55 protein-coding genes (1 of these 55 running past the window's edge) are annotated in these 56,469 nt (G+C 53.3%); 38 read left to right on the top strand and 17 right to left on the bottom strand.

Annotated features, from left to right (window positions below):
- Both mtnC and mtnB read right to left on the bottom strand, forming a co-directional pair.
- Positions 1–582, bottom strand: partial view of an acireductone synthase gene (gene mtnC / locus K1Y77_RS15825; protein WP_264019161.1) — the 5' portion only. It extends 105 nt beyond the left edge of the window; the window shows 582 of its 687 coding nt (coding positions 1–582); its start codon is at positions 580–582; the stop codon falls past the left edge of the window.
- Complete coding sequence (gene mtnB, locus K1Y77_RS15820) at positions 579–1,169, bottom strand: methylthioribulose 1-phosphate dehydratase (RefSeq protein ID WP_264019162.1); 591 nt, start codon at positions 1,167–1,169, stop codon at positions 579–581. The genes mtnC and mtnB overlap by 4 nt, the downstream gene beginning before the upstream one ends.
- Positions 1,170–1,280: 111 nt before the next feature.
- Between mtnB and mtnA the strand changes: the two genes are divergently transcribed.
- Complete coding sequence (gene mtnA / locus K1Y77_RS15815; RefSeq protein WP_030071262.1) at positions 1,281–2,300, top strand: S-methyl-5-thioribose-1-phosphate isomerase; 1,020 nt, start codon at positions 1,281–1,283, stop codon at positions 2,298–2,300.
- A 27-nt stretch (positions 2,301–2,327) separates the two neighbouring features.
- On the opposite strand, the gene K1Y77_RS15810 is transcribed toward mtnA, so the two are convergent.
- The 7 genes from K1Y77_RS15810 to K1Y77_RS15780 all read right to left on the bottom strand — a co-directional run bounded on the left by K1Y77_RS15810 (position 2,328) and on the right by K1Y77_RS15780 (position 9,230).
- The gene (locus K1Y77_RS15810) at positions 2,328–3,008 is read right to left on the bottom strand and encodes an RES family NAD+ phosphorylase (protein ID WP_030071261.1); all 681 of its coding nucleotides are present in this window, start codon (positions 3,006–3,008) and stop codon (positions 2,328–2,330) included.
- A complete protein-coding gene (locus K1Y77_RS15805) occupies positions 3,005–3,406 on the bottom strand; it encodes an MbcA/ParS/Xre antitoxin family protein (RefSeq protein ID WP_030071259.1) in 402 nt (133 codons plus the stop codon). Before K1Y77_RS15805 ends, K1Y77_RS15810 begins: the two co-directional genes overlap by 4 nt.
- 71 nt (positions 3,407–3,477) lie before the next feature.
- Complete coding sequence (locus tag K1Y77_RS15800) at positions 3,478–4,332, bottom strand: carbohydrate ABC transporter permease (protein ID WP_264429464.1); 855 nt, start codon at positions 4,330–4,332, stop codon at positions 3,478–3,480.
- On the bottom strand, positions 4,329–5,213 hold the full coding sequence (locus K1Y77_RS15795; RefSeq protein ID WP_264019165.1) for a carbohydrate ABC transporter permease: 885 nt from the start codon (positions 5,211–5,213) through the stop codon (positions 4,329–4,331). The genes K1Y77_RS15800 and K1Y77_RS15795 overlap by 4 nt, the downstream gene beginning before the upstream one ends.
- Before the next feature lie 62 nt (positions 5,214–5,275).
- Positions 5,276–6,556, bottom strand: a complete 1,281-nt coding sequence (locus K1Y77_RS15790) for an ABC transporter substrate-binding protein (protein WP_264019166.1) — start codon at positions 6,554–6,556, stop codon at positions 5,276–5,278.
- 29 nt (positions 6,557–6,585) lie between these two features.
- Entirely contained in the window at positions 6,586–7,713 is a 1,128-nt protein-coding gene (locus tag K1Y77_RS15785; RefSeq protein ID WP_264019167.1) for an ABC transporter ATP-binding protein, read from the bottom strand.
- Between the two features lie 98 nt (positions 7,714–7,811).
- The gene (locus tag K1Y77_RS15780; RefSeq protein ID WP_264019168.1) at positions 7,812–9,230 is read right to left on the bottom strand and encodes a sigma-54 interaction domain-containing protein; all 1,419 of its coding nucleotides are present in this window, start codon (positions 9,228–9,230) and stop codon (positions 7,812–7,814) included.
- A 209-nt stretch (positions 9,231–9,439) separates the two neighbouring features.
- Between K1Y77_RS15780 and speB the strand changes: the two genes are divergently transcribed.
- The 4 genes from speB to K1Y77_RS15760 all read left to right on the top strand — a co-directional run bounded on the left by speB (position 9,440) and on the right by K1Y77_RS15760 (position 15,031).
- Positions 9,440–10,390: an agmatinase gene (speB, locus tag K1Y77_RS15775; protein WP_030071249.1), complete on the top strand. Its 951-nt coding sequence runs from the start codon at positions 9,440–9,442 to the stop codon at positions 10,388–10,390.
- 133 nt (positions 10,391–10,523) lie between these two features.
- The gene (locus K1Y77_RS15770; RefSeq protein ID WP_264429460.1) at positions 10,524–11,906 is read left to right on the top strand and encodes a YjiH family protein; all 1,383 of its coding nucleotides are present in this window, start codon (positions 10,524–10,526) and stop codon (positions 11,904–11,906) included.
- An 11-nt stretch (positions 11,907–11,917) separates the two neighbouring features.
- Positions 11,918–13,570: a 5-guanidino-2-oxopentanoate decarboxylase gene (locus K1Y77_RS15765; RefSeq protein WP_264429458.1), complete on the top strand. Its 1,653-nt coding sequence runs from the start codon at positions 11,918–11,920 to the stop codon at positions 13,568–13,570.
- Positions 13,571–15,031, top strand: a complete 1,461-nt coding sequence (locus K1Y77_RS15760) for an aldehyde dehydrogenase family protein (protein WP_264429456.1) — start codon at positions 13,571–13,573, stop codon at positions 15,029–15,031.
- Positions 15,032–15,033: 2 nt separating this feature from the next.
- On the opposite strand, the gene K1Y77_RS15755 is transcribed toward K1Y77_RS15760, so the two are convergent.
- Entirely contained in the window at positions 15,034–15,996 is a 963-nt protein-coding gene (locus tag K1Y77_RS15755; RefSeq protein ID WP_264429455.1) for a hydroxymethylglutaryl-CoA lyase, read from the bottom strand.
- A gap of 10 nt (positions 15,997–16,006) precedes the next feature.
- Positions 16,007–17,212, bottom strand: coding sequence for a CaiB/BaiF CoA transferase family protein (locus K1Y77_RS15750; protein ID WP_264429454.1), 1,206 nt, complete (start codon positions 17,210–17,212; stop codon positions 16,007–16,009).
- Between the two features lie 151 nt (positions 17,213–17,363).
- On the opposite strand from K1Y77_RS15750, the gene K1Y77_RS15745 reads away from it, so the two are divergent.
- Complete coding sequence (locus K1Y77_RS15745) at positions 17,364–18,266, top strand: LysR family transcriptional regulator (RefSeq protein WP_264019173.1); 903 nt, start codon at positions 17,364–17,366, stop codon at positions 18,264–18,266.
- Between the two features lie 18 nt (positions 18,267–18,284).
- Here K1Y77_RS15745 and K1Y77_RS15740 read toward each other — a convergent pair whose 3' ends face one another.
- On the bottom strand, positions 18,285–19,052 hold the full coding sequence (locus K1Y77_RS15740) for an SDR family NAD(P)-dependent oxidoreductase (protein WP_030071235.1): 768 nt from the start codon (positions 19,050–19,052) through the stop codon (positions 18,285–18,287).
- Between the two features lie 309 nt (positions 19,053–19,361).
- Between K1Y77_RS15740 and K1Y77_RS15735 the strand changes: the two genes are divergently transcribed.
- The 13 genes from K1Y77_RS15735 to K1Y77_RS15675 all read left to right on the top strand — a co-directional run bounded on the left by K1Y77_RS15735 (position 19,362) and on the right by K1Y77_RS15675 (position 30,495).
- On the top strand, positions 19,362–20,342 hold the full coding sequence (locus K1Y77_RS15735; protein WP_030071233.1) for a TRAP transporter substrate-binding protein: 981 nt from the start codon (positions 19,362–19,364) through the stop codon (positions 20,340–20,342).
- Between the two features lie 108 nt (positions 20,343–20,450).
- A complete protein-coding gene (locus K1Y77_RS15730; RefSeq protein ID WP_404813857.1) occupies positions 20,451–20,981 on the top strand; it encodes a TRAP transporter small permease in 531 nt (176 codons plus the stop codon).
- The gene (locus K1Y77_RS15725) at positions 20,978–22,273 is read left to right on the top strand and encodes a TRAP transporter large permease (RefSeq protein ID WP_030071229.1); all 1,296 of its coding nucleotides are present in this window, start codon (positions 20,978–20,980) and stop codon (positions 22,271–22,273) included. Before K1Y77_RS15730 ends, K1Y77_RS15725 begins: the two co-directional genes overlap by 4 nt.
- A gap of 301 nt (positions 22,274–22,574) precedes the next feature.
- Complete coding sequence (locus K1Y77_RS15720; RefSeq protein WP_264429452.1) at positions 22,575–22,892, top strand: hypothetical protein; 318 nt, start codon at positions 22,575–22,577, stop codon at positions 22,890–22,892.
- 169 nt (positions 22,893–23,061) lie between these two features.
- Positions 23,062–24,168 carry a heparan-alpha-glucosaminide N-acetyltransferase domain-containing protein gene (locus K1Y77_RS15715; RefSeq protein WP_030071227.1) on the top strand — a complete coding sequence of 369 codons (1,107 nt, stop codon included), beginning with the start codon at positions 23,062–23,064 and terminating at the stop codon, positions 24,166–24,168.
- A gap of 61 nt (positions 24,169–24,229) precedes the next feature.
- Positions 24,230–25,294 (top strand): serine hydrolase, encoded by a 1,065-nt coding sequence (locus tag K1Y77_RS15710; RefSeq protein ID WP_406567288.1) that lies wholly within the window; start codon positions 24,230–24,232, stop codon positions 25,292–25,294.
- Positions 25,295–25,376: 82 nt separating this feature from the next.
- A complete protein-coding gene (locus K1Y77_RS15705) occupies positions 25,377–25,655 on the top strand; it encodes a peptidylprolyl isomerase (RefSeq protein WP_030071222.1) in 279 nt (92 codons plus the stop codon).
- Between the two features lie 58 nt (positions 25,656–25,713).
- Complete coding sequence (locus K1Y77_RS15700) at positions 25,714–26,649, top strand: ABC transporter ATP-binding protein (RefSeq protein WP_030071220.1); 936 nt, start codon at positions 25,714–25,716, stop codon at positions 26,647–26,649.
- Complete coding sequence (locus K1Y77_RS15695; RefSeq protein WP_030071218.1) at positions 26,646–27,407, top strand: ABC transporter permease; 762 nt, start codon at positions 26,646–26,648, stop codon at positions 27,405–27,407. The genes K1Y77_RS15700 and K1Y77_RS15695 overlap by 4 nt, the downstream gene beginning before the upstream one ends.
- Positions 27,408–27,601: 194 nt before the next feature.
- On the top strand, positions 27,602–28,615 hold the full coding sequence (yejK, locus tag K1Y77_RS15690; RefSeq protein WP_030071216.1) for a nucleoid-associated protein YejK: 1,014 nt from the start codon (positions 27,602–27,604) through the stop codon (positions 28,613–28,615).
- Between the two features lie 91 nt (positions 28,616–28,706).
- A complete protein-coding gene (locus tag K1Y77_RS15685; protein ID WP_264429446.1) occupies positions 28,707–29,159 on the top strand; it encodes a tellurite resistance TerB family protein in 453 nt (150 codons plus the stop codon).
- 53 nt (positions 29,160–29,212) lie between these two features.
- Positions 29,213–29,806, top strand: coding sequence for an exopolysaccharide biosynthesis protein (locus K1Y77_RS15680; RefSeq protein WP_030071211.1), 594 nt, complete (start codon positions 29,213–29,215; stop codon positions 29,804–29,806).
- A gap of 65 nt (positions 29,807–29,871) precedes the next feature.
- On the top strand, positions 29,872–30,495 hold the full coding sequence (locus tag K1Y77_RS15675) for a YqhA family protein (RefSeq protein WP_264429444.1): 624 nt from the start codon (positions 29,872–29,874) through the stop codon (positions 30,493–30,495).
- A gap of 15 nt (positions 30,496–30,510) precedes the next feature.
- Here K1Y77_RS15675 and K1Y77_RS15670 read toward each other — a convergent pair whose 3' ends face one another.
- Both K1Y77_RS15670 and K1Y77_RS15665 read right to left on the bottom strand, forming a co-directional pair.
- Complete coding sequence (locus K1Y77_RS15670) at positions 30,511–31,512, bottom strand: serine hydrolase domain-containing protein (protein ID WP_264429442.1); 1,002 nt, start codon at positions 31,510–31,512, stop codon at positions 30,511–30,513.
- 564 nt (positions 31,513–32,076) lie between these two features.
- Entirely contained in the window at positions 32,077–32,406 is a 330-nt protein-coding gene (locus K1Y77_RS15665) for a hypothetical protein (RefSeq protein ID WP_264429440.1), read from the bottom strand.
- A gap of 384 nt (positions 32,407–32,790) precedes the next feature.
- On the opposite strand from K1Y77_RS15665, the gene fliD (K1Y77_RS15660) reads away from it, so the two are divergent.
- The 4 genes from fliD (K1Y77_RS15660) (at position 32,791) to K1Y77_RS15645 (ending at position 38,264) form a co-directional block, all read left to right on the top strand.
- Complete coding sequence (fliD, locus tag K1Y77_RS15660; protein WP_264429435.1) at positions 32,791–34,128, top strand: flagellar filament capping protein FliD; 1,338 nt, start codon at positions 32,791–32,793, stop codon at positions 34,126–34,128.
- Between the two features lie 110 nt (positions 34,129–34,238).
- Positions 34,239–35,618: a flagellar filament capping protein FliD gene (gene fliD, locus K1Y77_RS15655; protein ID WP_264429433.1), complete on the top strand. Its 1,380-nt coding sequence runs from the start codon at positions 34,239–34,241 to the stop codon at positions 35,616–35,618.
- 139 nt (positions 35,619–35,757) lie between these two features.
- Positions 35,758–36,651, top strand: a complete 894-nt coding sequence (locus tag K1Y77_RS15650; protein WP_264429431.1) for a flagellin N-terminal helical domain-containing protein — start codon at positions 35,758–35,760, stop codon at positions 36,649–36,651.
- Between the two features lie 173 nt (positions 36,652–36,824).
- The gene (locus tag K1Y77_RS15645) at positions 36,825–38,264 is read left to right on the top strand and encodes a flagellin N-terminal helical domain-containing protein (protein ID WP_264429430.1); all 1,440 of its coding nucleotides are present in this window, start codon (positions 36,825–36,827) and stop codon (positions 38,262–38,264) included.
- 963 nt (positions 38,265–39,227) lie between these two features.
- Here the strand turns inward: K1Y77_RS15645 and K1Y77_RS15640 are convergent.
- Together K1Y77_RS15640 and K1Y77_RS15635 are read right to left on the bottom strand one after the other, a co-directional pair.
- The gene (locus K1Y77_RS15640) at positions 39,228–39,812 is read right to left on the bottom strand and encodes a hypothetical protein (protein ID WP_264429429.1); all 585 of its coding nucleotides are present in this window, start codon (positions 39,810–39,812) and stop codon (positions 39,228–39,230) included.
- Positions 39,812–39,982, bottom strand: a complete 171-nt coding sequence (locus tag K1Y77_RS15635) for a hypothetical protein (RefSeq protein WP_228219388.1) — start codon at positions 39,980–39,982, stop codon at positions 39,812–39,814. The genes K1Y77_RS15640 and K1Y77_RS15635 overlap by 1 nt, the downstream gene beginning before the upstream one ends.
- Positions 39,983–40,434: 452 nt before the next feature.
- Here K1Y77_RS15635 and K1Y77_RS15630 point away from each other — a divergent pair, with 452 nt between their 5' ends.
- The 14 genes from K1Y77_RS15630 to K1Y77_RS15565 all read left to right on the top strand — a co-directional run bounded on the left by K1Y77_RS15630 (position 40,435) and on the right by K1Y77_RS15565 (position 54,317).
- Entirely contained in the window at positions 40,435–42,135 is a 1,701-nt protein-coding gene (locus K1Y77_RS15630; RefSeq protein ID WP_264429425.1) for a methyl-accepting chemotaxis protein, read from the top strand.
- An 83-nt stretch (positions 42,136–42,218) separates the two neighbouring features.
- Positions 42,219–42,911 carry a P-loop NTPase family protein gene (locus tag K1Y77_RS15625; protein WP_264429423.1) on the top strand — a complete coding sequence of 231 codons (693 nt, stop codon included), beginning with the start codon at positions 42,219–42,221 and terminating at the stop codon, positions 42,909–42,911.
- Between the two features lie 356 nt (positions 42,912–43,267).
- Entirely contained in the window at positions 43,268–43,534 is a 267-nt protein-coding gene (rpsT, locus tag K1Y77_RS15620) for a 30S ribosomal protein S20 (RefSeq protein WP_009722795.1), read from the top strand.
- A 94-nt stretch (positions 43,535–43,628) separates the two neighbouring features.
- Positions 43,629–45,206 (top strand): murein biosynthesis integral membrane protein MurJ, encoded by a 1,578-nt coding sequence (gene murJ, locus K1Y77_RS15615; protein ID WP_264429419.1) that lies wholly within the window; start codon positions 43,629–43,631, stop codon positions 45,204–45,206.
- 151 nt (positions 45,207–45,357) lie between these two features.
- Positions 45,358–46,395 carry a bifunctional riboflavin kinase/FAD synthetase gene (gene ribF, locus K1Y77_RS15610; protein WP_264019186.1) on the top strand — a complete coding sequence of 346 codons (1,038 nt, stop codon included), beginning with the start codon at positions 45,358–45,360 and terminating at the stop codon, positions 46,393–46,395.
- Positions 46,396–46,402: 7 nt separating this feature from the next.
- Complete coding sequence (ileS, locus tag K1Y77_RS15605; protein WP_264429416.1) at positions 46,403–49,234, top strand: isoleucine--tRNA ligase; 2,832 nt, start codon at positions 46,403–46,405, stop codon at positions 49,232–49,234.
- Positions 49,227–49,760 carry a signal peptidase II gene (gene lspA / locus K1Y77_RS15600; RefSeq protein WP_030071174.1) on the top strand — a complete coding sequence of 178 codons (534 nt, stop codon included), beginning with the start codon at positions 49,227–49,229 and terminating at the stop codon, positions 49,758–49,760. Before ileS ends, lspA begins: the two co-directional genes overlap by 8 nt.
- 69 nt (positions 49,761–49,829) lie before the next feature.
- On the top strand, positions 49,830–50,273 hold the full coding sequence (fkpB, locus tag K1Y77_RS15595; protein WP_009097963.1) for an FKBP-type peptidyl-prolyl cis-trans isomerase: 444 nt from the start codon (positions 49,830–49,832) through the stop codon (positions 50,271–50,273).
- Between the two features lie 54 nt (positions 50,274–50,327).
- On the top strand, positions 50,328–51,317 hold the full coding sequence (gene ispH, locus K1Y77_RS15590; protein WP_030071170.1) for a 4-hydroxy-3-methylbut-2-enyl diphosphate reductase: 990 nt from the start codon (positions 50,328–50,330) through the stop codon (positions 51,315–51,317).
- 63 nt (positions 51,318–51,380) lie between these two features.
- Positions 51,381–51,797 carry a type IV pilin protein gene (locus K1Y77_RS15585; protein ID WP_301583950.1) on the top strand — a complete coding sequence of 139 codons (417 nt, stop codon included), beginning with the start codon at positions 51,381–51,383 and terminating at the stop codon, positions 51,795–51,797.
- Complete coding sequence (locus tag K1Y77_RS15580) at positions 51,798–52,205, top strand: type IV pilus modification PilV family protein (protein ID WP_030071167.1); 408 nt, start codon at positions 51,798–51,800, stop codon at positions 52,203–52,205.
- 13 nt (positions 52,206–52,218) lie between these two features.
- Entirely contained in the window at positions 52,219–52,695 is a 477-nt protein-coding gene (locus K1Y77_RS15575; protein ID WP_030071166.1) for a PilW family protein, read from the top strand.
- A gap of 31 nt (positions 52,696–52,726) precedes the next feature.
- Positions 52,727–53,245 carry a pilus assembly PilX family protein gene (locus K1Y77_RS15570; protein ID WP_264429410.1) on the top strand — a complete coding sequence of 173 codons (519 nt, stop codon included), beginning with the start codon at positions 52,727–52,729 and terminating at the stop codon, positions 53,243–53,245.
- Between the two features lie 49 nt (positions 53,246–53,294).
- Positions 53,295–54,317 carry a tryptophan--tRNA ligase gene (locus K1Y77_RS15565; protein ID WP_030071162.1) on the top strand — a complete coding sequence of 341 codons (1,023 nt, stop codon included), beginning with the start codon at positions 53,295–53,297 and terminating at the stop codon, positions 54,315–54,317.
- A gap of 59 nt (positions 54,318–54,376) precedes the next feature.
- On the opposite strand, the gene K1Y77_RS15560 is transcribed toward K1Y77_RS15565, so the two are convergent.
- A complete protein-coding gene (locus K1Y77_RS15560; RefSeq protein ID WP_264429407.1) occupies positions 54,377–56,035 on the bottom strand; it encodes an FAD-binding domain-containing protein in 1,659 nt (552 codons plus the stop codon).
- A gap of 112 nt (positions 56,036–56,147) precedes the next feature.
- On the opposite strand from K1Y77_RS15560, the gene K1Y77_RS15555 reads away from it, so the two are divergent.
- The gene (locus K1Y77_RS15555; protein ID WP_264429405.1) at positions 56,148–56,450 is read left to right on the top strand and encodes an antibiotic biosynthesis monooxygenase family protein; all 303 of its coding nucleotides are present in this window, start codon (positions 56,148–56,150) and stop codon (positions 56,448–56,450) included.
- The last annotated feature ends 19 nt before the right edge of the window (positions 56,451–56,469 follow it).

Genomic DNA, 56,469 nt, shown 5'->3' with positions numbered 1-56,469 from the left:
GTCCAGCTCTTCTACCACGTCAGACAGAAACAGCACTGCCTCGGGCGGTAGATCAAGCTCAGCGATAATACGCTGATAGGCCGTGGCTTCGCGTTTATGGCCAATATGGGTGTCAAAGTAGCCGCTAAACAGGGGGGTTAAGTCGCCTTCATCGCTGTAGCCAAACAGCAGCTTCTGCGCCTGCACAGAGCCTGACGAATACACGTAGAGCGCTTTGCCTGCCTGCTGCCACTGGCGCAGCGCCGGGGCGACGTCACTATACAGGTGGCCTTTAAAATCGCCACGCTGATAGCCGTCCGCCCACACCATGCCTTGCAGTGCTTTCAGCGGCGTGACCTTTTGGTCGGTCTCGATCCAGTGCAGTAACTGAGCAATGACGGCATCCAGCGTGGCATCAGCGTCACCCATGTCACGGCGTACCGCGTTAATCTGCTCGGCAACCGCAGGTGTGCCTGCATTCGCGCGTAGAAAGTCGGGTAGCTTGGCCTGGGCGTAGGGAAACAGCACCTTATGCACGAAGTTAATATCCGTGGTGGTGCCTTCAATATCGGTTACAACGGCGCGAACAGCTGGGTTACTCATTTAGACCACCGGCTCTCTTCAAGTACACAGGACAGTAAAAATTCAATGGCTTCCAAGTGCCGGCGGCAACTAGCGATGCTATCGCCCACGGCGTAGATACCGTGCCCTGCTACCAAAAAGCCCCAGGGCATCGGCCAGCCGCTGCGTACATGCTCCGCTAGCTCGTCCATATTTTGGGAATTTGGCACTACAGGTAAGCGAATAGTCGCATCATGGGTCACGTTGCCCTGCAGGGCTTTTTGCATCTCGAAGCCGCTTAGCTCAATGCCGTTTGGAAAGCGCCGCGACAGCACGGTGCTGGCTAGGGTATGGGTATGCAGCACGCAGTTAATCGATGCGTCTAAGCGATAGAGCGCAGCATGGAGATCACTTTCCGCGCTTGGCTTACCATCGCCTGATAGCACTTTGCCATCCAGATCGCACAGCAGTAGGTCATCGGCCTGAATACGGGTCTTATCGCGCCCGGAAGCGGTGACCAAATACCCCGCTTCGGTACGGGCGGAAAAGTTACCGCCGGTGGCAGGTGTCCAGCCTTGCTGCGCCGCCCATGAAATGGCGGCCAGCAGTTCAGTTTGTAGCGTCATCATAGGATCTGCGTCGCCTCTTCTAGTGGCAGCCATTCTATATGATAAGCTTCGCGCCTGATAAGCCGCACCGTTGTTCTGCTAGTCAAGCTCAAGTGCTCAAGGAGTCCACCAATGCCACACTTACAGTCACGCAGTTTACGAGTCTATGTCGACTACCTTGAGTATTTGGATCAAACCCAGCTGCCCCAGGCGGAGCAGTGGGTGCGCTGTGACTCGCCAGAAGAGTGGCAGCATGCGGTGAAAAATCTAGCGATTCGCGGTGCGCCACTGATTGGCTTGAGCGCTGCCTTTGTGCTGGCGCAGACTGCTGCGCGCCATCCGCAAGGTAGCTGGCAATCCGTCAGTGACCGCTTACGTGCCACGCGACCCACCGCAGTGAACCTGATGTATTGCCTGGATGCCATGGAAGCCTGCTTCGAGCAAGGGGCTGCCGCCCTGGCTGAGCGCGCCGCTGAATTGTTTGCAGAAGACCGTGCGCTTTGCCAACGCATGGCCGAGCGGGGGGCAGACCTTTTGCAATCGGGTGATCGTGTTTTGACCCACTGCAATACCGGGGCGCTTGCCACCGCAGGCGTTGGCACCGCCATTGGCGCGCTGGCAGTTGCCCAGCAGCGTGGTGTGGAGCTGCATGTGTATGTGGATGAAACACGTCCATTGCTCCAGGGTGGCCGCTTAACCGCTTGGGAAATGGCCGACTTAGGTATTCCCTATCAATTGATTGCTGACAGCATGGCCGCGAGCTTAATGGCGGCAGGGAAAGTCGATAAAGTCATGGTCGGTGCCGACAGGATTTGCGCCAATGGTGACTTCGCCAACAAAGTGGGCACCTACATGCTCGCCGTTGCCGCTCACTACCATAACGTGCCGTTTTACGTGGTCGCACCCTACACCACCGTCGATCCCGCCTGCGCGTCAGGCGGCGATATTCCAATTGAACAGCGCGATGCGGCAGAAATCCGTGGCGCTTCCGGCGCTTTTGGTGATGTCGTCTGGGCGCCCGAAAATGCTCCCGTGTGGAACCCTGCCTTTGACGTGACACCCGCCGCGCTTGTCACCGCCTGGGTGTTAGACACGGGCACCTTCGATGCTGCCGCGATAGCGCGAGGGGAACACTGCCAGGGGCGCGGTTAGCAGTAGTGGTAGCCGTTACGTTCGTTGCTAACCCAGCAGCGTTAGCTCATAAACATGGCGGATTTGCTGCCCATCCCAGTCGTAGCCAAGGTGTTTCCCTTGGCGTGTTGCGGCAAGTACGGGTGGCCGCAAAACCGCCGCACACTCGCCTTCAGGATCACGCACGCTGGGGTAAACAATGCCATCGACTTGGTTTCCCCATGCTTCTCGGCCAAAGCGTTGCCCGGCTTCCCAGCTATCCGGCATGAGAAGCGTCTGGGCAGTGTTGTGACCACGTAAATCAATCAATTCACCCGTTAAATCCGACAGATAAACACGCTGCTGAAGCATCATGGGTGGTTCATTTGACTCACGCATAAAACGCTCGGCGTGATGACAGGTCTCGGCAATGGCGGTGGCTTCCGTTAGCGCGCAGTAGTAGGCGCCAAAGGTGCCATCGCTAAACCGCGAGCCGGTGGCGGGGAAGTGGCAGAAGGCGGCCATGACGGGTGTCCAGCCTTGACCATAGCGGCGATCTTCATCACGCACTAGGTGAATAGCACCAGCTTCCTCTCGCAGCCGTGCCGAGGTTTCACCCTCTAACTCGTTGAGTAGCTCCCAGTCATCGGTGCTAGTGTTTACCCCCTCAAATAAATCAATTGGTGGAAAGCGTGAAGGAATGACGCGGTAACTGGGTCGCCATATAACCTCGCTCAATGAATAGGTCATGCATGGCTTCCTCCGCGCGCTGCATCCAAATGCTGGCGAACAACATAAAGATCAGACACTTGCCCGCTGAGCAGGCGCTCCATTGGCGAGTGACCTGAAAACAGAGGATTGTTGTTAGCTCTCTGAAGCCAGCTGTTAGCAGCTTCTGTATTAGGGAGGAGGATATGCAGCGCTTTATATATGCCGAGGATCAACGACATGCGCTCCAGATGATTTGCATCAAGCCGCGCCTGCTCAGGTGACTGTTTCCAACGGCGGTAGGTAGAGTCAGGAACTCCTAGTAGCAACGCTGCCTGACTCTCTTTCAGCCCCCATGCTCGTGAAATATTGGGGTAAGTACGCATCGCTGCGGCCCCCATATTGCGGCGTTTATCGGCTGTTTTTTGCTGAATAGCCATCTATTTTTCCTCCTCGCTTGCCTATAGATTACGCCAAGTGAGCGATTTTTTAAAATAGCGACCATTTGAGCTTAACGAATACCGGCCCTTAAGAACGACTGCACGAACTGGCGTTGGAAGAGCAGAAAGGCGATGAGCAGCGGGGCGATGCTTAATAGCGTGGCGGCGCTCACGGTAGCCCAGTTCACGCCGGTTTCTGGCGCGGAAAACACCCCTAATCCTACCGTTAGCGGGCGGCTCTCTACCGAATTGGTCACAACCAGTGGCCACAGGAAGTTGTTCCAGTGGTGGCTGATGGAGACCAATCCGTAAGCAAGGTAAGTAGGCTTGGCCAGGGGAACGTATACTTTCCAAAGAATTTCGAGCCAGTTGCAGCCCTCAATACGTGCTGCGTCTTCTAGCTCTCGGGGAATCGTTTTAAAGGTTTGGCGCAGCAAGAAAATACCAAAGGCACTGGCCACGTAGGGCAAGCCGATACCAGTAATGGTATTGATCAACCCAAGTTCACTAGCGATGCGGTAGTTCTCGACAATTAGCACTTCGGGAAACACGAAGAGTTGAATCAGCACCAGCATAAACAGCAGGTTCTTGCCGGGAATTGGAAAACGCGCAAAGGCAAATGCTGCCAAGGTACACACGATAAACTGAGCGAGCACCACCCCGGTGACCAGCATGAAGGTGTTTAGGTAATAGCGAGCAAAAGGGGCCTGGGCCCAGGCGTTTTTAAAGTTATCTAGCGTTAGCGGCGCAAATAAATCAAAGCGCACCATGTAGGCGGTCGGATGAAACGCCGCCCAACATGCGTACAGCAACGGAAAAATCCAAATGAGCGCCAGCAGCCAAGCCGCTATGGTTTCAAGCGATGGCACTGAAAAAAAGCGCGCGCGTGTCGGGTATGGTGTTGAAGGCGATGAGGTTGAGCTCATTGGTAGTGTGTCCTGCGGTCGAGAACCGTGAACTTCAGCGTGGCCACCACCGCAAGCACCAGCAAAATGACCACGGTGATGGTGGCCGCCATGGTGCGATCGAAGAAGGAGAACGCGTTCTCGTAGACGTAATAAAGCAGCAGGTTAGTGGCGTTGTTCGGGCCGCCCTTGGTCAAAATAAACAGGTGATCGACGACCCGTACCGCATTAATCAGGGCGTTGATCAATACAAACAGCGTGGTGGGCATTAACAGTGGAAATGTCACCCGCCAGAAAAAACTCCAGCGACTGGTGCCTTCCAGGTCAGAAGCCTCCTTCAGTTCTGGCGGAATCCCCTGTAACGCCGCCAGATAAAAAATCATAAAAAAGCCGGCTTCCTTCCATATCGACATTACAATCACAGACCCAAGCGCCACGCTTGGGTCGCCAAGCCAGTTCACGCTGGAAAACCCTAGTGCGCCGAGCAACGTGTTGAACAGGCCAATCTGCGGCGCGTAGAAGAACATCCAGATATTGGCGGCGGCGATCATTGGCAAAATGGTGGGGGTAAAATAAGCCATCCTCACAAAGCCACGCCCGCGCAATTTACCATTTACAAACAGTGCCATCGCCAACGCCAGCGCGATGGACGTAGGAATTGTACCTAGCGCATAGAGTAGGTTGTTACGGGCGACCTTCCAAAACGTCGGGTCGTCAAACAATACGTGGTAGTTTTCTAGCCCTACAAATTGCGTAGGCGCACCGCGAAAACCGGGTAAAAATAAGCTGTTGACCACCGTGGCGATGGTGGGCAGGTAAGCAAAAGTGGCTAGCAGGATGGCGGCGGGTAACAGCAACAGAGCGCCATAAAGCTGCATTTTGCGGTGGTCGGTAAAAGACATAATGAAATACCGCACGTTGGAAGCGCCGGGGCAAACCCCGGCGAACGGAACGATGAAGTGCGTTAGCGGGCGTAGCGGCGCAGCACGCTATCGGCTTCTTGCTGCGCTTGGTTCAGCGCTTCTTCTGGAGATAGTTGGCCAGTGAGTGCCGCTTGAACAGCGTTATCCAGTGCGCGGCGAATACGGCCACCCTGGTAAGTAGAAAGTTCCGCCGTGCCATGTTCCAACTGGTCGCGGGCGACCGCTGCCGGTGGAAACTCTTCCACATAACGTTGTAGTGCGTCAGTTTCGTAAGCGGCGGGGCTAACGCCCATGTAGCCGGTTTCAATCGACCAGGCGGCAGCGCGCTCGGGAGCGGTCATCCAGCGAATAAAGGTCATCGCTGCGCGCTGCTCTTCTTCGCTTGTATCTTCAAAAATGTAGAAGTTGCCACCGCCGGTAGGGCTGCCGCGCTGGGTGCTCATTGGCAGCATGGCGACACCAAAATCAAATGTTGCGTCACTGCGCACAGCGGTTAGGTTACCGGTGGTGTGCCACATCATCGCGGTAGACTGTTCAAGGAAGTTCTGACGTAGAGTGCCCCACTCAATGGTGCCGCTTGGCATCGCTTCGTGTTCCGTGGACAGCGACACCCAATACTCAAGTGCTTCAATGGCGGCGGGGTCGTTAAAATATACCTCGGTGCCATCGTCACTCATTAATCGGTGACCATTTTGAAAAGCGAAAGCCTGGAACATCCAGTAGGGGTAGCCAGTCGACGGCACCATCACGCCCCACTGCTCACCATTAGAGGCTTCGCGCACGGTAGTGGCCATGTCGGCCATCTCTTGCCAGTTTTCTGGAGGTGTTTCAGGGTCAAGGCCTGCCGCTTCAAAGGCGTCTTTGTTCCAGAACAGCACTATGGTGGAGCGCTGGAAGGGGATGCCGTAGGTTTTGCCATCCAACTGGCCGTTTTCCATCAGCCCTGGGTAGAAGCTATTGAGCCATTCGCGCTCTTCATCGGTTTCGACCAAGTCGTCGAAAGCAACAATGGCGTTTTGCTCAATTAACTCGTAAAGATCGATAGAAAACAGTACGGATAGTTGCGGTGTATCGCCTGCTTCAATGGCAGACATCGCGCGCACGCGAGTGTCGTCATAGTTGCCGGCATAGATCGCTTCTACGTTGATATCCGGATGCTCGCTTTCAAACTCCGCCACTAAATTATCTACCACGTCGGTGAGTGCACCGCCCACCGAAACGGGGTAATACATAGTGAGATCAACGCTGTTCGCATTAACGTGAGCAGCACTTAATAGACCTGCTGCCAGGGTGGTCATAGCGAAAGGAATACGTAAACGCATAAACGGCTCCACAAGTGTCAATACTGCTGTCAGTGTTGGAAAGAGCCCACCGCAGGTGGACGAGGAACGGTTCGGTGTGTCGACGTAAGCGGGCTCATCATGAGGTCGTCTCGCCGTGTACCGTGAGCATCGAAAAAGTGTGCGCTTGCTACTGGCCAGTAAAGACGGCAGGTCGAGTCGGATAAAGCGTGTTTGCCGCTAATCCGAACGCGTAAGGTGTGCGCCCCCACCGCCACATGGGCAATAGTGTCCGCACCTAGGTACTCTTTGCTCACCACTGTCGCGGGAACGCCGGGTTCAGTGGCGGGGCGTAGCTCGATATCTTCTGGCCGCACGCCCAACTGTCCGCCCGCAGCTTCTAAGGGAGCGATCGGCGTCGTTGGCTCGCCCTCAATGACGGCGCCTTGTTCACCTTGTACCAGTGGCAGTAGATTCATCGCTGGGCTACCAATGAAACTAGCGGCGAAAGTGCTGGCTGGACGGTTGTAGAGCTCATCAGGTGTGCCGTCTTGAACGATTTTTCCTTGCTGCATCAAAATCACACGATCGCCCATGCTCATGGCCTCCACTTGGTCGTGAGTAACGTAAATCACCGTCATAGTTAAGCGGCTTTGCAGCGCTTTAATTTCCCGACGCATATCACTACGCAGCCGTGCATCCAGGTTGGAAAGTGGCTCATCCATCAAGCAGATCGGGTGTTCGGAAATGATCGCGCGGGCCAACGCCACACGCTGGCGTTGGCCACCAGAAAGCTGGGCAGGTTTGCGGTTTAAGTAGTCAGCCAGGTCAACCAGTTCTGCGACGTTCGCTAACCGTTGGCGCTGTTCGGCTTTAGGTACCTTGCGGCTGCGTAGGCCAAAAACGATATTGTCGGCAACGCTCAAATGCGGGAACAGCGCATAAGACTGAAATACCATGCTCAGCCCGCGGTCACCGGGGGGAAGGCGGGTAACATCGCACTCGCCAATATGAATTTGCCCGCTGCTGGCTTCTTCCAGGCCAGCAACCATACGCAGCGTGGTAGATTTGCCGCAGCCCGATGGCCCCAGCAAAATAACAAACTGCCCCGGTGTGACATCGAATGAGATGTCATCGACAGCGGTGGTCGCGCCCCAACGTTTGGAGACGCGCTCCAGGCGGATACGCGATTGGTTCATAAACCCCTTCACTCGCAATCAGTAACGACGTTTAAGAGTGCGAGGAAGGTGTTGCGGTTGTATGACGCTTATATGGCGGGGATGTGTCAACCCAAGCGTTAGGCGGTGATTTTAATGCCATAACGCTGCAGCCTGCGCACCACGCTGGATTGGCTAATCCCCAGCCGCTCAGCGATGGCATACGTGCTGGGGAGCGTTTTGCTCAATGCCTCCAGTGTGTCGCGCTCCAGCCTGGCGAGGTACTGCTTTAGGGTTTCATCCGGCGCTAAGGGTGCTGCCGATGAGGATGCTGGGATATTCGGCAGATGAGCTTGAGGCTGCTCCTTATAGGGATGGAGATTAGGTGCTTCAATTTGATCGGTAGGGCTGGATAGCCAAGCTCTCTCTAGCCAGTTTTCAAGCTCGCGAACGTTGCCTGGCCAGTCGCTTCCCATCAACGTTGACCACACTTGATTACCCAGAATTTTTTGCCGCCCGTAGCGTTGGTTAAGGCGTTCCAAGCAGGCTTCCACGAGATCGGGGATATCTTCTCGGCGGTCGCGCAAAGGGGGAAGCGTGACCGGTATGACGTTGAGACGGTAGTAAAGGTCCAGACGAAATAGCCCCGCCTCTACTTGTTTAGCTAAATTCTGATTCGTGGCGACGACTAAGCGAAAGTCCACTTTGCGTGGCCTCGTATCACCTAGCCGGGTAAGGCTTCCGTCCTGGATGACTTTTAGCAGTTTGGTTTGCATTAATAAGGGAAGCTCACCAATTTCATCCAGAAACAGCGTGCCGCCTTCCGCTTGTTCTAGTAAGCCAGCTTTTCCTTGGCGAGCCGCGCCGCTGAATGCGCCTGGCTGATAGCCAAACATCTCAGACTCAAATAAATTTTCGGGAATGGCCGCACAGTTAACCTCAATAAAGGGGCTATTACTGCGCTGACTCCAGCGGTGCAGCTGTTTGGCAAACGCGGTTTTCCCCACGCCCGACTCTCCCAGCATCAATACATTGGCATCTGAAGGTGCAACTCGCTTGAGAAGCAAGGCGACTTCACGCATAACGTGGCTTCTCGCCTGCAGGTTATCCAGCGCATCGTCCAGCGCTTGCTCTTCTGCATCGGGGGCTGCTTGGCTGCGCTTTAAGTGTTCACTAAAGCGCTTCTGGAGTAGTGCGTATTCATCTTGCAGGAGCTGTAGATCAGTTAAGTCTCTGGAACGGCTAATAACACGCTCCAACTTTCCATTCACAAAGACAGGGTAGGCTTCAGCAATCACACGGCGACCGGTGCCCGTTACCTGCATTAGTTGCGCTGGCTGTTGGGTGCGCATCACTTCTAAGGTGATGGATGGCTTCAAGATGCCTTTTTGCTGAAGCTGATAAACGCTACTGCCTAGAAGCTCTTCCCGGGGCGCGCCATAAACGGCTTCAGCGCCGGGACTGATATCAAGTACTTGGCCCTCTCCGCTGACGATAAAGAAGTGATCGTTAGCGGTTTCCACAATGGTTTTTAGCACGCACTTATCGATTTCACTCACAACGTTGTCTCTCGAATAACCTTTAATGCATGTTTGCATCGATGATGCATAGATGACTTAAGTGTACGTGATTTTAATTCATTACTGCATCGATAATGCCTGAATGCCCTATTATTAGGGCGTTCAGGGACTTGGCATGGTCTGTGCAACGTAGTCGTTAACAGTACGCACGAAAGCGCTACAACATGAACAACGCCAAGGAGATCTGTATGTCTGACTTTAATCAGCCGCTCGGGGGCAATAGCATGCCGCGCTTTGGTGGCCCTGCCACCATGATGCGTTTACCCGCTCAGGAAAGCGCTGCTGGTTTAGATGCTGCGTTTATTGGTATTCCAATGGATATTGGTACGTCTAACCGTCCTGGTACGCGTCTTGGCCCCCGCCAGATTCGTGATGAATCTCGTATGCTTCGGCCCTATAACATGGCGACCCGCGCCGCGCCGTTTGAAAGTTTACAAGTGGCTGATATAGGCGACGTGCCCATCAACACGTTTCACCTGCCCAAAAGCGTCGACATCATCACCGCCTTTTATGATGACGTGCTTAAACACAACTGCATTCCGTTAACGCTGGGTGGCGAACACACCCTGACACTGCCCATTTTACGCGCCATTGCCAAAAAGCATGGGCCGGTGGGGCTGATCCATATTGATGCCCATGCCGATGTGAACGAGCACATGTTTGGTGAGCCGATTGCCCATGGCACGCCGTTTCGCCGCGCCCAGGAAGAAGGCCTGTTAGCCCACGGCAAAGTGGTGCAAATCGGCCTTCGTGGTACCGGTTACGCCGCTGAAGATTTTGATTGGTGCCGAAATCAGGGTTTCCGCGTTGTTCCCGCTGAAGAGTGCTGGTATCGCTCGCTGGCTCCCTTGATGGAAGAAGTGCGCGAGCAGATGGGCGATGTGCCTGTTTATATCAGCTTCGATATCGATGGTTTGGATCCTTCCGTTGCGCCAGGAACGGGAACGGTAGAGATGGGCGGGCTGACCTCAGCCCAAGGGCTGGAAATTGTGCGCGGTGCGGCAGGCTTGAACATCGTCGGCTGTGACTTAGTGGAAGTATCGCCTCCTTATGATCCCAGCGGTAATACCGCATTGATGGGCGCCACACTGCTATACGAAATGCTCTGCGTGCTGCCGGGCGTAAAGCACAGTGATTAACCAAGCAAGCTAACGCTAGTTACCAAAGCGTCGGTCTAACAAGGCGCTAATTATAAGAGCTTACAGGGAAGCACTGCTTCCCCTCGGACGCCACCAGCCCACCTCTAATAATCACTTCCAATAGGTGAAAGAAATGTCTTACTCCCAAGTAAAATTGGATGACGCCGATCCATCGGCTCCAATCCATCGCGCTCATTTGCTGAAGTTTCTAATTCCATCGTTGATTGGCGTCCTTTTGTTTTTGGTGCCTTTTCAAGTAGGAGGATCGATTAATATTGGTATGGGATTGATGGCCGATGGACTGCAGTCCCTGCTTGGCTCTGCACTACCCGCCATTGCCATGCTAGTACTATGTTTATCCGTAGTGATAACACTTTACGTAAAAGTGGCGAAGCCTAACTGGGCACAACGAGGTCACTTTCACGATATGTTCGACGTAGACACTATCTGGGTAGTGATGCGCATATTAGGTGCGATTTTTGTCGTCATGACGTTTTTCCAGGTCGGCCCCGAATTTGTAACGGCGCCGTTTACTGGCGGCGTAATGCTCAATGATTTGGCACCGGTGCTACTGACGTTCTTCTTCTTTGCGGCGATTCTCCTACCGTTTTTGGTCGAATTCGGCTTTATGGAGTTTATCGGCACCATGGTGCGTAAGCCGTTTCGGGTAATTTTTAATCTCCCGGGGCGCAGTGCTATCGATGCGACGGCTTCTTGGATGGGGTCAGGCACTGTGGGTGTATTGATCACCGCTCAGCAGTATGAGCAGGGGTATTACAATGGCCGCGAGGCATCGGTCATTGCAACTAACTTTTCAGTGGCTTCCATCGCATTCAGTCTACTGGTTACGAACTTTGTTGATATCAATCATCTCTTCGTGCAGTTCTACTTTACGGTAGTGGTATCAGGGTTGATCGCTGCCATTATTGTGGCGCGGATTCCGCCGCTATCGCTAAAATCTAACGACTACTATGAGCCAGTCGGCTGCCAGTTAAGCGAGAAGCGCACAGAAAATGTAGGGCTGCTTCGTTACAGCTTGCTACAGGCAACTCGCCGGGCAGCGGATGCCCCAGGGCCAAAAAAGTTGGTGCGTTTAGCGCTACTCAACGTGATTGATATCTTTCTGACACTGCTGCCTCTGGTATTTGCCATCGGCACTGTCGCGCTAATTTTAGCCGAGTTTACTCCGCTGTTTACCTGGCTTTCCTACCCCATGGTGCCTGTGCTTGAGTTGCTGCGTATTCCTGAAGCGCAAGCGGCTGCCCCTGCCACGCTGGTCGGGTTTGCCGATATGTTCTTACCGGCGGTACTCGCGACAAACATTGAAAGCGAGCTGACCCGCTTTGTGATCGCTTGCTTGTCGATGACGCAGCTGGTGTATATGTCAGAAATTGGCGCACTGCTACTTAAATCAAAAATCCCTATTAAGCTTTGGGAACTAGCCGCCGTTTTCTTACTTCGCACAGCCATTACGTTGCCTATTATCGCCTTTATGGCCCATACATTTTTCTTCTGAGAGGGCCCAGAATGAGCAATGACGCAATGCGCAATCAATCAACCATGACCTGCGCGGAACTGTTGATACGCTTACTGCGCGATACTTATGGCGTGCAGGCAGTGTTTGGCATCCCCGGCGTGCATACCGTAGAGCTCTATCGTGGGCTTGAAGATAGCAATGTGCAGCATATAACCCCGCGCCATGAGCAGGGCGCAGGGTTTATGGCTGACGGCTATGCCCGTGCCAGCGGTCAGCCTGGGGTATGCCTGATTATCACTGGCCCAGGGATGACCAATATTGCCACTGCCATGGGCCAAGCATTAGCAGACTCTATCCCCATGTTGGTGATCTCTAGTGTTAGCCGTCGGGATACGCTGGGGCTAGGCCAAGGTCGGCTGCATGAGCTTCCCAGCCAGCAGCAGATGATCAGTGGCGTAGCGCGGTTTAGCCATACGCTATTAGATGCCAATACGCTACCGGACGTGCTGGCCCGCGCCTTTGCCATCTTCAATGGTGCGCGCCCAGGCCCGGTACATATTGAAATTCCGATTGATCTATTCAATGCCCCGGTGAAGGTGCCGACCAGTTGGCAAGCGCCAACGCTTTACCGAGCAGCACCTGACCCGCAGGGGCTTTCGGAAGCGGCTCGTTTATTAAAATCAGCGGAACAACCCTTGGTGCTTCTGGGTGGGGGCTGTGTGGCAGCGCCAGACGCAGCGCGAGCATTGGTGGAGAAGCTAGATGCCCCCACGGTGACGACTATCAACGCCAAAGGGCTGCTGGGCCGCGACCACCCGCTGGATTTGGGCGCGAATGCCGCCTTGCCAGCGGTGCGCGAACTGGCGGCCAACGCCGATGTGATTTTAGCGGTGGGTACCGAGCTTGGCGAGACCGACTACGACGTTGTGTTTGACGGTGGCTTTCACCTCAACGGCAAGCTGATTCGTATTGACCTTGATCCCGAACAACTGGTGCGTAACCAGCGTGTAACGCTAGGGCTAGTCGGCGATGCGGGGCGTAGCTTAGAGCTTCTACTCGCTCACTTTCCCGACCCATTGAAGCGCAGCGGTATTGAGCGAACGTCGGCGGCTTTGGGTGCGCTGAATCTGGTTAACGATCCTGCTTTTAGCGACTTCGTACCGCTTTATAAAACCCTAGCAGACTACTTGCCTGAGGCGATTTTGGTGGGTGACTCCACCGCGCCGGTGTATGCAGGCAACCACTTAGTCAGCCAGCCAGCGCCAAGGCGCTACTTCAATGCCTCTACCGGCTACGGCACTTTGGGCTATGGGTTACCGGCTGCATTAGGTGCACAGTTAGCTCGCGCTGACTTACCCGTGGTGGCGCTCGTCGGTGATGGTGGGGTGATGTTCACCCTTTCTGAGCTTGCTACCGCAGTAGAGGAACGCCTGCCGGTGGTAATTGTGCTGTGGCATAACGCAGGCTATGAAGAAATTCGCCGCTATATGGATGCCAATGGTGTGGCGCGGTTGGGCGTGGACATTCAAGCCCCCAACTTTCTTACCTTGGCCGAAGGGTTTGGTTGCCAAAGCGTACGGGTAGAAAGCCCTGAGGAACTTGCAGACTCACTCGCTAAGCGTGCCTCAAATGGCCCGTTACTCATTGAAATAGACGCGGCTGCTTGGCAGCGTGCGTGCAGCATTTCCGACCAGGATACGTAGATGTCGTTACCCAACCAGCAATTGATCAATCAGCAGTTCATCAACAACCAATGGGTTGCCTCGGCAGGCACGCGCCTGCTCGATGTGATGAACCCTTATCGCGAAGAACGTATTGCTCAGGTCACAGCGGGGGACGCGGCAGATGTCGACGCTGCCGTTAAAGCCGCTCAGCAAGCGCTACCTGCTTGGCAAGCGCTGGGTGGAGCTGCGCGTGCAAAGTACCTAGATAGCTTTGCCGATGCGTTGGAGGCTCGCCGAGAAGCGCTTATCACTCTGTCAGCCACTAATAATGGCAAACCCCTCGCTGAAGCAGGCATTGATCTTGACGATGCGATTGCCTGTCACCGCTATTACGCCCAGCAGGCCAGGGCGTTAGATGCTCGCCAGGGCGAACTGGTCAGTGTGGAAATGGAGGGCGTTGAGGCGCGTACGTATCATGACCCGGTGGGCGTCATTGGGCTGATTGCGCCCTGGAACTTCCCGCTGGTGACAAGCGCCTGGAAACTGGCGCCCGCGTTGGCGGCAGGCTGTACCGCAGTGCTCAAGCCGTCAGAGGTAACGCCGCTCCCCGAGTTGGCGCTGGCAGAAATTGCCCTGGAAATTGGCCTGCCTGCGGGTGTGTTGAACCTGCTTAATGGTGACGGCGAGGGCATTGGCGCACCGCTAACCAATCACCCAGGTGTTGATAAAATCTCTTTTACCGGCAGTAATCGAGTCGGCGAAGCCGTTATGCAAGCCGCTGCTGCTCGCACCGCCAGTGTCTCTTTAGAGCTAGGTGGAAAATCGCCGATTCTGGTAATGGAAGACGCCGACCCAGCCCAAGCTGCCGACTGGGTAATGGCGGGTATCTACTTTAATGCTGGGCAAATCTGTTCAGCGACTTCGCGCTTACTGGTGCATGAAAACGTGGCAGAAGCACTCTATATCGCCCTGGCGGAGCGTATGGATGCGCTAACCTTAGGCGACCCACTTGCTGAAGGCACTGACTTAGGGCCAATGACCAGCGCTAAGCAGCGCGATGCGGTACAGCGCTATTTAGACTTGGCTGAACAAGAAGGCCTGACGGCCGTGCGTGATATTACCCATCGCACGCTGCCCACGCAGGGCTACTTTTTAGCGCCGACGCTTTACCGCGATGTGCCGTTGGAAAGTCGCCTGTGGCAAGAAGAAATCTTCGGCCCAGTACTTTGTGCGCGCAGCGTTACCAGCGAAGAAGAGGCGATTACACTCGCCAACGATAGCGCTTATGGATTAGCGGCGACGGTGATTAGCGGTGACCCCGAGCGGGCAAAACGCATTGGTCGCAAGCTAAAAGCCGGTAGCATTTGGTACAACAGCGAGCAGCTGGTACTGCCTGAAACCGCCTGGGGCGGCTTCAAGCGTAGCGGCATTGGTCGTGAACTTGGCCCCTGGGGCTTAAGCGCTTACCTCGAAGTGAAACATGTGATTGGGCCCGCGTAAGGTTAACGCTCGGGCATCGCATAACGCCGGGATGATTTCCCGGCTTTTACCACTTGCCCGGGCACATCGTGGCCGATAAGCGTTGGCAGGGTGGCGGCAACGTCAAGCAGCGCATCTAGATCGACGCCAGTATCGACCCCCATCGCTTCAAACATATGTACTAAGTCTTCGGTGCATACATTACCGCTAGCGCCTGGAGCAAAGGGGCAGCCCCCCAGCCCACCGAGCGACGCATCAAAGCGGCTAATGCCCGCCTGCCACGCCGCCAGGGCGTTGGCTAAGCCCATGCCGCGGGTGTTGTGAAAGTGCAGCGTGAATGGCGTTTTTGGCCAGCGCTCAAGCACGGCATCACACAGGCGCTTCACTTGGGCTGGGTTGGCCATGCCTGTGGTGTCGCATAGCGTGACGCCCTGAATGCCCAGCGCGATCAGCTGTTCCACCAGAGCGAGAACCCGCGTTTCAGGCACCTCGCCTTCAAACGGGCAGCCAAAGGCGGTTGACAGTGAGGCGTTGATAAACACGTCGCTGCCTTGGCAGGCCTCCACAATCGCGGCAAATTGCTCAAGCGACTGCTCTGGCGTCATGCGAAGGTTTGCCAGGCCATGGCTATCGCTTGCCGACATCACCAAATTAATCTCATCCACTTGGCAGGCAAGCGCGCGCTCCGTGCCCTTAAGGTTAGGCACTAAGACGCTGATATCGACCCCAGCCCGGCGTTGAATACCTGTGACAACGTCCGCAGCATCGCGCAGATTAGGAATCGCTTTGGGCGATGTGAACGAAGTCGCCTCGATGCGCCGCAGACCGGTAGTGGAGAGCGCGTCGATCCAGCGGATTTTATCGTCGGTGGGGACAAAGCGCGCTTCAATTTGCAGACCGTCACGCGGGGCGACTTCATTAATTTCTATTTTTTTAGGATAGGGTGCTGTCGGACAGGGCATGGGTTGACTCGTTGACTTGTGCATAGCGCTCTCCTTAAATAATGCCCGCTTGACGCAGCTTGGCGCGGGTTTCCTGGTCGATTCCCAGCTCATCCAGCACGTCATCGGTATGCTGGCCAAGCGCCGGACCGCCATCGCCGAGCCGTCCTGGGGTAGCACTAAGTTTAGGCAGTACACCGGGTACTTTTAATGGTTTGCCGTTGGGGCGAGTGAAGGTTTGAATCATTTCCCGCGCCAAGTAGTGGGGGTCAAAGGCAATATCTTCGGCGGTGTACGGGTAGCCTGCGGGCACGCGCGCCTCATCCAACGCTTTAAGAATCGCCTCTCTTGGGCGCTCTTCAGACCACGCTTGAATCGCTGCGTCGATCATTTCAGCCTGCTGACTGCGGCCATCGTTGTGGGCTAGCGCGGGGTCGTTGGCCAGATCATCACGGCCAATGACCCCCATCAAGCGTTTAAAAATACTGTCGCCGTTACCGGCAATGAGCACGTAATCGCCGCCCTGGCAGCGGTAGGCGTTAGAAGGCGTAATACCGGGCAGGGCGCTGCCGCTGGGTTCACGCACCTGGCCGCTAGCATCGAATTCCGGCAGCAGGCTCTCCATCATGGCAAATACCGACTCATAAAGCGCCACGTCGATCTCTTGCCCCAGGCCGCTGCGATTGCGCTCTTGCAGTGCCAGCAAGGTGCCAATGACAGCGTAAAGCGCGGAAAGTGAATCACCAATGCTTACACCCACGCGCACAGAGGGCTCTCCCGGCTGGCCGGTGAGATAACGCAACCCGCCCATGGCTTCGCCCACCACACCAAAGCCGGGCTTATCGCGGTAAGGCCCCGTTTGTCCGTAGCCGGAAATATGCACCATGATTAGCCTTGGGTTGGGCTTAGAGAGCGATTCCCAGCCCAATCCCCAACTATCTAAAGTGCCAGGGCGGAAATTTTCCACCACCACATCAGCCTCGGCAGCGAGCTTGCGCACCAGCGCTTGGCCCTCTTCACTGCGCAAGTCCAACGCTACTGAGCGCTTGTTACGGCTCTGTACGTGCCACCAAAGCGAGGTGCCTTCCTCAAGCATTCGCCATTTGCGAAGGGGGTCGCCGGTACCAGGCGGCTCTACTTTAATGACATCGGCACCAAATTCACCCAACAGCTTGGTCGCAAAGGGGCCAGCAATGAGCTGCCCAAGTTCAAGGACTTTCAAGCCTTCTAAAGGAAGCTGGCGCGCTTCGGGAGCATGCATTAAGGCTCTCCTGGTCGTGTCGTTAATATTGTTGCCTACCAGCATGCGTGAGCCGCCTAGGGGCGACAATTAGGCAATGGGTAACAAAGGTTTCGTGACTGGCGAAGGTATGCGCTAGCATAGTCAGGTTACTTTTCAGGAGTTTGCCGAGATGCGCCGCTTTGATTTCTTTACGCTCAAGCTGTTTATCTCTGTTGCAGACGAAGGCCGCTTGACCGCGGCTGCCGAACGCGAACACTTAGCCCTTGCCGCCGTCAGCAAGCGTATGAGCGATCTTGAAAGCTTGGTTGGAACAACGCTACTTTATCGTAAACCCCGTGGTGTGGAGCTAACCCCTGCAGGGCATGCGTTTTTACATCATGCGCGGCGTATCCTCGACAACGTTGAACGCTTACAGGCAGAGCTTAGCGAATATGGTGAAGGCGTGCGTGGGCATGTGCGTATTCATTCCAATACCTCAGCAATCATCGCGTTTCTCCCCCAAGACCTTAGTGCGTTTTCTCGCCACTATCCTGAAATAAAAATCGACCTGCAAGAGCGTGTCAGTAGTGAAATTATTGCCGCTGTAAGGGATGGCTTAACCGATATTGGCATTTTTGCTGGGCATGTGGCTGCGCCAGACTTGCAGATAATTCCCTATCGGCGTGATCGCTTAGTGTTAGTAACACCTGATGAACATCCATTAGCGGAGCGAAGCAGTATTGCCTTCAACGAAGCACTGGCTTTCGATTTTATTGGCTTGCAGCAAGATGCTTCGCTGCAAGCGCTGTTGCTTGAGCAGGCTAACCTAGCGGGAAAAGCGCTGAGAATGCGCATTCAGGTACGCAGTTTTGATGCCATTTGTCGCATGATTCACCATGGCATGGGGGTAGGCGTGCTGCCAGAGCAAACGATATATCGCGAGCTAGGTGATCTGCAGCTTAAAAGCATCCCGTTGAACGACGGCTGGGCCCAGCGGGAGCTTGTTATTGGCGTACGCCGCTATGCGACGCTTCCTGTCACGGCAAGGCACATGGTGGACCTTCTGACTGAAGAAGTGCATTCAGCGCTATAAGGTTCATCGAATCGGCGTTTAATCTCGCAGTATCGTGGGAGCCGACCACTGCTGACAAAGCGGCATCACTTCTAAGCGCGTGATATTGATATGCGGTGGAAGTGAGGCTATATGGAGGGCTTGGTCGGCGATATCTTCAGGCTGGAGTGGTGCCGTGCCTTCGTAGTAGCTATCTGCTACTTGCTGATCACCCTTCATACGAACCAGCGTAAACTCACTCGCTGTCATCCCAGGAGCGAGGTCGGTCACCCTAACGCCCTGTGGACCAACATCGCAGCGAAGGTTGTAACTAAACTGTTCTACAAAAGCTTTGGTGGCACCATACACATGTCCGCCTGGGTAAGGCGTATGAGCGGCGATAGAACCCAGATTTATTACCGTTGAGCCAGGGCCAGCGGCAATGAGTTTTGGCAATAGGTGGCGCGTAACAGTCACTAATCCTTTCACATTGGTATCAATCATTCGATGCCAGTCATCAAGCTCAGCGTTTTGTGCTGGTCCCTTACCCAGCGCTAGCCCTGCATTATTGATCAGTGCATGCACGTGCTTAAAACGTTCTGGCAACGCTGCAACCACGTTAGCTACGTCTTGTGGGTTGCTGACGTCCAGTTGAGCGATATGCACAGGTACGCTGTTTTTCAGTGAGTTATAGAGCCCCTCTAAGCGTGTTTGACGTCGTCCTGTTAATACCAGTGCCCAGCCCGCTTGGGCAAAACGGTGGGCACAAGCAAGGCCGATTCCAGAAGTGGCGCCGGTAATAAACACGACGGGTGCGGCTTCGTGCATGATGAAAGCTCCTGGTGAAAATGGCGTTTTAAATCACTGCTAAAAAGCAGCAAGCAACCTCCATTGAGATAGCCTAAGAGTGCAGTAGATATTCATCTTTGGTCGTACGGTGATAATGGGGTGAGCAGTTTAGCGCGCTATAGCGGCGTTTCTAGCCATCGTATTTGACGAAGTCAGCCTTCATAAACGTCGATTTGAGCCGTCTGGCTGCTTGTTTCAAGATCAATCAAACAGCAAAAATGCTGTGTTAAGCATCACACTTAATATCGGTAACCACATCCAATAACGACAACCGTAGAGAGTCATCCCATGCGGACAACATTGCTTACCACGCTGGCCACCCTGGGTATGCTAACGGCGGCTCCCTTTGCCTTAGCAAACCCGATCGAAATTCAAGTTAATAACACTATGAGTGAAGGCGGCTCTGAAAGCGCAGCAGTCGAGCGTTTTGCCGAATACCTAGAAGAGCAAGCACCGGGCCGTTTTGACGTGCGTCCTTTTCTAGCAGGTTCCCTCGGTGGTGAAAACGCGGTGCTGGAATTGCTCAATTTAGGCCAAACCCAGCTTTCTATCACCGGAGGCAACTGGCGCCAGCAGTATGCGCCAGAGTATGACGCTATTACCGTTCCGTTTGTGTTCTCAACGTGGGACGAAGTAGATGCCTACATGGAAAGTCCTTCTGGCCAAGCTTTGATTGAGCAGGCTGAAAATCAGGGCGGTCTTAAATATTTCGGCACCCAACACCGTGGTCCACGCCATATGACCGCCAATAAGGCGATCAATAGCCCTGAAGATTTAGATGGCTTCCGTTTGCGTCTGCCATCGCTTCCCGTATGGCTTGAGGTGTGGGAGGAGATCGGCGCCCAAGTAGTTAACGTTCCCGCGCCGGAAATTTACTTGGCCATGCAAACAGGTCAAGTCGATGGCCATGAGAATTCATTGTCATCGCCCTATACCCGCCGCCTGTGGGAAGTGCAGGATCACATCATTATGACCAGCCACGTGCAGTTCCCTTGGAACTGGGTAGCCAGTTCACGTTGGTGGGATGGGCTAGAGGCGGAAGATCAAGCGTTGATCGAGGAAGCTATTCATGTCGCCAGGGAGCATGGTTCAGAGCGTGAGCGTGAGCTTGATGAGTACTACCTGACGGCGCTACAGGAAGAGGGCATGACGATTATCGAGCCCGATATTGACGCTTTCCGCGAAGCGGCGTTGCCAGCGATTGATCGTGTCATGGCCGATATGGCTGATGGTGTGCGTGAAGATGCGTTAGGTAATGAAAGCCAGTAATTGTTTGTGCTAAATGATCAACGGCGGCCTATCGGGCCGTCGTTGTAGTTTTAAAAGATACCTATTTAAGCCTTATTAAGCCTCAGGAGCGTTCCCGTGGACTCAGCTATGCCGCCCAGAAACGGGCCGGATAGAATCGCTTTTTATGTGTTGCGTTACACCACCCGTCTTTGCGATGGGGTGGGGGTGACGTTAATGGCCGCGATATTGCTGCTCATTGTTTCAGCAGTGGTAGCCCGAGACCTGCTTGGGTTGGGGATGCCATGGACAGAAGAAGTTGCGTCACTGCTGGCCATTTATGCCATTGGCTTTGGTTCTATTTCTGCGTGGATACGCAGTGAGCATTTAGTGGTTGACCTGTTCAGCCACAAGCTTTCTCGCTTCGGTAAAAATAGTCAGTACCGGCTTACTTCTCTTATTTCTTGCGGTTTTTTTGTACTAGCGGCATGGGGCGCATGGATTATGTCGGATATGAGTGCCAACAATAAAACCGTTTCGTTAAGTATTAGTTTCAGCTACCTCTACTACGGTATCTTTTTTAGCTTCGCGGGCATGGCGGTCATTGCACTTTGGAAAACGCTGCGCGGCCCCGTTTTCTGGCTTGAAGCGCCCCGTGAAGAAGAGGTGATGGCCCCATGACTGAATTACTGATTTTCGTTGGCGGCCTGTTGGTGCTAATGGCCATTGGGTTGCCTGTTGTGGTGGCCATCGGTGTCACCTCGTTTATAGCCTTGGTATTCACCGGTACGGGAGGGTTACCCGTTGAGCTACTGCCACTGCGTATGGTGCAAACACTCAACAACTTTACCTTGCTAGCCATCCCGCTGTTTATTTTGGCTGCCAATATTATGAATATTGGCTCAACGACCACACGGATTTTTGATTTCGCCACGGCATTAGTAGGCTTTACCAAGGGTGGGCTTGGTCACGCCAATGTGGTTGCCAGCTCTATTTTTGCCACTATGTCGGGTACTGCCGTGGCCGATGCGGCGGGTCTTGGCAGCATTGAAATTAAAGCCATGAAAGAGCGTGGCTATGAGCTGGGTTACTCGACTGGTGTTACCGCAGCGTCAAGCGTTATTGGGCCGATTCTGCCGCCAAGCATTGCGCTAGTAGTATATGGCTGGCTAGCCAATGTGAGTATCGGTGGGCTGTTTATGGCGGGGCTGTTGCCCGGCATTTTGATGGCACTCCTGCTAATGGGTATGACGGTAGTGCTCGGAGCAACAGGCAAAGTAGTGATGCCTAAGCCTACGCCGTTTGATGCCTGCGAAGTTATACGAACCGGCAAGCGCGCTATTTTACCTCTCATGATGCCTGCCATTATTGTCGGTGGTATTTGGGGGGGCTTCTTTACACCAACGGAAGCGGGTGCTATTGCCTCGCTCTATGCGATTATTTTAGGTGGCCTGATCTATCGCGACTTAAGTCTGCGCGACTTGTTTAATGCCTTCCAGCGTACCCTGATGTTCAGTGCCGTAATCCTGCTGATTATTGCTGTTTCCAGCTTTTATGGCTGGATTTTGGTACGTATGGGCATTCCTCAGGCGTTGGCGGGGCAGGTGGCCAGCATTGAGATGCCGACGATTGCGCTGTTGCTCTGCTTTGCGTTGTTCTTCCTGCTGATCGGCTGTTTTATGTCGGTGATTGAAAGCATTTTGATCTTCACCCCGATTGTTGTGCCTGCCGCATTAAGTGCGGGGTTAGACCCTGTTCATTTCGGTATTGTGATGGTCATTACGCTTTCAGTTGGGGTTATCACACCGCCCTTTGGCACAGTGTTGTTTCTGATGGTGGGAATCACGCGACTACGCTACGGGCAGGTGGTCAAGGCGGTATTGCCGTTCTTGTTACCTATTCTCGCTACAATTTTATTGTTGATCGCTATACCTGAACTTGCCACGTGGCTGCCCAGGGTGATGGGGTATTAAATACCCAAATCTCGATTGACATGCTACAGCAGGACTCATGTGTCATTGATAAACAATAAATTGCTAATTAAAGATCGTTTTGTCATTCGGTTGGCATGCGTAATTTTTATTTAAGATATTGTATTTATAGATTTTTTTATTTCTTTGGCATCTTCTGGTATGGCGGCTGCAATAGTCTGGGCAAGAGCGAAATGTTAGGAAGACATAACGTTCTTGCCACTAACCAACGTTTTCAAATCACCGAATTTTTTTGATTACTGAAAACTGACGTAAAAGTGAAGCCATATCAGGAGGCATGACCATGAAAAAGGAAGCTCTCAAGAAACTTGGCATTTTAGGCGTATCGTTTGGTTTAATCGCTAGCCCGCTGGCCTTTGCTGGCATGGAAGGCAACGATGATTATGAGCCCGCTCCTCAGGAAGAAACCACCCAGGATGAGCAGGGCGCTTACAACTCTTTCGACTCTGATCAAGAGCAAGGTGCCACCACTGAAGGCGCTACTAATGAAGGTGTAACGACCGAGTACGAAGAGGAAGAGCAAGAATTTACCTATGAAGAGGAAGAAGAAGAAGAGCAAGACACATGGGAAACTGAAGAGGAAGATGATTCCGGTTGGTAACTCATGACTGCTAAAGGATTAACTTCTATTCCGGTTCACGGATGAACCATGAAATGCCCCGCCAGTTGCGGGGCATTTTTGCGTTAAAAGATGTTAAGTAGGGGGCGGGCAATGAATAGGCTATGGTTAAAGTCCTATTATTAACATCAGCCACAAGGACGTTACCGACGTGTTGAACTGGATGGAGATGCCGCAGCTTCCTAAGGCGCAAGGCCGTATCGAGGCGATTGATCTCGCTCGCGGTATCGCCATTGGGCTGATGATTATTAGCCATGCTGTTAGTGGTTTAGTAGGTATTCGTAATGTGCCTGATTGGGGCATGGTACCTATCCATTTTTTGACTAAATTCTCGTCCTCGCTGTTTATTTTAGTGTTTGGTATTGCGCTGGCGGTGGCCTTCTTATCTCACACCCAACGTGACGATTGGCCCAAGCGGCGGTTAAAGCTGTGGGTAAGGGCCATTGAGGTTTGGTTTTGGTATAAAGCGCTGATTGTTATAGAAATGCTGCCCTTTAGCTCGCCTAGCGATATTGTTGATACGCTGCTCTATGGGCGATTTGCTATCTGGGTAGAGATTCTAGGCTTCTATGCCGTTGCCTTGCTTTGGGTGCCGTTAATATTGCCGCTGTGGGCAAAAACGCCACTGTGGGGGCGTTTAATAACCATCGTAGGATTAACGGCGCTTTCAGCGTGGTTACAAGGCTTTTCCTTTGGGGGCTATGACCTCTTAAAAGCGTTTCTGGTCGACCATGAAGAGCACTATGCCTGGGGGCAGCTTAGCCGCGCCCCACTCATACTGTCTGGCTTATTGATCGGTGAGGCGCTGCTACGCTGCTATTTCGATGCCGCCTTACGCCGCCGCTTAATTCTTTGGCTGGTAGGGGTGGGGGCGCTGATGGTAGCCGCTTTTTATGGCATAGCCATCGCTGAGGGCGATGTTCATGGTGCGATGCTGGCGGTGGCACGCAATGTGGGGAAACATCCGCCAGGAATAAACTTTATGCTGTTTAGCGTGGGCGGCGCGCTGGTGCTGCTGGGGTTAGCCCTGGCCGGTGGAAAAGCCGCTGCGAAAGTACTGCTGCCCCTTACCCTCGTTGGTAGTGATGCGCTCAAAGCGTTTATTTTTCATATCGTGATGATTTTTCTGGTGCTGCGTTTTTTATTGGAAGGCGACGGGGCCTACAGCTACCCACAGGCGCTTGGCGTTGGTGGCTTGTTAATTCTGGGTGCTGCGCTGTGGATTTGGCTGACTCGCTGGATGGCGGCTCATCGGTAAAGTAAGCGCGATTAACCTGACAGGAGTTCACGATTTGCGACACTGGATACAGCGCGGGCTGATGGTAGTAGCGCTGTTAATAGCGCTGCCTGTTCATGCAGATTGGTATTATGAAGTCGATAAACAGAGCCGCTGGCAGGGCGACTTAAATGCCCGCATGGCCGCCATCGAAGAGGTATTTGGCGGGCAGTTAGGCGTGTATGTGCAAAATTTGGCCAGTGGCGAAGCCTATTCCTGGAAAGCCGATGAGCCATGGTATTTGGCATCGCTGATAAAAATACCGGTGGCTGCCCAGGTGTTGGCCGAGCGCCAAGCGGGCAGGCTATCGCTTGATGAGCGGATTACCCTGGCGCGCAGCGACTATGTAGATGGCGCAGGCCCGGTTAACTGGCATGATCCAGGCACGCCTATTTCTATTGGTTATTTGTTGGAACAGATGATCACCGTTAGCGATAACACCGCCTCCGATATGCTGATTGACCGTGTTGGGCTTCCGGCAGTGAATGAACGGGCGAAGGCCATGGTGGCCGCGAGCGGTGGAAGGCCCAGCGCACTAGGGCCGATTAGCAAGCTTGTGGGAGTACGCCAAGGCGTTTATAGCCAGCTTCATCCCGCTGCTCAGGGCTTAGGTGGTTTAGACTTTATGGAATTGCGCAAGCACAGTATTAACCAGCGGCCGGTAGCGTTAGCCCAAACCCTTAACGTGCGCCAAGATGCCTTCAAGCAACCGGACTACGATCGCGCCTTTGATGCCTATGAAGCCACGGGTGAGAACGTAGGCACGCTGCGTGCCTTCGGGGATGTGCTGGCCTCGCTTCACCATAGCGGCATGACGGATTTGAATACCGAGCAGCGCCAAACGCTGCTGGCGGTAATGAGCCGCACGTCTTCTGGTGAGCGCCGCTTGAAACAAGGGATGGGCAGTGACATTCATTTTGCTCATAAAACCGGTACCCAGCACCGTCGCAGCTGCGATGCGGGTATTGCCTCACGTATTTCTTCAGCCCAGGGGCCGTGGGTAGTTGTCGCCTGTAGTCGAGGCCCGCTGCCGGTAAGCGCCCACGAACGCGCCCTGGCAAGTGTAGGCAACGCGCTGCGTGTTAGCGGCGCGCTCGCTGGCCCTTAATCAAGCTAACGCTAGCGCCTAACTCTGTACCAGCATGATAAACTGATACGCCGCTTTGGGGCTTTTAAATAAGGAGCTTGTTATGGCACGCGCCAGCGCCCGTCATATTTTGGTAAGCAGTGAAGAGCAGTGCAACGCACTGAAACAAGAGATCGAAAACGGTCGTGACTTCGCAGAAGTGGCTAAGCAGCACTCTAGCTGCCCATCTGGCCGTCAAGGCGGCGACCTGGGTAGCTTTGGCCCCGGCCAAATGGTACCGGAATTCGACAAGGTCGTTTTCAGCGGTGACCTGAACAAAGTACACGGCCCAGTACAAACCCAGTTTGGTTACCACCTGTTGGAAATCACCAGCCGCAGTTAATGGCGCCGAACATCCGTTAAGCACCGCGGCACAACTGTCGCGGTGTGAGGAGCACGCCTTGAACGATCCCATTATTACTATTGAAGGCTTGAACAAAACCTACGAAGGTGGCTTTCAAGCCCTTACCCGTGTGGATTTAACTATTCAACGCGGTGAGATTTTTGCCCTGCTTGGCCCCAACGGGGCGGGTAAAACCACCTTAATCAGCGTGGTGTGCGGGCTGGTAAACCCATCCCAAGGCCATGTGGTCGTCGATGGCTACGATAACGTTAGCCACTATCGCCAGGCCCGTGAGCTTATTGGCCTTGTGCCGCAAGAACTGACCAACGAAGCCTTTGAAACAGTATGGAACACCGTCAGTTTTAGCCGAGGTTTGTTTGGCAAGTCGCCGAACCCAGCGCATATTGAGAAAGTGCTTAAGTCGCTAGCCTTGTGGGATAAACGCAACAATCGTTTGATGACGCTTTCAGGCGGTATGAAGCGCCGCGTCTTGATTGCCAAAGCGCTCTCTCATGAGCCGCGCATTCTATTTCTGGATGAGCCAACTGCTGGGGTAGATGTCGAGCTACGCCGTGATATGTGGAACGTGGTACGCGGGCTGCGCGATAACGGTGTCACGATTATTCTCACCACCCATTACATTGAAGAAGCCGAAGAGATGGCTGACCGCATTGGCGTCATCAATCGCGGTGAGATTGTATTGGTAGAAGAGAAAGCAGCGCTGATGAACAAGCTTGGCAGCAAGCAACTGACGCTTCAGCTGCACACGCCGCTTACCGTACTTCCCGCCGCGCTTGAGCAAGACGAGCTGAGCCTAACCGCCGACGGCTATGAGCTGGTGTACACCTACGACGGTCGCCAGGAAGAGGAGGGGCGCGGTATTTCTGCGCTGCTCACACAGTTGGAAAAGGCCGGCATTGGCTTTAAAGACCTGCATACCCGACAAAGCTCGCTGGAAGATATCTTCGTTGACTTGGTAAAGGAGCGCTCATGAACCTCTATCCCGTTCGCGCCATTTATATGGCGGAAATGGCGCGCACCCGCCGCACCTTGCTGCAAAGCATTGTGTCGCCGGTAATTTCTACCTCGCTCTACTTTGTGGTGTTTGGCGCGGCGATTGGTTCACGCATCAGCGAGATTAACGGGGTCAGCTACGGTGCCTTTATTGTGCCCGGCCTGATTATGCTGATGCTGCTGACCCAGAGTGTCTCTAACGCCTCGTTTGGAATTTTCTTCCCGAAGTTTTCCGGCAGCATTTACGAAATCCTATCCGCGCCTATCTCTTATTTAGAAGTGGTGGTGGGCTATGTGGGCGCGGCTGCTTCGAAGTCGATCCTGCTGGGGCTGATTATCCTGCTGACCTCTAACTTTTTTGTGCCGTTAGAGATTGCCCATCCGATTTGGATGCTGACCTTCCTGGTGCTTACTGCCGTCACCTTCAGCCTGCTAGGCTTTATCATCGGTATCTGGGCGGATGGGTTCGACAAGCTGCAGCTGGTGCCACTGTTAATCATCACCCCGCTGACGTTTTTGGGCGGCAGCTTTTACTCCATCGATATGCTGCCGCCGTTCTGGCAAACCGTCACCCTGGCTAACCCTGTGGTCTACTTGGTCAGCGGGTTTCGTTGGAGCTTTTACGGCATTAGCGATGTCAGCTTAGCGGCCAGCGTGGCGATGATTCTGCTCTTCCTAGCCGCCAGCCTTGCCACTATTGCCTGGATTTTCCGCACCGGTTATCGCTTAAAGCCCTAAATGCGCTGATTGCCTGTTAAGCGGTTCTTTGCCAACACCGCGCTGATGATGAATTGTTTTAATCAACCGTTCTTGGTTAAACCGCGCTCTTAGCTAAATCGCGTTCTTGGCTAAATCGCTTTCCTAGCTAAACCGCGTTTTTAGATAATTCGTTCTTAGATAAATCGTTTTTAGAAAAAAGGTAACTCCTGCTTATGCCGCTACTGCAAAGTATTGTGCACCGCCTTGATCCATCGCTAGATGGCGAGCGCTTAACCGTCACGGCGGCACCGGCGTCAACGCCTGCGGCCAACGAAGACCCCGTGATGGCAAGCCTGGTGAATTCGTTAAACGATACCTACAACACCAAAGCCAAAGGGTGGGGGCGGTTTGCTGAGCAGGGCGAGCAGGCTGGGCCGCTGGTGGCTTGGCTGCGGGCGTACATGGCCGAAGAGCAGGATTTCACCCAGCTTTCGATTGCTATTGCCGAACGTCTTGCGCAAACGCTGCAAGAGCAGCTTTCGGTGAGCGGCTACTTGGTGTTTGCTCACTTACGCCAAGGCGATACCGAGACGCTGTTTCTAGGCCTAGTTCATCAGCGGGAAGGGATTGGCATTAACGCAGAGCACCAAGCAGTGCCCGCCGCGCAGCTGAATACCAGCCAGCTTACCTTGGCGGCACGGGTAAACCTGACCCAGTGGCAGAGCGATTCTGAAAGCGCGCAGTACGTATCGTTTTTAAAAGATCGCGGTGGCAAAAAGCTCGCCGATGGCTTGATAGCGCTGTTGGGAATGGAAGAGGGCATAGATGCCCCCGCCGAAACCCGTACGCTGCTGAAAGCCTTCAGTGATTACGTTGAAAAAGAGGACTACGACGACGAAGCCAGCCGAGAAAAAACCGACACCCTGGTGGATTACGCCAACGAGCAGCTGCGCCGTGGCGAGCCAATGACGCTAGAAGAGCTTTCAGGCTTGGTAGACGAAAAACAGCCCAAAGCGTTTTACGACCATATCCGCAATGCAGACTACGGCCTTTCACCGGAGATCCCGCCAGATAAGCGCACCATCAGTCAATTTCGCCGTTTTACCGGGCGCGCTGGGGGAGTGTCGATCAGTTTTGATTCCCACCTGCTTGGTTCCAGCATCGAGTACGATGAACACCAGGACCGCTTGATTATCAAGCAAGTGCCCAAGCAGCTAAAAGAGCAGTTAGCAAAGCGTAAAGAGTGAGGTGTAAGGCGCTGGTAGGCGCCTAGGCTCAAAGGGCACTAAGTGCCGCAACGCTAGTCGAACAAAGGGACTCAATAACAGGAGAGATGCCGTGCTGGATGCTATTAGCAGTTTCTTCCAACGCGCGCTGGCAGAACCTGAACAGCGCGATAACCAAACCCTGACGCTAGAACTCGCAACGGCGGCACTGCTGTGTGAAGTCATGCGTGCCGACTATGATCAAAGCGATGCTGAACGCGCCGCACTCAAGCAGATGCTCATTAACCGCTACCACTTAAGTGAAAGTGACGTTAACGAGTTAATGACGTTAGCGGAAGCCGAAGTGGATGATGCCGTCGATCATTACCAGTTTGTCAGCCTGATAAAAGAGCACTACGGTTATGAGCAGCGTTATGAGCTAGTCGCGTTAATGTGGCAGCTTGCCTGGGCCGATGGCAGCGTCGACCCGCTCGAAGAGCATCGTATCCGGCGGCTGGCAGACCTTTTACACGTCAGCCATAGCGACTTTATTCGCAGCAAGCTTGAAAGCACACCCCAGACTTAATAGTGCCCCACAGGACAGACGCTAAACCACAGGAAGGGAGCGCCGAGACGCCAATGAGTGATATGCAGGATGCATCGAACTTAACCGAATTAATTAATACCATGGAACGAATGGAGCGTGAAAAAGCCAAGGTAAGCGTAGACGACGTGGTTCACGCGGTAGGCAGGCGTTCATTTGGGCCACTGTTGCTGGTCGCCGGGCTAATTACGCTCGCTCCCATCATTGGTGATATTCCTGGTATGCCAACACTGATGGCGGTGCTGGTAGTGCTCACGTCTGTTCAGCTATTAATCGGCAGAGAAACTTTTTGGTTACCTAAATGGCTGACAAAACGCTCGATTTCACGGGAAAAATTCGATAAAGCCATTCGCTATATGAAAAAGCCCGCTAAATGGGTCGATAGCTTGTTAGGTGTACGTTTAGCGTGGATGACCGGCTATATCGGCATACGCGTGACCGCGGTGATGTGCTTACTCATTGCGTTAGCCATGCCGCCGATGGAGTTTATTCCGTTTAGCGCCAACGGCGCAGGCCTGGCACTTACCCTGTTTGGATTAGGCTTAGTGGCCCGCGATGGCATCATGCTCTCGCTGGGTTTTCTACTGACTGGGGTGACGTTTACGGTGGTGCTGATCAACGTGCTATAAGTGTGAATACTATCATCCTAATGTCGTCTAAACCGGCGACTTTTTTGCAGGAGTAAGCACGCACTATGTCTGATCCAGTACCGTCTGAATCGCCATCATCGCCACACTCATCCCAGGTGCATTCATCCCAGACACATTCAGCTTCGCCACCAGCACCTAAAGCGCCGCATGAACAGTCACCTTGGGAGCGGCGAATTGAAACAGCGCTTTGGAATTCGCGCTTTTTAGTAATGTTGGCGGTAGTGCCAAGCCTACTAGGCTCACTGATGCTATTTATCGTCGGCACGCTGGATATTTTAACCGTAGTAGGCGACGTACTGAGCTACTACCTCGTTGATAGCTCTATAGATATCCACGACACCCTGGTGCCAGACATCATCATCGCCGTTGATGTGTATTTAATCGCGATTGTGCTGCTAATCTTCGGGCTAGGTATCTATCGGCTGTTTGTTTCCCGTATCGACCAGGCGGAAGTGCGCTATCCCACACACCCCTTTAACGTCGGCTCGCTGGATCAGCTCAAGGATAAAATTGCCCGCGTGGTGATACTGGCGGTGATTATTGAGTTTTTCCGCGCCGTGGTAGATATCCGTTTTAGTACGCCGCTGGAAGCCATTTACCTCGCGCTTTCGGTGCTGGCGCTTGCCGCAGCGCTTTATCTTATGAGCCTAGGGCATAAGGGAGAGTAGAGGCACGGCGTCTCACTATTCACCTTCCAGCAGGCCCACCACTAACTGGTTGAGCTGCTGCTGAAATTGCCCGCCGGGCGAAGGCGGCGTTGGGTCGGAGGTGATCACAACGGTCATCTCCCGCTCAGGAATCACATAAAGCGCTTGCCCGCCGTATCCACGCCCGTACATAACCGGCTCCTGCGCCAAGCTGGTGACAAACCAGCCGTAGCCGTATCCATCGCCTGTCCAGGGCGATTGGCCTCTTGGCGTCCACGATGCCTCTACCCAGCCTTCTGGTAATACTCGCCTGCCATCCACCATGCCGTCATTGCGATAAAGCTCGCCGATTTCGACGAGCGCTCTTGGGGAAAGCTGCATATCGTTGCCGCCAAAGTAAATACCTTGCGGGTCTTGTGGCCAGGCAGGAATCGCGATGTCCAGCGGCTCGCCAAGCAAGCGCTGGGCAAGGGCGTAGGTACTTTCACCACTCGCCTGGGTAAGCGCGGCAGAGAGCAAATGGCTAGTGCCAGTGGAGTAGAGCATGCGCCCACCGGGTTCATCCACAAACGGGCGGGTGAGCGCATCGTTCACCCAGTGGTTACTGGCGACCCAGGCACCATAGTTACTGCCCGATGTCCGCTCTAGGCCTGCTTGTAAAGCAAGCAGATGCGCCACGGTAATATCATTCACCCGTGGGTCAACGCCGCTAGGCAGTTGGCTTAACAGCTCCGCCAACGGCTGCTCGGTAGATGCAATAATGCCGTCTTCAATGGCCGCACCGGTAATGGCTGCCAATACGGTTTTTGAAAGCGATTTGATGTTAGCGGGGGTGGAAGGCCCAGGCCCGCCTTGATGTCGCTCGTGAACAATATCGCCCTGATAAGCCACCACCACCGTATGCACACGGCGTAGCTCACCCGCTTTTTGGTCAAGCGCTTGTAGCGTGCTGGCTGATGGCTGGCTTGCAACGGCAAGTGCAGGCAGCAACGAAACCATCGTAAAAACAAACAGTAAAGGAAAAGCAGTAGCGCGCATTGCAGCCCCTTTGGCATCAAGCTTGGCCTTGAATTTGGCGGAGAAGAGAGGATAGAGAAAAGATAAGTAAACAGGCTTTTTACAAGGACCATGTCTAAGGTCTATTTCTAACGCCTGTATCTCTTGCAACTTTCTTACAAGAGTAACGTTTGAGGAAACAAGCGGCGGTAGGTTCAATAAATCTCAGTAAACGCCAGCTGTGGCTAAAGTACGCAAACATAACCAATCACTGCTAGGCTTGGGGTGTTATTTCAAAGGTAAGCATTCTGTTGCCTTCTTTGAAACCTAAAGCTTGAAAAGTGAAAGCCTCAAACGCAAAAAGCAAGGAGTGCCGTTATGCGTAACATTATTTATATTATTGGCCTGATCGTTGTCGTGCTGTTTATTCTTTCGTTGCTTGGACTGCGCTAATAAACGGCTGAATGTGAGGCCAGCACGCCAAACGCAAGGCGCCCGCACATCCTTACGGTGTGCGGGCGCCTTGGTTTTAACGATTTGGTTTTAACGATTTGGTTTTAACGATAAGAGGTGTTTATCGATAGAACGTTGGTAACGCGAGCGCGATCAAGCGCAGTCAGCGGCACCCTGGCCGAACATATCAAACATCATCTCGCGCCCCATGGGGGTTAGCACAAAGCGGCCATAGTCGTTAAGTTCAGCGGCGCCGCTCTCTTCAAGCACTCGCTGACAGGTTTTCCAGCTGGCGCAGTGGCTATTTAAATCAACTAATTCGCGCCGAGTAAGGCCACGCTGGGGCAGCGTTATGGTTTCGAGTACATGGCCGTTGTCATAAAGCAGCTCGGCAACGGTAGAAAGGCAGTGACGTAGGCTACGCTGCACATGATACGTGGCAGACGCGATGGTAGAGGCTGGGTGTGACACCTCGGGAGTCATAAGTCGTTCTCCTGCAAACGGCCCCAAAATGGGCTTGTTGCAGTGCATTATAAAGCAATGCGGATATTAGACCAAGGTCTATAATTCGTTAGTGCCAACGCAACCGCTGACCTTTTCCTGACATGTTCTTGTCATCCAGTTAATTCACGATGTAAGTCACTAGAGAACAGGCAGAAAAGCGTTAATCCCAATGGATGGGTTTATGCCTTTTTGAGTTTTATAAAGGCGTCATCTTTTACAATTAATTACTTTTTAGTACGTAAAAAAAGCCAAATAAGCTCAAGTCTGGGCTTTAATGGTCGATAGTATTAAATAATAAACCACATTCTTACGTATGAGCAGCGCCAGCATGTTGGGCGTTTTTTTAAAAAAGGGCAGTAACTTATGGCTTCCATTTCATCACTCGGAGTTGGTTCAGGGCTTGATCTCAATGGCTTGTTGGATCAGCTCGAATCAGCTGAGCGTAGTAAGCTCCAGCCTATACAGCAGCAAATCAAAACACAGGAAACAAGGATTTCTGGCTATGGCCAGTTCCAAAGCGCATTGTCGCAGTTTCAAGATGCTGCCAAGGCGCTTAGCGAGCCTGAGTTGTTTGATAGCTTGGCTACTGATGTGCAGGGTGATGCAGTTACTGCGGCCTCCACGTCTTCGGCTACGCCAGGGCGTTATGATATTGAAGTTACCCAGCTTGCCACTGCAGGTAACCTTGCGTCAGCGCGTGTGACTGATCCTCAGGCTGAGCTATCCGGAGTGGAGCAGACGCTTGAGTTGAGTTTTGCTGGGCGCGATGCCATTTCGATGACCATTGAAGCCGGCAGCAGTTTAGAAGCTGTACGAGATACGATTAATGCCAATGCTGACGCTGGCGTATCTGCCTCTATTATTTTTGACGGCACAGATTACCGACTGGCGCTTAGCTCAACAGAAACAGGCGAAGATGCCTCGATCACTGGTTTGACAATGGGAGGGGCGCTTGAAGGCGAAATTTTCAACGCTGGCCAGGATGCACAGTTTAATGTGAATGGTATTCCTATCAGCAGCGCTTCCAATCAAGTGGAAGAAGCAATAGAAGGTGTGACGCTTAGCCTGCAGGAAGGCGATGGCGCAACCAGTACCATCACTATCCAGCGCGATGAGGATACTATTCGTGAGTCTGTCACTGAATTTGTAGATGCCTTCAATGAGCTTAAATCCACTATTGGCTCATTAACGGCGTTTGATGCTGAAGGCGGCACATCAGGAGCGCTGAACGGTGAGTCCGCTGTCCGCTCAGTGGAAAACACGCTACGCAGTGTGTTGGCTTCTGGAAGTGAGGGCGGTGAGTTGGCTATGTTGTCAGACCTGGGTATTTCGCTAACCCGTACCGGTACCCTTAGTATTGACGAAGAGCAGCTTAACGAAGTGATTTCCAATGATCGCGGCGAACTAGCTGAATTTTTCGCGGGTGGGGAAGGTGTGACAGGGCTGGCGAGCAATGTGGATACCACGATAGAGCAAATGCTAGACACTAATGGGTTAATTACCACGGCAGTGACTAGTGCTGAGAATCGTATTGAAAGCCTAAATGATCGCTTTGCCCGCGTTGAATCATCGATTGATAGCACTATCTCGCGATATAGAACCCAGTTTGGGCAGTTGGACTCAATGATCTCGCAAATGAACCAGACGTCAGACTATTTGTCCCAGCAGTTCAATATGCTTAGCGCTCAAACTCAAAACTGATAAGCTAAAAGCGTAACGCGTATAATAAAGTTAAAGTTAGGGTGCTTTCTGCCGATAGATTAAGTCAACACTTGTTGGTTTAGCCTTGTTTTCTGAGGAAGCACCCAGTTATGGCGACGATAACCTCCCTAGGCGTCGGTTCCGGCCTAGATCTTAATGGCTTGGTTGATCAGCTTCGTAACGCTGAGCGCCAAAAGCTAATCCCTATCACGCAGCAAAAAAATCAGCAGCAAACGAAGATTTCAGCGTTTGGTCGTCTTCAGTCAGCACTAAGCCGCTTTCAGGAGTCTGTCGTTGCCCTGGATGATGCCAAGCTGTTTTCCAGTCAAAAGAGCACTTCCAGCAGCGACGCGGTAAGGGTGACCACCTCCGCTGATGCTACCGCTGGGTACTATGATATTAACGTTACTCAACTAGCGAGAGCGGGCAGCATTGCTTCTAATAGCGTAGCAATGGAAACCGTGCTTGCGGAAGTGGACGCTACGTTAACGCTTGATTTTGGTGCGACCTACCAAGATGGCGTGCTTCAGCCCAGTGTCGAGCCGCTCAGCAGCTATTCCATTACTATTTCAGCAGGCAGCACCCTTGCGACTATTCGCGACCAAATTAATGCTGATCAAAATGCTGGTGTAAGTGCCTCGATTGTTAACGATGGCACGGGCTACCGCTTGGCGTTAAACAGTAAAGATACCGGTGCAGTTGCCTCGGTTACTGGGTTTTCAGGCGTGGCTGGTTTATCTGCGGATGATGCCACCTATCGTGCAGGCACTGATGCCGCCTTACAGATGAACGGTATCTCGATTACTAGTGCCAATAACCGAGTAGAAGGGGCTATTCAAGGAGTAAGTTTGGATCTTACCGCCACCGGCAAAAGTAGTGTGGTGATTGAGCGCGATACTGAAGCGCTAAAAGAGGCCATTCAAAACTTCGTTAGCGGCTACAACGAGCTGAAATCTACCTTGGGTCGTTTAACCTTGGCAACGGGAGACCGTGACACCGCTGGTGATTTGGTGGGGGATAACACTGTACGGAGTATAGAAGGAAGGTTACGGCGAGACTTGCTTACCAGCGTTGAAGATAGCGAACTAGGAGTGCTCTCCCAGTTGGGTCTGGCGTTAGATCTCCGTGGGCGGTTAGGGCTGGATGAAACCAAGCTAGACGCCTTAATTGCTAGTGAGCCTGATGCGTTGTCAGGCTTCTTTGCAGGCACAACCAAACAAGGTGGCTTAGCTGGTCGTTTAACAGGGGCAATGGATGAGCTGCTGGGCGATAAAGGCCCAATTCAAGGAGCTATCGAAAATGCTGAAAAACGGATGGCGCGGTTAGATGACCGTTTCATACGCAGTGAAGCGATGATTGAGCGTACCGTAAGCCGTTATCGCACTCAATTTGCCCAGTTAGATGTCATGTTAGGGCAGATGAACAGCATGAGTATGTACCTTACGCAGCAGTTTGATGCGCTTTCAGCTCAAACCGTACGTAAGCGCTAGTTCTTTGTTACAAACTTTTACAAAAATTTTTTATCAGAATACTAAAGAAAACGAATGATGGGCCGTTAATTAATATACCGGCGCGACAAACGCCGCCAAGCGGGCCTCGTGGCCAATCAAACGTTGAGGAGTATCAACTATGTCAGTTATCAATACCAACATCACTGCGCTGATCGGTCAGAACAACCTGAACAAGTCCCAGTCTGCCCAGCAAACCTCGATGGAGCGTCTCTCCTCTGGTCTGCGTATTAACAGCGCCAAGGATGATGCGGCCGGTCAGGCCATCGCCAACCGCATGACTTCTCAGATCACTGGTTTGAACCAAGCGCAACGTAATGCTAACGATGGCATTTCTGTTGCACAAACTGCTGAAGGTGCCCTAAATCAAATCAATGATAACCTTCAGCGTGTGCGGGAATTGACCGTTCAAGCATCTAACGGTTCAAACTCCGACTCCGATATGGCTTCGATTAGTAAGGAAATCGAGGCTCGTATGGGTGAGATTGACCGAGTTGTTAAAGATTCTAAATTCAACAATACCCAAATTTTTGGTGCAGACGCTACAGGTACTGACTTTATGATTCAGGTCGGTGCTGATTCCGGTGCTGATCGCATTACTATTGAAAAGATTGATGCAACAGCATTTAGTGCGGATCCGATTGGTGACGATTCTGATTCAGGTACCCTTTCTGATTTTGTTGACACCACCTTTGCTGCTATTACTGGCGCAGCAGATAGTGATGCTCGGGCTACAGCTTCTGATACGGCACTCACAGCTCTTGATACTGCGATCGGCGCAGTTGACACTGCTCGTAGTGACCTTGGTGCCACACAGAACCGCCTTGAGTCTGCTATTGACAATATCACCACTACCTCGACCAACCTGGAGGCAGCTCGCTCGCGCATTGAAGATGCCGATTACGCCTCAGAAGTGTCTAACATGACCCGCGCCAATATCTTGCAGCAGGCCGGTACATCCATCTTGGCGCAGGCCAACCAGACTCCGCAGAACGTGCTGTCTCTGCTGGGTTAATCTGAGACTAGATGATAGGGCGAATGCTCTATCGCTAAGCACTCTGAACCGGCTCCCTTTGGGAGCCGGTTTTTTATTTCTGTGCCAAAACGAGTGACTTATCAAAAATTCCTAAAGTAATTATTTATTAGTCCGATAATTAACAATAACTATGACGATAAAAGAGCAACGGCATGCCAGTTATCAATACCAACCTTTCAGCACTCAACACTCAGCAAGGCCTAGGAAAATCCAAAGCAGCGCTCACCACCAGTATGGAGCGGCTTGCCTCGGGGTTACGTGTAAATAGCGCCAAAGACGATGCGGCGGGTCAGGCCATTGCCAACCGAATGGACGCCAATCTTCGTGCTAACACTACAGTGACTCGCGGTATTAATGACGGTGTTTCGTTGATGCAGACCGCAGAAGGCGGGCTAGATGGGATTAACGATATTCTGCAGCGCTCCCGTGAGCTTGCAGTACAAGCGGCTAATGGTACGCTTTCCGATGGCGACCGTGCTTCGATTAATGCAGAGTATAAAGAGCTGCGTGCTGAAATAGATCGTATTGCGAAAGGCACCGAGGCGTTTGGTAAATATCCGTTAGCGCCTACTGAGTCGCGTTTGGGTGAGACGCAGAGTATGGGAGAGCTGTTTCAAATTAGTGGCACTAACCTCACAGCACAAAGCTCAGGTGTTGAGCCGGTCACTTATATTCCAGTTGGGGCCAAAAACATTACGATTACGGTAGATGGCCTGCCTGGCGCGGAAGACGATATCCAAATTTTTACCCGCAGTGGTAAACACTTAGTTGGAACCCCTCTGAATGATTATACGTGGGTAACTAATGGGGTAAGTTCAGCTGAAGAGATCAAGAATAAAATTTTTCAAAATCCTGATAAAAACTTGGGTTTTTTAGCTGATGCAGAGTATGACGCTTCGGAACTATTCAACGTTGAACCTGCTGAGGATGCTGTCTTTTCAGACCAGCTTGAACATGCTGAAACCCGAGCGTACAAAGATATGTTGTTTACCTATACGGGGGATGGGGATCGTTTCAACAGTGATTCAAATAACGCTGACGGTGCCACTGACAGTTCTCATAGCATTGAACGTCTTAATATCGATAAAACAACAGAGCCTCTAATATTGGTTGTTACTGGGCAAGGTATATTTAACGTTCAGGCAGAGTGGGATGCCATGCCAGCATCGAATATTACGCCCCCCATAAGTAGCGCTACGGAGATTGTTGTGGATGCTCACTTTGGTGAGGAGATCGAAACGATCACTATCGAGCCGACACCCGCTGATCACCTCTCCCTTGGGCTGGAAGATGTCGAGCTAGACCCGCTTGAAAAAGCGCGCGAAGCGATGGCCAAACTGCAAGAAGCATTAAACCAAGTGGATGGTTATCGTAGCCAGTACGGCGCGCTCGCTAATCGATTTGAGAGTGCAATTGAGAACTTAGCGACCCAGAGTCTTAACACTGCCGCCGCGCAGTCACGGATTATGGATGCAGACTACGCTAAAGAATCCTCAAGTATGATCAAAATGCAGATTTTACAGCAGGCGGGCAGCTCCATGCTTGCCCAGGCCAACCAGATCCCGCAGAACGTGCTTTCTCTGCTGGGTTAATCTAGAGCTTCACGATACAGCGAATTCTTGATAGCTAAGCGTTACACTCAACCGACTCCTTTTGGGGTCGGTTTTTTTATGGGGGTAATATGACCAATGAAGAACAACAACGCGTTATCGACGAGCTACAAACAGTCATAGCGGACACTCAAGCCACTTTACAACGCTTTTAAGACACCGGCATGGATAAAGAGATGCCTGCGAACTATGAAAAGCTGCTAGATATTTTAGACGGTGCAGTGAAACAGCAGCGCGAGCATACACGAGTGATGTTGGGGTAGCTGACACCCGCGACTCACAGAGGTGACGCCCCAGGTCCGTCATTCCCGCATGCCCTTAGCGGGAATCCATGGTGAGGCAGGCAGCTGAGTCTTGTCGGGCAAAGGTCAAAATGGATTCCCGATAACCTCACTCGGGAATGACGGTGCGGTGGTTTGCTCGGGAATGGCGGTGTGGTGGTTTTCGGGCATAACGGTGTGGTGGTTACTCGGACAACGGTGTGGTGGTTAGCTTGGGCATAGCGGTGTGGTGCATTCGGGAGTGATGCTGGGGTGGCTGACACCCGCCACTTACAGAGGTGACGCCCCAGGTCCGTCATTCCCGCATGCCCTTAGCGGGAATCCATGGTGAGGCAGGTAGCTGCGTCTTATCGGGCAAAGGTCAAACTGGATTCCCGATAACCCCTCTCGGGAATGACGGCGCGGTTGTTTACTCGGGCATGACGGTGTGGTGGTTTGCTCGGGCATAACGGTGCAATAGTCATAGCGGACACTCAAGCCACGCTTTGAAGACACCGGTATGGATAAAGAGATGCCTAGGGACTATGAAAAGCTGCTGGATATAGTAGATGGGGCGATTAAACAGCAGCGGGCGCATACGAAGGAGTTGTTGAGCGCTGCTTGAACACCCTGGGTGATGGGGTATAAAGCCGAGAGACGCTTCCGTCCGCAAGAATAATGCCTTTCATGGTGTGCTACTTATTAGTTGCTCTGGCCTGAAATAGCCAATAATCGATTGCTGGTTGCGCACAGCCATCTGAACATGCGTGTGCTCTTTTAAGGCCGAGCCGGGGTAAAGTACGTCACCTTCTTCGAACACGCCATAAACGGTATCAAAGCTTGGCTCGCCTGCATCTTGGCGTAACTGATGAGCGGCTTTTATCACGGCGCAATCTAGCTTACGTGTCATGGGCTTGCCATGTTGCATAACAGCGTTTGTTGGTAAATCTTCACCTATTTGTGCGTAGGTCTCTTTAAGAAATTGGTACGCAGTTTTTAGCTCTGATGTTACGCCGTAATCCGTTAAATTTAGGCAAAAGCCTGGGTCGATGAAGGCGCCCACCACATAAGGTGTCTTGTTGTTGCCCTTATTTGCCCACTCCAGAGCGCGCTCGTAGCTGTCTACCCAGAAGTAGATGCCGTCTCCGAGCCAGTCATACTCATTTTCGCTGTGATTGAGGTGTGCTTGTCCAGATAAAACTTTCTCAGCGACGGCTTTATCGCAGCCGTGATAGCCCACTAGAGGAGAGAGTTTATAGCCACTTTGCATCAGCTAAACTCTTTGGTTGGTTCGCCGTTTTGCTTTATCAGGCCTGCCCTAATAAGAAATTTCCTCGACTTTTCTTTATCTTGAGAAATTTCTTTGGCGTGGGCTTCCATGTCTTCAGTTAAGAAAACGCGTTTATGGCGCTGTGGTGGCATTGGCGTAGTATGTTTCATATGTTTCTCCTGGCCATTACGTTAGCTATGTTGCCCTTTGGTTGCCCATTCTACGGTTTTTCTAAGGCCGCTGTGAAAGCTTTCTTGGGGTTGCCAACTTAGCTCGTCCAGCAGCATATAGTTTAGATTAGGCCGGTAGCGCTCTAAACCCCCCTGTACCGATTCGACCATGTTCGCGATATTTTTTGTGCCGCTTTCCAGTGATTTTCTCCATTGTAGAGCACAATTGGCAAGACCGGCGGCAGTTTGCCGCTCGGGCTTCATTGCACTGGTGAATATTCAGAGCCAGCAGCTAGATAATTCCCTCTCTTTGATTTCTTTGCACTTTTTTGGTGCGCGGGCAGCGCTTTATTTATCATTAAAGCCCATAAATGACTGATTATCCGCATTAAAACCCGGCACGCATATTGCAGTGGCTAAGCATCTTGGTTCACTTATCTTAAGGAAGCACCATGGCGCTACTGCAAAAAGGTCGTTATGCACTTGGTTTTCAGCACTGGCTCTGGTTGGGCTTTGCTGTGATTATCGCCCTGATGGTAGCCATTACCGCGATTGGTATTCAACGCGTTAACGCGATTGATGAGGCGTTAACGCGTATCAATGATGTGCATGGTATGAAGCAGCGTTACGCGATTGATTTTCGCGGTAGTGTGCACGACCGTGCCATTGCGCTGCGCGATGTGGTGGGGCTGACTACCTATAGCGCCGTTCAAGAACAGCTCGATCTTATAAAGGCATTAGAAGAGGATTACGCAGAGGCGGAAAGCGCCCTGTCTGCTCTGCTTACCACCCATGACGATATCCCTGAGGCTGAGCGCGAAGCCTATGCGCAGATTCAGCGCACGGCAGAAAGCACACAAGCAGCGGTGGCGGAAGTGCTGGCATTTCGTAGTACTAATAACCTGTCTGCGGCTCGTTTTGTGCTTTTTGAAGATGCCGCACCCCGCTTTAAGCAATGGCTGGGTGACATTAATGCGTTTATCGATTTGCAAGAAGTGCGCAGTGTTGAGGAAACCCGTGCAGCACGTGAGTTAGCCGGCACTTTTCAGGCCACTATGCTGGTGTTGGTAGGGCTGGCCATTGTGATTAGCTTAATTATTGCCGCCTTACCTGGGCGTTGGTTGAAACGCACCCTTGGCGCGACGCCAGAAAAAGTCAGGGAACGTGTGCAAACCATTGGCTCCGGCGATTTCAGTACAGCGGCGAACGGTGTTTCAGCAAGTGGTTTTTCGGGAAACAGGTTTTCAGAAAACAGATTTTCCGAAAACAGTATTATGCAGGCCCTGAGCGATATGACGCAGCAGCTCTCCGAGACCGTCAACCGTGTTCGTTTGGCCTCGTTTGAAGTTGAGAATGACAGCTATCAGATCTCTGATAATAGTACGGAACTCTTAAGCCGCGTTGAGCAGCAGGCAAGTATGCTGACGCAATCAGCCACTGCCATGGAGCAGCTGGGTTCTACGGTTGCCCATAATGCTGAGCGTGCCAAGCAGGTCGATCATCAGGCCAGTGATGCTGCCGCGCTTGCTGGAGAAGGCGGCGCTATGGTTAAGCAGGTGGAGTCTGCGATGCAGGCGCTGAATACCCGCTCGGAAGAAGTCGTGACGATTGTATCGCTGATTGACAGCATTGCTTTCCAAACCAATATTTTAGCGTTAAACGCATCAGTGGAAGCCGCGCGGGCCGGTGAGGCGGGGCGCGGTTTTGCAGTGGTGGCTCAAGAAGTGCGTAACCTGGCCACGCGCAGTGCAGAGGCGTCGCGCCAAATCAGTGAGCTTATTCACGCTAATTTACAGCAGGTAACGGAGAGCGCTTCCCTGGTGAATAAAGCCAGCGAAAAAACGCACCGTGTTGTTGAGGCAATTAATCGCGTTACCGCTCTGGTGGGTGAAATCAGTCAGGCCAGCGCCGAACAGGCACGAGCGGTACAAGAAGTTGGGCAGGCGGTAACGCAAATGGATGGCGTGACACAACAGAATGCGGACTTGGTGAAGCAAACCGCCGCCACGGGGGAAGAGCTTCGCTTGCGCTCAAGTCAGTTAGGCGAGGCGATTGCCCGGTTTGATCTTGATGAAGACCAACTGCAACCGCGTGCTCGCACGGTGGATGAAATTAACCAGCAGCATGAGTTGGCGTATTTGCCTGCGTATTAACACTCTTGTTATGTCTTCCGCTTTTGCCATTTCCTGCTAAATTCGCTAAGGGCTGGGTGTTTAACCACACTGGAGAAACAGGTATGGGCAGGGTGCACTTTATTGGCGGTGAGAAAGGTGGGGTGGGTAAGTCGATGACGGCGCGGGTGTTGGCGCAGTATTACATCGATCACGAGATGCCATTCTTGGGGTTTGATTGCGATGCTTCCCACGGTACGTTTTCGCGTTTTTATCAGGATTATGCCTCCCCCGTGGTGGTGGGCGACGACGATAGCCTAGACGGCATACTGACGGCGCTGGAAGAGCACCCCGAGCGGGACTTAATTATTGATTTGGCGGCACAGTCTGCCCAGCCGATTAACCGCTGGATTGAAGATACCGATGTGTTTGGGCTGTTGAATGAGCTAGGCATGCAGGTGGTGTGGTGGCACGTGATGGATGATGGTGCGGATTCTGTTGCACTGCTTGCCGAGGTGCTGGAACGTTACAGTGCCCAGCCGGTTGAGCTAGTGGTGGTGCAAAACTTGGGGCGGGGTGAGAGTTTCACGCGCTTCCAGCGCTCTGATGTTTATCAACAGGCCAGCGCCCAGGGCGCTACGTTGATAGAGCTGCCCAAGCTACATGCCAAACTGACCCAGAAAATTGACTTCAACAACAGCAGCTTTTGGGCGGTGGCCAACGACCGTAGCCTTATGAATATTGCCGAGCGTCAGCGCATGAAGGTGTGGCTACGCAACGCGTATGCGCAGGTTGGTTTCTTGGACTCGAAGAAATAGTCTTTGAAGAAATAGAGTTTGATACAGCCTGTAGAGCGAAAGAGGTGCTGAATTAAGCGTGATGCTGCGGGTAGAAAAGCATTGACAAGCGCTGGCAAGCCCGCTTAACGCGTGATAGACTATGCCATCCTCTCAGACAAGACCCGTGGGCGGGCAGATTTTGAACTGCTCGTTACACTATTTGGCAGCATTTTAATTGCTTCCAAATCAATTGGTTGTTGTGGAAAGATACTGACGGAAAGGTCGTGTCGTGGCGAAAACCTAGAGGTGAAAACCTAGAGATAAAAGCCGACCGACAAATACATAGTTAATTCGTTGCCGTTGATTGGCAACCTTTATTCTCCAAGGAGATACCTGTGGCGAACAGCAAGCAAGCACGCAAGCGCGCCCGCCAGGCCGAGACTCGTCGCGTCCTGAAAGCCAGCCAGCGCAGCATGGTCCGCACCTACATCAAGCGTGTGATCAAAGCGATCAGCACTGGCGATCATGGCAAAGCGATGGAAGAGTTCCGGGCTATGCAGCCGGTTGTCGACCGCATCGCTGATAAAGACGTTCTTTCTAAGAAGAAAGCTGCACGTCTGAAAAGCCGCTTGAACAAGCGCATTAAGGCTCTGGCGGCGTAAGCCGGCAGGCGCCATAAAAAAAACCGGCTGCGGCCGGTTTTTTTGTGTCTGAACATCGCCTGTAGCGATGCACTGTGAGCTTATGGATTGAGTCATGACCACGAACACGCCTCCGCAAGCCAATATGTCTCCCCCGCGCCGCGGGTTGATGCGCTCTGGGTTAGTGGTCAGCGCGATGACCATGCTGTCGCGAGTGATGGGGCTGGTGCGCGATGTGGTGGTGGCGACCTTTTTGGGGGCGGGAAGCGGGGCCGATGCGTTTTTTGTCGCGTTTAAAATTCCTAACTTTCTGCGCCGTTTGTTTGCTGAAGGGGCGTTTAACCAAGCCTTTGTGCCGGTGCTTTCCGAGTACTCTACCCAGCGCAGTAAGCAGGAAATTCGTGAGTTACTAAATGCGGTGGCGGGCAGCCTAACGGCCATTTTAGCGCTAATAACCGCGTTGGCGATGCTGGGTGCCCCGTGGCTGGTGTGGGTATTTGCCCCTGGCTTCGGGCGTGACCCCGAAAAGTTAGCCATGACTGCCGATATGCTGCGGCTGACGTTTCCCTATTTGCTGCTGATTTCGTTAACCGCTTTTTCGGGTAGCGTGTTGAACACCTGGAACCGCTTTGCGGTGCCCGCCTTTACCCCGGTGCTGCTGAATCTTTCGCTGATTGGCGCGGCGCTGCTGCTCATGCCGTTAATGGAAGAGCCCGCCATGGCGCTGGCTTGGGGGGTGTTGATTGCCGGGGCTGCCCAATTAGTGTTTCAGGTGCCGTTTTTGCTGCGCCTGGGGCTGTTGCCAACCCCGTGGCCAAATTTTGCCCATGAAGGGGTGAAGCGCATTCTGAAGCTGATGGCCCCCGCGCTGTTTGGGGTGTCGGTCTCGCAGATTAATCTGCTGCTGGACACCGTATTGGCGTCGTTATTAACGGCGGGTAGCGTGTCATGGCTGTACTATTCGGATAGGTTGGTCGAGCTGCCGCTTGGGGTGTTTGGTGTGGCGATTGGTACGATTATTTTGCCAGCGCTTTCTAAACGCCATGCGGAGCAGTCCACCGAACACTTTTCGGCCATGCTGGACTGGGCCATTCGTGTGGTGCTGTTGTTAGGAGTGCCCGCCGCGCTGGCGTTGGCCGTGTTGGCGGAACCGTTTTTGATTACCCTGTTCCACTACGGGGCAATGACTGATAACGATATTCAAATGGCTGCCATGAGCCTACGTGCCTACGCGTTTGGGCTGGTGGCGTTTATGTTGATTAAAGTGTTAGCGCCGGGTTTCTTTGCCCGTCAGGATACTAAAACGCCGGTGAAAGTGGGCATTATCGCCATGGTGGCTAACATGGTGTTCAACCTGCTGTTGATTTGGCCGCTTGCCCACGCGGGTTTGGCGCTGGCGACCGCACTGTCGGCATTTTTAAATGCTGGGTTGCTGGGGTATCTGCTCTATCGCCAGAAGGTGTTGATCTTTCAGCCAGGGTGGGGACGTTACGCCGTTCAATTAGTGGGCGGCAGCGCGTTAATGAGCAGTGCGCTTTATCTGGTAGCCCCTGATTGGCAGGCATGGCTTGAGTTTGAGCTGTGGCAGCGCATTTACTGGGTGACAGGATTAGTCGTGCTGGGCGGCGGGCTTTATTTCGCTTGGCTGACCGCATTTGGCCTGCGGCTGCGTCACTTTAAAATGAATAGTTAATGCGCAAACAGCCAGCAGTAAGGTGAACGAGTAGCTAATGCCAGGACGAAGGTAATCTTCCCCTGCACCGGAACAGCGCGTTCGTTATAATCGAAGGCTTTTAAACGGTAAACGCTTTTAAAACGGCAAACGCTTTTAAAAAAGAGGTGCCATGCACGTCATACGAGGTCTGCACAATCTGACAGCGGCTCATCGTGGCTGCGTTGCTACCATCGGTAATTTTGATGGTGTGCATCGCGGCCATCAGGCGATCCTGCAGCAGTGCCGTGAGCATTCGGCGCGCTTGAATGTGCCGTTGACGGTGGTGGTGTTTGAACCTCAGCCGCGGGAGTTTTTTGCCGGTGAGCAAGCGCCGCCACGGCTAACCCGCCTGCGCGAAAAAGTGCGCCTGCTGCGCGATCATGGGGCCGAGCAGGTGCTATGCCTACCCTTCAACGATGCCTTGCGCAGCCTGACCGGGCGCGAGTTTATCGATCAGGTGCTGATTGATGGCCTAGGGGTAAAGCATTTGGTGGTGGGCGACGACTTCCGATTTGGCTGTGACCGCCGTGGCGACTTCAATCTGCTGGAAACCGTCGGGCTGGTGGAAGGGTTTGGTGTAGAGCACACCCGCACCTTTAAAGTTGATGACGAGCGGGTATCTAGCACGCGGGTGCGCACCTTACTTGCCAGCGGCAATTTCGAGGTTGCGGCGCGCCTGCTAGGTCGGCCTTATTCACTGCATGGCCGCGTGGTGCGTGACCAACAGCTAGGGCGCACCATTGGTGTGCCTACTGCTAACTTGCCGCTATTGCCCCAGCCGTTAACGCTGCGCGGTGTGTTTGCCGTGGTGGCTGAACTGGCTAATGGCCAGCGTTACCCCGCAGTAGCAAATGTTGGCTTTCGGCCAACGGTGGGGTCTAAGCGCCCGACGCTGGAAGTTCATTTATTGGAATTTTCAGGCGACCTTTATGGTCAGCGGCTGACGGTTTACCCCTGCGCGCGGCTACGCGGGGAAGTGAAGTTTGATGATTTTGATGCGTTGAAAACGCAAATTGAACACGATCAAGCCAGAGCGCGCCGCTACTTTGCGACAGCGGGTACTGGCTGCATGAATGCTCTTCCGCTGGCCTCGGCCCCGCTTGGGCGTGAGACCGCTTCTTCTGATTTCTCTTCGGCGGATAACGCCGCCGATGCTAACGACGGCTGACCGGACTATGGATTATAAGCACACGCTAAACTTGCCAGAAACCGACTTTCCCATGCGCGGCATGCTGCCGAAGCAGGAGCCAGGGCGCGTTTCTAAATGGCAGGATATGGACCTGTACCAGCGCTTGCGCGACACCCGCGCGGGCGCGCCGCTGTTTGTGTTGCACGATGGCCCTCCCTACGCCAACGGCAGCATTCATATCGGTCACGCCGTTAATAAAATTCTTAAAGATATTATCGTTAAATCAAAAAACCTGGCGGGTTTTGATGCGCCTTACGTGCCGGGTTGGGATTGCCACGGTCTGCCTATTGAGCACAAGGTAGAAACTACCCACGGTAAACATTTGGCTGCCGATAAAGCCCGTGAGCTATGCCGTGAGTACGCTGGTGCACAGATCGAAACCCAGCTAGCGGACTTTGTGCGTCTGGGTATTATTGGTGACTGGGACCACCCGTACCGTTCGATGGACTACGCCAACGAGGCGGGGGAAATCCGTGCGTTGGCCGATATGGTCGATGCGGGCTACGTGTTTAAAGGCTTAAAACCAGTTAACTGGTGCTTTGATTGTGGCTCGGCGCTGGCCGAAGCGGAAGTTGAGTACGCTGATAAAAAATCCGATGCTATCGATGTGGCTTTTCCGGTCGAAGATGCCGACAAGCTGGCAGCGGCCTTTGGTTTAAGCGAATTGCCCAAGCCAGCGGCAGTGGTGATCTGGACCACCACGCCTTGGACAATTCCTGCCAACCAGGCGCTGAACGTTCATCCTGAGTTTACCTATGCGCTAGTGGATACCGGCGAACGCCTGCTGCTGCTCGCAGAAGAGCTGGTAGAAAGCTGTTTAGAGCGCTATGGGTTGACCGGTAGCGTGATGGCTACTGCGCAAGGTAAAGCGCTGGACCTGATCAATTTCCGTCACCCGTTCTATGATCGTCTTTCGCCGGTGTATCTAGCGGATTACGTTGAGTCGGAAGTGGGCAGCACGGGTATTGTTCACTCTGCGCCTTCCTACGGCATGGATGACTTTATCACCTGCCGTGAGCATGACATGAGCTTTGACGACATGCTCAACCCGGTGCAGGGCAACGGTGTTTATGCCGATGATCTGCCGTTCTTCGGCGGTCAGATGATCTGGAAAGCCAACCCGAATATCGTTGAGAAGCTGCGCGAAGTGAACGCGCTGATGGCGCATACGCCCATCAAGCACAGCTATATGCACTGCTGGCGGCATAAGTCACCGGTGATTTACCGCGCTACTGCCCAGTGGTTTGTGGGCATGGATATTCAAGGTAAAGACGGCAAAACCCTGCGCGAGCGGGCGCTGGAAGGTATTGAAGCCACCGAGTTTACTCCCGCATGGGGGCAGGCGCGCTTGCATAGCATGATCGCTAATCGCCCTGATTGGTGTATCTCTCGCCAGCGTAACTGGGGCGTGCCGATTCCGTTCTTTCTGCATAAGCAAACCGGCGAGCTGCACCCGAACACGGTTTCGCTAATGGAAGAAGCCGCTAAGCGCGTGGAGCAAGAGGGCATTGAGGCGTGGTTTAAACTCGACCCTGCAGAGCTTTTAGGTGCTGAAGCGGCTGAGTACGACAAAGTCACCGATACCTTGGATGTTTGGTTTGATTCCGGCACCACGCACCGTCATGTACTGCGCGGCTCGCACCCCCATGGCCATGAAAGCGGCCCGCGTGCTGACCTGTACCTGGAAGGCTCGGACCAGCACCGTGGTTGGTTCCATTCGTCGCTACTGACCGGCTCCGCGATTGACGGCCACCCGCCGTACCGTCAGCTGCTGACCCACGGTTTCACGGTCGATGCCCAGGGCCGCAAGATGTCGAAGTCCATCGGCAATGTGGTTGCGCCGCAAACAGTAATGGATAAGCTGGGTGCCGATATTCTTCGCCTGTGGGTCGCGTCTACCGATTACTCTGGTGAAATGGCGGTGTCAGATGAGATTCTCAAGCGCACCGCCGATGTGTACCGCCGCATTCGTAACACCGCGCGCTTCTTGCTTTCTAACCTGAACGGTTTTGATCCGGTTAAAGATCAGGTGGCCTTTGGCGATATGCTGGCGCTGGATCAGTGGGTAGTTGACCGCGCGGCACAGCTGCAAGGGCGCATCGAAAAAGCCTATGAAGAGTACCGTTTCCTGGATGTGTACCAGCAGGTGCACGGCTTCTGTGCACGGGAATTGGGCGGTTTCTACCTGGATGTTATCAAAGACCGCCAGTACACCACCCAAACAGATTCGTTGGCCCGCCGCAGCGCCCAAACGGCGCTTTATCATGTGGTTGAAGCGCTCAGCCGCTGGGTTGCACCGATTCTGTCGTTCACTGCCGAGGAGATTTACGAGCATATTCCCGGCGAGCGTGGCGACAGTGTGCTGCTGGAAACCTACTACACCGAACTTGGCACCTTGGCAGATGATGCCGCGATGGGCCGTGCCTTCTGGGAGCAAGTGCTTGAAGTGAAGCACTCGGTGAACAAGTGCCTGGAAGACGCGCGTAATGCTAAAGTCATCAAAGGTAGTTTGGCGGCGGAAGTGACGCTTTACGTTAGCGATGAGCTGAACGCCACGCTTGCCAAGTTGGGCGATGAGCTGCGCTTCGTTATTCTCACCAGTGAAGTACATCTGGCACCGCTAGCGGATGCTGCCAACGCCGAAAGCACCGAGCTTGACGGCTTGAAAGTGGCCGTTAGTGCAAGCGAGCACCAGAAGTGCGAGCGCTGCTGGCACCACCGTGCCGATGTTGGCACTCATGCTGAGCACCCAGATTTGTGTGGCCGCTGTATTAGCAATCTTCCCGAAGGCAGCGGCGAGATTCGTCACTATGCCTAATCCTGCGTTAACCACCAACGATCCACACCAGCGGCCGCCCATGCGGCGGCCGCTGCGCTGGCTGTGGCTGGCGGTGGCGGTCATCGTGTTGGATTTGCTGACCAAGTACATGGCCAGCCACTTTTTGAATTATGCCCAGCCCGTTGAAGTGCTGCCGTTTTTCAACCTTACGCTGCTGCACAACACTGGCGCGGCGTTTAGCTTTTTAGCGGACCACCCTGGCTGGCAGCGCTGGTTTTTTGCCATTGTGGCCATTGGTGCCAGCATTGGCTTAACCATCTGGCTTGCCCGCGTTAGAGCGGATGAAAAGCTGCTGGCTGTGGCGTTGCCGCTAATTATTGGCGGTGCCCTGGGTAACCTGTATGACCGTTTAGTCCATGGCTACGTGGTGGACTTCTTATCGTTCCACGCTGCTGGCTGGTATTACCCCGCCTTTAATATTGCTGATATCGGCATTACCTTAGGAGCGGTAGGGTTAATTTGGGAGTCGATAATGGGTGATCGGCGTCGCAAAAAAGCCGCGTAACGGCTCCACGATGAAAGGGCAGTGATACACTGCCCACATGACTATTTGCATACGATTGCGAGGAACGTTATGGACTACCTAATCGATGACGGTATGGAAATTACCCTGCACTTTACGCTGAAGCTAGAAGACGGCACGGTAGTTGATTCCACTAAAGAGAAAACGCCTGCTACCTTTCAATATGGCGATGGCAATTTGCCGCCTGGCTTTGAACACCCTATTAAAGGTATGGCTGCTGGCCAGAGCGGGTCTTTTCAGATTACCCCTGAGCACTCGTTTGGGCAGCATAACCCGCAAAATATCCAAACCCTCAAACGCGCTGATTTTGGTGATGAAGAGCCGGAAATTGGTATGGTGATGTCATTTGCCGATAAGGCGGGAACGGAATTGCCTGGTGTGGTCAAAACCATTGACGGTGACCGTGTGGAAGTCGATTTTAATCACCCACTGGCGGGCCGTACGCTAACGTTTGAAGTTGACGTATTGAACGTGACACCAATCACCAAGCACTGATTTTAAGCACTCGTTTTCATTTAACAGGCGATGCAATAGCATCAAGGCGCTTTTATGCAGTCATCAGAGTCATCTCAGCCAACACAGCCGGTACAGATCAAGCTAGCGAACCCGCGTGGTTTTTGTGCGGGTGTCGATCGCGCGATCGACATTGTTAACCGTGCGCTAGATGTCTTCGGTCCGCCAATTTATGTGCGCCACGAGGTGGTTCATAACCGCTTTGTGGTGGAAACATTGCGTGAACGGGGCGCGGTATTTGTGGAAGAACTCCATGAAGTGCCCGATGACGTCATCGTGATCTTCTCGGCTCACGGTGTTTCCCGAGCGGTGCAGCAGGACGCCGAGCAGCGCGGCCTTAAAGTCTTCGATGCGACCTGCCCGCTGGTGACCAAAGTGCATATGGAAGTGCTGCGCTACGCCAAGCGTGGTCAGGAGTGCATTTTGATCGGCCATGAAGGCCACCCGGAAGTCGAAGGCACCATGGGGCGTTATGATACCTCTCACGGCGGCCAGATCTATCTGGTCGAGGATGAACAGGACGTGGCGAAGCTGGTGGTTAATAACCCCGCAGCGCTGGCATTTGTGACCCAAACCACGCTCTCGATGGACGACACGGCTAAGGTGATTGACGCACTGCGTGAAAAATTCCCAGAGATCCAGGGGCCGCGCAAAGACGACATTTGCTATGCCACTCAAAATCGCCAGGATGCAGTACGGGAGTTGGCCGCAGATAGCGACTTGGTGCTGGTTGTTGGCAGCCCTAATAGCTCCAACTCTAACCGCCTACGTGAGCTTTCCGAGCGGATGGGTACGCCCGCTTACTTAATCGACAATGCCGACCAAATTGAGCCAGCGTGGCTTGAAAATGTAAGCCGTATAGGGGTCACTGCGGGTGCCAGTGCGCCAGAAGTATTGGTAAAAGGCGTGATTGATAAGCTGCAAGCGTTAGGAGCAGCGGTGCCTATTGAGCTTCAGGGGCGCGAGGAAAACATCACCTTTTCGATGCCGAAAGAGCTGCGTGAGCAAGTGATTGTAAGCGACTGATGCAAAGTGTATCGGTTTGCGACATACTTCGCGTATGGGCCAACTGATACAGGAGCACGCTCAGTGCCTTCATGCCTTTTTCGTCGTGCTTGTCTGTACCGTGCTAGCTGCCAGGAGGCTCGCCAGCACGGTTTTACGCTAGTGGAAATGCTAATTACCGTCGCGATTATTGGAATAGTGGCGGGTATTGCCTACCCAAGTTACACCCGTTACGTAGAGCGTTCGCTGCGCACCGACGCGCATGCAGGGTTGTTGCAGGCCGCTTCTGAGCTTGAGCGCTGCTATTCACGCCAATACGCTTACACCGACTGCACGTTTACGCCTGCCTCTCCCGATGGCAACTACACCATTACGTCTTCTGATGGCAGTGAAGACGACGGTGGCTTTTTACTGACGGCTACAACAACCCAAGCCGATGGCTGTAACAGCGATATTCACTTTAATGCACGGGGCGAGCGCCTGCCTGAGGCGTGCTGGTAAATGCCCAGGCAACGTGGCCTTTCGCTAGTTGAAGCGCTGATTGCGCTGGTGATATTAGCGTTTGGGCTGATGGGCGTGGCGGCTATGCAGGTAAAAGCCCTGCAAAGTGCTAGCGCTGGCTATACGCAGTCGCTGGCGAACGTTGCTGCGGTAGATGCCCAAGAGCGACTATGGGCAGCACTTGCTGCGCACCAACGCTGCAATAGTATTCCGTTAGCGACGATTGAATCTGCTTGGCTTAGCCACTGGTTTACGGACCCACTAGCAGTGCTTAGCCATACTCAGGGGCAAGAGAGCCGTATCGACCGACAAGGCTGCCAGTTTGATGTGGTGGTGCGCCTACGTACTGAGCCGAACGAACCCCACGATAGTTTCAACTACGTGTTCCAACTTCCCAACCAACCGTAACGGTGGGCCTGCCATGGATGAGCAGCGCGGTTTTACCTTACCAGAGCTATTAGTTGCCATGGCCATTGGCGTGGTGGTGGTTCTTGGCGCAGGCCAGCTTTTCTTAAGCACCTTTCATACGTTTAAGCAGGTAGATCAGCTGGGTCGCCATCAGGAAGCGCTTCTTTATGTGGCGACAACCGTTGCTGACACATTACGCAGACAAGGCGCTACCGATGAAAACGGAGCGCCTTTTTTTCGTCTGCAGTGTGTGGTGGTTGATGCCCACTGCCGCTGCACGGTTCAAGATATGCGGGAGTCTCAGCCATTGGTCACTTTTGACTATACAACGTCGGACGATGCAGCAGGCGTTGGCTGTGAACGAGACGAGCCGCTTGGAACGCCAGTCGGCAAAGGCGTCAGCATGGTGTCGCTGCCGCTGGGTCGTCAGGGGGCTGCGGTTGATTTTTACGTTACCCATCGCGCGGCTGCGCTACAGGCGGGGCTTTAAGCTTGCCAATAAGTACTCGCAAGGAGGCGATATGCGACATCGACATCGACATCGACATCAGGAGCAAGGAGTTGCGTTAGTCGTGGTCATGGGGTTACTGGCTAGCGCCGTGGTCGTCGGCGCGATCAGTGTGCAATCCGCTCTGGTAGAGGAGCGTTTAGCAAGTAACTACCGCGCTGCGACGTTAGCGCAAATGCGTGCTGAAATAGCGGCTGCCCAGGCGGTGGCTTCTTTTAGTGAGCTGGTGTGGGGAGAGGGCGTGCTTGCTATCGACAGTGAACATCCTAATCGGTGGGAGGACATCATTAGCTGGGAAGAGTTAGTGGCGCACCCGTTAACCACGGTGCTTAGCAGTGCCTGTGAGCACAATAGCTGCTTATTTATCCCGATTGAACGCGATGGTCAACCGTGGGTGATGGCACTCGGGGCGGTGATTGCTGTGGATAGTACTGATGGCGAATCGCTGCTGGCACAGAGCTTACCTGTCTTTATCAACGTGAAGGAAGGGGAGGTAAGCCAGCAGACAAAGGCGACGGTGGTTTGGCATTAAGTGTACAATGACTTACCTTTTTTGACCTTTATTCAGCTGGATCCACACTATGAGTCAGACAGCTAAAACCCGTGTGCTGACCGGGATTACCACGACCGGAACGCCACATCTTGGTAACTATGTGGGTGCTATTAAGCCTGCCATTGAGGCAAGCCAAGACCCCAACGTACAGTCGTTTTACTTCCTTGCTGATTATCACGCGCTGATCAAGTGCCAAGATCCTAAGCGTGTGCAGGAGTCGCGGCTGGAAATCGCCGCTACGTGGCTTGCGTTAGGGTTAGATACCGATAACGCCATTTTCTATCGCCAGTCGGATATCTTAGAAATTCCCGAACTGATGTGGATGCTGTCGTGCGTGTGCGCCAAGGGGCTGATGAACCGCGCTCATGCTTACAAAGCGGCGGTTGCAGAAAATGAAGAAGCCGGCGACCAGGACCCTGATAAAGGTATCACAATGGGCTTGTTCGGCTATCCGGTGTTAATGGCTGCCGACATCTTAATGTTTAACGCCAATAAAGTGCCGGTAGGGCGCGACCAGATTCAGCACATTGAAATGGCGCGTGATATCGCCGGCCGTTTCAACCACCTGTTTAAAGGCCAATATTTTGTTCAGCCTGAAGCCGTTGTGGATGAAAAAGGGGAGGTATTGAAAGGGCTGGACGGTCGTAAGATGTCCAAAAGCTATAACAATACGATCCCGCTTTTCTCTAGCGAGAAGAAGCTGCAAAAGTTGGTGCGTAAAATCAAAACCAACTCACTGGAACCCGGTGAGCCTAAAGACCCCGATACCTGCACGCTGTTCCAAATTTACGCAGCGTTTGCCAGCAATGCAGAAGCCGCAGCGCTACGTGAGCAATATGCGGCAGGTATCGGTTGGGGCGATGCTAAAAACCACGTGTTTGACTACTTAAACGCGCACTTAAGCGCACCCCGCGAGCGTTACACCGCATTGATGGAAGACCCTGCGTATATTGAAGCAGTTCTACAAAAAGGTGCTGAACGCGCTAGGGAAGAAGCGGCGGTGACTATGGATCGGTTGCGTTCTGCGGTGGGCTTAGGGCGTTTTATTTAACTTGCTGCGCTGACGGTTAAAAATAGCCCCTGCCATTGGTAAGGGGCTATGGTAAGGGGCTATTTGGAAGGTTTGTTTCCCTCTAACGGCGCTGTTTCACCGTGCGTGGCTTCATTGTCGGCAAGCATATCGTTACTAAATAGCTCGTTATCAAATAGCTCGTTATCAAATAGTGAAAGCTGTTTGCGATTAACGGGCTTTCTAGTGTTAGTACGCTTGTTGGGTCGCCGCTGGCTAGCGAGCTTATCTACAATGGCTCGGCTGGACTCTCTGGCTTCTGGCGTGCGTCTTAGCTCATGCAGCATTTTCTTCCAGTGCCGCGCTTCGGTTTCAAAATCGTTGGGCAGCGGATAATGCTCGCCTGGCTGAAAACCAAATCGCTGGCACAGGCTTTCGGGTAGTGCCCAGGGCCTCGCACGCCACTCTAACGGTAGTCTTTTTAGCTCTGGTACCCAGCGAGCGACGAACTCGCCAGTGGGGTCGTTATCTTCCGCCTGTTTAATCGGGTTATATACCCGCAGCGCATTAGTGCCGGTGGCTCCTGCTTGCATCTGCACCTGAGGGTAGTGAATGCCCGGCTCGAAGTCAGTAAACAGCCGCGCTAGGTGCAGCGCCGGTTCCCGCCAGTGCAGCCCAAGGCCAAACGTGGCGTGGGAAATTAGCATGGCGCGCATTCGAAAGTTAAGCCAGCCAGTCGCGATCAAGCTGCGCATACAGGCATCTACCAGTGGCACCCCGGTTTGGCCACGTTTCCAAGCGATAAGAGTAGGGTGAGTAGGGTCACGCTCTCTTAAGCCGCGCAGCGCCGGGTGCAGCGTTTGGTTCTCAATGCTGGGTTCGCTCTCTAGCTTTTGGATAAAGTGGCAGTGCCAGTAAAGGCGTGAAGTGAAGGCGCGCAGCGAGCGTGACCACGCCGTGTCATCGCTGTGTTTTTCCCGCTGAAGGCGTAGCGACTGGACCACTTCACGCATGGAAAGCGTGCCCCAGGCCAAGTGAGGTGAAAGCCGTGAGCCAAACTCCCAGGCCAACAGCGGTTTAGACAGCGAGCCGCGATAACGCCGCCCGCGTGCTTGCACAAAGCTGCGCCAAAGCGCGCGGCCTTCACTGCGCCCGCCACGCTGGCGTTGGGGGCACGGCGTGGTATCAAACCCCAGCGTCAGGGTGTGTAGCTGCTCAACGTCAAGGTGATGAAAGATTTCCCAACCTGGGGCTGTTTGGGCGCTTTGCGGTGCAAGGTAGGTCGGTGCCGACATTAGCGATTCCCAGTGGCTTTCCCAGCGGGTTTGGTGCCCCGTGCGGCTGCTGAGCCCGCGTACCACGCCCTGTTGGCGGGTTTCCTGCCAAGTGATGCCGTTGGTTTGGCACCAAGCATGCACCCGTTTATCTCGTTCAAAACTCCAGGCGTTGCCAGTTTCCTGGTGAGAGTGAAGGGCAATGTGGCCGTAGTATGCTTTTAGTGCCTTCAGCAAACCGACAATATCGCCTTGCCAGATACATAGCGGTAGGCCCAGTTTTGCTAAAGCGTTGGAGAGGTCGACAAGCGAATCTGCAGCAAACTGCCAATGGCGTAACGCGCTATCCGCTGCTTGCCATTGGTCAGGCTCAATGGCGAAGAGCGGCAGCACCGGGCCAGCTGCGGCCGCATTGGTAAGCGGCGCATGATCATGAATGCGTAAATCGCGTTTGAACCAAACGACCTGGATGGGTGCCTTAGCCATGCCGTATCCTGATGGTTGAGCGCTATTCGCCGATAAACCATGACGTTACCATCAGGGTGACGTTGACGTAACTAATCCAGCAGAACTGGATCAGCTTAATAGGAGAGTGACGATGTATATTGCGATGAACCGTTTTCGGATAGCCCCAGGCCGTGAAGAGGATTTTTTGGACGTATGGCGTAACCGTGATTCTCATCTTAATGAAGTGCCGGGCTTTAAGCAGTTCCAAATGCTGCAGGGTGAAAGCCAGGAAGACCATACCGTGTTTATCTCCCACAGCGTATGGGAGTCGGAAGATGCCTTTCGCGCCTGGACCAAGTCGGAAGCGTTTCGCAAAGCCCACGCCAATGCCAAAGCACCGGAAGGTATCTACCTTGGCCCGCCCAAGTTTGAAGGGTATGACGTCGTACTATAAGTAATGAGCCACCGTTTGG

Origin of the sequence: Halomonas qaidamensis (assembly GCF_025917315.1) — a bacterium.
In the GTDB taxonomy this organism is placed as follows: Bacteria; Pseudomonadota; Gammaproteobacteria; order Pseudomonadales; family Halomonadaceae; genus Vreelandella; species Vreelandella qaidamensis.
Note: the sequence above shows the minus strand (reverse complement) of the source record. Positions and strands in the feature narration are given on the sequence as shown.

What these genes read in the sequence shown, in the direction of transcription:
- K1Y77_RS15580 (WP_030071167.1), top strand. Translation starts at nt 51,798, where the DNA reads ATGCCCAGGCAACGTGGCCTTTCGCTAGTTGAAGCGCTGATTGCGCTG.
- K1Y77_RS15790 (WP_264019166.1), bottom strand. Translation starts at nt 6,556, where the DNA reads ATGCGTTTACGTATTCCTTTCGCTATGACCACCCTGGCAGCAGGTCTA.
- lspA (WP_030071174.1), top strand. Translation starts at nt 49,227, where the DNA reads ATGCCTAATCCTGCGTTAACCACCAACGATCCACACCAGCGGCCGCCC.
- K1Y77_RS15745 (WP_264019173.1), top strand. Translation starts at nt 17,364, where the DNA reads ATGCGCCGCTTTGATTTCTTTACGCTCAAGCTGTTTATCTCTGTTGCA.
- K1Y77_RS15805 (WP_030071259.1), bottom strand. Translation starts at nt 3,406, where the DNA reads ATGGCTATTCAGCAAAAAACAGCCGATAAACGCCGCAATATGGGGGCC.
- K1Y77_RS15765 (WP_264429458.1), top strand. Translation starts at nt 11,918, where the DNA reads ATGAGCAATGACGCAATGCGCAATCAATCAACCATGACCTGCGCGGAA.
- K1Y77_RS15710 (WP_406567288.1), top strand. Translation starts at nt 24,230, where the DNA reads ATGGTAGTAGCGCTGTTAATAGCGCTGCCTGTTCATGCAGATTGGTAT.
- K1Y77_RS15680 (WP_030071211.1), top strand. Translation starts at nt 29,213, where the DNA reads ATGAGTGATATGCAGGATGCATCGAACTTAACCGAATTAATTAATACC.
- K1Y77_RS15770 (WP_264429460.1), top strand. Translation starts at nt 10,524, where the DNA reads ATGTCTTACTCCCAAGTAAAATTGGATGACGCCGATCCATCGGCTCCA.
- K1Y77_RS15555 (WP_264429405.1), top strand. Translation starts at nt 56,148, where the DNA reads ATGTATATTGCGATGAACCGTTTTCGGATAGCCCCAGGCCGTGAAGAG.
- fliD (WP_264429433.1), top strand. Translation starts at nt 34,239, where the DNA reads ATGGCGACGATAACCTCCCTAGGCGTCGGTTCCGGCCTAGATCTTAAT.
- K1Y77_RS15725 (WP_030071229.1), top strand. Translation starts at nt 20,978, where the DNA reads ATGACTGAATTACTGATTTTCGTTGGCGGCCTGTTGGTGCTAATGGCC.
- murJ (WP_264429419.1), top strand. Translation starts at nt 43,629, where the DNA reads ATGACCACGAACACGCCTCCGCAAGCCAATATGTCTCCCCCGCGCCGC.
- K1Y77_RS15670 (WP_264429442.1), bottom strand. Translation starts at nt 31,512, where the DNA reads ATGCGCGCTACTGCTTTTCCTTTACTGTTTGTTTTTACGATGGTTTCG.
- K1Y77_RS15735 (WP_030071233.1), top strand. Translation starts at nt 19,362, where the DNA reads ATGCGGACAACATTGCTTACCACGCTGGCCACCCTGGGTATGCTAACG.
- K1Y77_RS15730 (WP_404813857.1), top strand. Translation starts at nt 20,451, where the DNA reads ATGCCGCCCAGAAACGGGCCGGATAGAATCGCTTTTTATGTGTTGCGT.
- K1Y77_RS15565 (WP_030071162.1), top strand. Translation starts at nt 53,295, where the DNA reads ATGAGTCAGACAGCTAAAACCCGTGTGCTGACCGGGATTACCACGACC.
- K1Y77_RS15675 (WP_264429444.1), top strand. Translation starts at nt 29,872, where the DNA reads ATGTCTGATCCAGTACCGTCTGAATCGCCATCATCGCCACACTCATCC.
- mtnA (WP_030071262.1), top strand. Translation starts at nt 1,281, where the DNA reads ATGCCACACTTACAGTCACGCAGTTTACGAGTCTATGTCGACTACCTT.
- K1Y77_RS15650 (WP_264429431.1), top strand. Translation starts at nt 35,758, where the DNA reads ATGTCAGTTATCAATACCAACATCACTGCGCTGATCGGTCAGAACAAC.
- K1Y77_RS15625 (WP_264429423.1), top strand. Translation starts at nt 42,219, where the DNA reads ATGGGCAGGGTGCACTTTATTGGCGGTGAGAAAGGTGGGGTGGGTAAG.
- K1Y77_RS15575 (WP_030071166.1), top strand. Translation starts at nt 52,219, where the DNA reads ATGGATGAGCAGCGCGGTTTTACCTTACCAGAGCTATTAGTTGCCATG.
- K1Y77_RS15570 (WP_264429410.1), top strand. Translation starts at nt 52,727, where the DNA reads ATGCGACATCGACATCGACATCGACATCAGGAGCAAGGAGTTGCGTTA.
- K1Y77_RS15560 (WP_264429407.1), bottom strand. Translation starts at nt 56,035, where the DNA reads ATGGCTAAGGCACCCATCCAGGTCGTTTGGTTCAAACGCGATTTACGC.
- K1Y77_RS15795 (WP_264019165.1), bottom strand. Translation starts at nt 5,213, where the DNA reads ATGTCTTTTACCGACCACCGCAAAATGCAGCTTTATGGCGCTCTGTTG.
- K1Y77_RS15740 (WP_030071235.1), bottom strand. Translation starts at nt 19,052, where the DNA reads ATGCACGAAGCCGCACCCGTCGTGTTTATTACCGGCGCCACTTCTGGA.
- ispH (WP_030071170.1), top strand. Translation starts at nt 50,328, where the DNA reads ATGCAGTCATCAGAGTCATCTCAGCCAACACAGCCGGTACAGATCAAG.
- K1Y77_RS15755 (WP_264429455.1), bottom strand. Translation starts at nt 15,996, where the DNA reads ATGCACAAGTCAACGAGTCAACCCATGCCCTGTCCGACAGCACCCTAT.
- K1Y77_RS15645 (WP_264429430.1), top strand. Translation starts at nt 36,825, where the DNA reads ATGCCAGTTATCAATACCAACCTTTCAGCACTCAACACTCAGCAAGGC.
- yejK (WP_030071216.1), top strand. Translation starts at nt 27,602, where the DNA reads ATGCCGCTACTGCAAAGTATTGTGCACCGCCTTGATCCATCGCTAGAT.
- ribF (WP_264019186.1), top strand. Translation starts at nt 45,358, where the DNA reads ATGCACGTCATACGAGGTCTGCACAATCTGACAGCGGCTCATCGTGGC.
- mtnB (WP_264019162.1), bottom strand. Translation starts at nt 1,169, where the DNA reads ATGATGACGCTACAAACTGAACTGCTGGCCGCCATTTCATGGGCGGCG.
- K1Y77_RS15640 (WP_264429429.1), bottom strand. Translation starts at nt 39,812, where the DNA reads ATGCAAAGTGGCTATAAACTCTCTCCTCTAGTGGGCTATCACGGCTGC.
- K1Y77_RS15705 (WP_030071222.1), top strand. Translation starts at nt 25,377, where the DNA reads ATGGCACGCGCCAGCGCCCGTCATATTTTGGTAAGCAGTGAAGAGCAG.
- K1Y77_RS15760 (WP_264429456.1), top strand. Translation starts at nt 13,571, where the DNA reads ATGTCGTTACCCAACCAGCAATTGATCAATCAGCAGTTCATCAACAAC.
- fliD (WP_264429435.1), top strand. Translation starts at nt 32,791, where the DNA reads ATGGCTTCCATTTCATCACTCGGAGTTGGTTCAGGGCTTGATCTCAAT.
- K1Y77_RS15810 (WP_030071261.1), bottom strand. Translation starts at nt 3,008, where the DNA reads ATGACCTATTCATTGAGCGAGGTTATATGGCGACCCAGTTACCGCGTC.
- K1Y77_RS15750 (WP_264429454.1), bottom strand. Translation starts at nt 17,212, where the DNA reads ATGCATGCTCCCGAAGCGCGCCAGCTTCCTTTAGAAGGCTTGAAAGTC.
- fkpB (WP_009097963.1), top strand. Translation starts at nt 49,830, where the DNA reads ATGGACTACCTAATCGATGACGGTATGGAAATTACCCTGCACTTTACG.
- K1Y77_RS15635 (WP_228219388.1), bottom strand. Translation starts at nt 39,982, where the DNA reads ATGAAACATACTACGCCAATGCCACCACAGCGCCATAAACGCGTTTTC.
- speB (WP_030071249.1), top strand. Translation starts at nt 9,440, where the DNA reads ATGTCTGACTTTAATCAGCCGCTCGGGGGCAATAGCATGCCGCGCTTT.
- K1Y77_RS15785 (WP_264019167.1), bottom strand. Translation starts at nt 7,713, where the DNA reads ATGAACCAATCGCGTATCCGCCTGGAGCGCGTCTCCAAACGTTGGGGC.
- K1Y77_RS15695 (WP_030071218.1), top strand. Translation starts at nt 26,646, where the DNA reads ATGAACCTCTATCCCGTTCGCGCCATTTATATGGCGGAAATGGCGCGC.
- ileS (WP_264429416.1), top strand. Translation starts at nt 46,403, where the DNA reads ATGGATTATAAGCACACGCTAAACTTGCCAGAAACCGACTTTCCCATG.
- K1Y77_RS15720 (WP_264429452.1), top strand. Translation starts at nt 22,575, where the DNA reads ATGAAAAAGGAAGCTCTCAAGAAACTTGGCATTTTAGGCGTATCGTTT.
- K1Y77_RS15800 (WP_264429464.1), bottom strand. Translation starts at nt 4,332, where the DNA reads ATGAGCTCAACCTCATCGCCTTCAACACCATACCCGACACGCGCGCGC.
- K1Y77_RS15630 (WP_264429425.1), top strand. Translation starts at nt 40,435, where the DNA reads ATGGCGCTACTGCAAAAAGGTCGTTATGCACTTGGTTTTCAGCACTGG.
- K1Y77_RS15665 (WP_264429440.1), bottom strand. Translation starts at nt 32,406, where the DNA reads ATGACTCCCGAGGTGTCACACCCAGCCTCTACCATCGCGTCTGCCACG.